General features: G+C 47.2%; 62 protein-coding genes, 1 riboswitch and 3 other annotated features (1 of these 66 cut by a window edge). Of the genes, 27 read left to right on the top strand and 35 right to left on the bottom strand.

The window, feature by feature from the left end; translation table 11 throughout:
- Positions 1-150: 150 nt before the first annotated feature.
- Positions 151-246: a putative holin-like toxin gene (locus tag ACKKE8_RS05985; protein ID WP_012684786.1), complete on the top strand. Its 96-nt coding sequence runs from the start codon at positions 151-153 to the stop codon at positions 244-246.
- A 181-nt stretch (positions 247-427) separates the two neighbouring features.
- Here ACKKE8_RS05985 and ACKKE8_RS05980 read toward each other — a convergent pair whose 3' ends face one another.
- The 4 genes from ACKKE8_RS05980 to ACKKE8_RS05965 form a co-directional block, all read right to left on the bottom strand.
- Entirely contained in the window at positions 428-1225 is a 798-nt protein-coding gene (locus tag ACKKE8_RS05980) for an ABC transporter permease (protein ID WP_106657734.1), read from the bottom strand.
- Between the two features lie 3 nt (positions 1226-1228).
- Positions 1229-2023: an ABC-2 family transporter protein gene (locus ACKKE8_RS05975; protein WP_048031444.1), complete on the bottom strand. Its 795-nt coding sequence runs from the start codon at positions 2021-2023 to the stop codon at positions 1229-1231.
- Positions 2016-3026, bottom strand: a complete 1011-nt coding sequence (locus ACKKE8_RS05970) for an ATP-binding cassette domain-containing protein (RefSeq protein WP_409177364.1) — start codon at positions 3024-3026, stop codon at positions 2016-2018. Before ACKKE8_RS05970 ends, ACKKE8_RS05975 begins: the two co-directional genes overlap by 8 nt.
- 89 nt (positions 3027-3115) lie before the next feature.
- The gene (locus tag ACKKE8_RS05965; protein ID WP_409177363.1) at positions 3116-3958 is read right to left on the bottom strand and encodes a protein phosphatase 2C domain-containing protein; all 843 of its coding nucleotides are present in this window, start codon (positions 3956-3958) and stop codon (positions 3116-3118) included.
- Positions 3959-4108: 150 nt separating this feature from the next.
- On the opposite strand from ACKKE8_RS05965, the gene ACKKE8_RS05960 reads away from it, so the two are divergent.
- The 10 genes from ACKKE8_RS05960 to ACKKE8_RS05915 all read left to right on the top strand — a co-directional run bounded on the left by ACKKE8_RS05960 (position 4109) and on the right by ACKKE8_RS05915 (position 14073).
- Positions 4109-5395 (top strand): glutamate-1-semialdehyde 2,1-aminomutase, encoded by a 1287-nt coding sequence (locus tag ACKKE8_RS05960; protein WP_409177362.1) that lies wholly within the window; start codon positions 4109-4111, stop codon positions 5393-5395.
- Between the two features lie 79 nt (positions 5396-5474).
- Positions 5475-5615, top strand: coding sequence for a hypothetical protein (locus ACKKE8_RS05955; RefSeq protein ID WP_162837772.1), 141 nt, complete (start codon positions 5475-5477; stop codon positions 5613-5615).
- 224 nt (positions 5616-5839) lie between these two features.
- On the top strand, positions 5840-6520 hold the full coding sequence (locus tag ACKKE8_RS05950) for a zinc metallopeptidase (protein ID WP_048031441.1): 681 nt from the start codon (positions 5840-5842) through the stop codon (positions 6518-6520).
- 96 nt (positions 6521-6616) lie between these two features.
- Positions 6617-7432 (top strand): pyrroline-5-carboxylate reductase family protein, encoded by an 816-nt coding sequence (locus tag ACKKE8_RS05945; protein ID WP_409177361.1) that lies wholly within the window; start codon positions 6617-6619, stop codon positions 7430-7432.
- A 23-nt stretch (positions 7433-7455) separates the two neighbouring features.
- A complete protein-coding gene (locus tag ACKKE8_RS05940) occupies positions 7456-8307 on the top strand; it encodes an NAD(P)-dependent oxidoreductase (protein WP_409177360.1) in 852 nt (283 codons plus the stop codon).
- Between the two features lie 811 nt (positions 8308-9118).
- Positions 9119-9646, top strand: coding sequence for a TlpA family protein disulfide reductase (locus tag ACKKE8_RS05935; RefSeq protein WP_409177359.1), 528 nt, complete (start codon positions 9119-9121; stop codon positions 9644-9646).
- Between the two features lie 20 nt (positions 9647-9666).
- A complete protein-coding gene (locus ACKKE8_RS05930) occupies positions 9667-11469 on the top strand; it encodes an ABC transporter ATP-binding protein (protein ID WP_409177358.1) in 1803 nt (600 codons plus the stop codon).
- Complete coding sequence (locus ACKKE8_RS05925) at positions 11426-12046, top strand: MauE/DoxX family redox-associated membrane protein (protein ID WP_409177357.1); 621 nt, start codon at positions 11426-11428, stop codon at positions 12044-12046. The genes ACKKE8_RS05930 and ACKKE8_RS05925 overlap by 44 nt, the downstream gene beginning before the upstream one ends.
- Positions 12047-12080: 34 nt before the next feature.
- Entirely contained in the window at positions 12081-12704 is a 624-nt protein-coding gene (locus ACKKE8_RS05920) for a TlpA family protein disulfide reductase (protein WP_409177356.1), read from the top strand.
- A gap of 182 nt (positions 12705-12886) precedes the next feature.
- A protein-coding gene (locus ACKKE8_RS05915) for an IS3 family transposase (protein ID WP_409177355.1) occupies positions 12887-14073 on the top strand; the annotation gives its coding sequence in 2 pieces (ribosomal slippage) (positions 12887-13172 and positions 13172-14073; 1188 coding nt in all).
- Positions 14074-14285: 212 nt separating this feature from the next.
- Here the strand turns inward: ACKKE8_RS05915 and ACKKE8_RS05910 are convergent.
- The 6 genes from ACKKE8_RS05910 to fabL form a co-directional block, all read right to left on the bottom strand.
- Complete coding sequence (locus ACKKE8_RS05910; RefSeq protein WP_409177354.1) at positions 14286-15515, bottom strand: MFS transporter; 1230 nt, start codon at positions 15513-15515, stop codon at positions 14286-14288.
- A 116-nt stretch (positions 15516-15631) separates the two neighbouring features.
- On the bottom strand, positions 15632-16852 hold the full coding sequence (locus ACKKE8_RS05905; RefSeq protein ID WP_409177353.1) for an MFS transporter: 1221 nt from the start codon (positions 16850-16852) through the stop codon (positions 15632-15634).
- Between the two features lie 24 nt (positions 16853-16876).
- A complete protein-coding gene (locus ACKKE8_RS05900) occupies positions 16877-18658 on the bottom strand; it encodes an ABC transporter ATP-binding protein (protein ID WP_409177352.1) in 1782 nt (593 codons plus the stop codon).
- Positions 18659-18715: 57 nt separating this feature from the next.
- Positions 18716-19252, bottom strand: a complete 537-nt coding sequence (locus ACKKE8_RS05895) for a DUF402 domain-containing protein (RefSeq protein ID WP_106838375.1) — start codon at positions 19250-19252, stop codon at positions 18716-18718.
- 48 nt (positions 19253-19300) lie between these two features.
- Positions 19301-19714 carry a GNAT family N-acetyltransferase gene (locus ACKKE8_RS05890; protein ID WP_016742780.1) on the bottom strand — a complete coding sequence of 138 codons (414 nt, stop codon included), beginning with the start codon at positions 19712-19714 and terminating at the stop codon, positions 19301-19303.
- 111 nt (positions 19715-19825) lie between these two features.
- Complete coding sequence (gene fabL / locus ACKKE8_RS05885) at positions 19826-20584, bottom strand: enoyl-[acyl-carrier-protein] reductase FabL (RefSeq protein WP_017250147.1); 759 nt, start codon at positions 20582-20584, stop codon at positions 19826-19828.
- 196 nt (positions 20585-20780) lie between these two features.
- On the opposite strand from fabL, the gene ACKKE8_RS05880 reads away from it, so the two are divergent.
- Positions 20781-21005, top strand: coding sequence for a hypothetical protein (locus ACKKE8_RS05880; protein ID WP_012684762.1), 225 nt, complete (start codon positions 20781-20783; stop codon positions 21003-21005).
- A 49-nt stretch (positions 21006-21054) separates the two neighbouring features.
- Here ACKKE8_RS05880 and ACKKE8_RS05875 read toward each other — a convergent pair whose 3' ends face one another.
- Both ACKKE8_RS05875 and ACKKE8_RS05870 read right to left on the bottom strand, forming a co-directional pair.
- The gene (locus ACKKE8_RS05875; RefSeq protein ID WP_409177351.1) at positions 21055-23022 is read right to left on the bottom strand and encodes a methyl-accepting chemotaxis protein; all 1968 of its coding nucleotides are present in this window, start codon (positions 23020-23022) and stop codon (positions 21055-21057) included.
- A 219-nt stretch (positions 23023-23241) separates the two neighbouring features.
- Positions 23242-23514 carry a hypothetical protein gene (locus tag ACKKE8_RS05870; protein WP_409177350.1) on the bottom strand — a complete coding sequence of 91 codons (273 nt, stop codon included), beginning with the start codon at positions 23512-23514 and terminating at the stop codon, positions 23242-23244.
- Positions 23515-23552: 38 nt separating this feature from the next.
- On the opposite strand from ACKKE8_RS05870, the gene ACKKE8_RS05865 reads away from it, so the two are divergent.
- From ACKKE8_RS05865 to ACKKE8_RS05855, 3 genes are all read left to right on the top strand, one after another.
- Positions 23553-23705, top strand: a complete 153-nt coding sequence (locus ACKKE8_RS05865; protein ID WP_007729794.1) for a hypothetical protein — start codon at positions 23553-23555, stop codon at positions 23703-23705.
- A gap of 142 nt (positions 23706-23847) precedes the next feature.
- Positions 23848-24006: a YrzI family protein gene (locus ACKKE8_RS05860; protein ID WP_409177349.1), complete on the top strand. Its 159-nt coding sequence runs from the start codon at positions 23848-23850 to the stop codon at positions 24004-24006.
- A gap of 119 nt (positions 24007-24125) precedes the next feature.
- Positions 24126-24902, top strand: coding sequence for a Cof-type HAD-IIB family hydrolase (locus tag ACKKE8_RS05855; protein WP_409177348.1), 777 nt, complete (start codon positions 24126-24128; stop codon positions 24900-24902).
- Positions 24903-24941: 39 nt separating this feature from the next.
- On the opposite strand, the gene mutY is transcribed toward ACKKE8_RS05855, so the two are convergent.
- The gene (gene mutY / locus ACKKE8_RS05850; RefSeq protein WP_409177347.1) at positions 24942-26048 is read right to left on the bottom strand and encodes an A/G-specific adenine glycosylase; all 1107 of its coding nucleotides are present in this window, start codon (positions 26046-26048) and stop codon (positions 24942-24944) included.
- A 21-nt stretch (positions 26049-26069) separates the two neighbouring features.
- Positions 26070-26360: a hypothetical protein gene (locus tag ACKKE8_RS05845; RefSeq protein ID WP_409177346.1), complete on the bottom strand. Its 291-nt coding sequence runs from the start codon at positions 26358-26360 to the stop codon at positions 26070-26072.
- Between the two features lie 159 nt (positions 26361-26519).
- Between ACKKE8_RS05845 and ACKKE8_RS05840 the strand changes: the two genes are divergently transcribed.
- Positions 26520-27509: a metal-dependent hydrolase gene (locus ACKKE8_RS05840; protein ID WP_409177345.1), complete on the top strand. Its 990-nt coding sequence runs from the start codon at positions 26520-26522 to the stop codon at positions 27507-27509.
- A 142-nt stretch (positions 27510-27651) separates the two neighbouring features.
- Entirely contained in the window at positions 27652-28197 is a 546-nt protein-coding gene (locus ACKKE8_RS05835) for a pyridoxamine 5'-phosphate oxidase family protein (RefSeq protein ID WP_016742787.1), read from the top strand.
- A gap of 70 nt (positions 28198-28267) precedes the next feature.
- Here the strand turns inward: ACKKE8_RS05835 and ACKKE8_RS05830 are convergent, their stop codons facing one another.
- The 4 genes from ACKKE8_RS05830 to ACKKE8_RS05815 form a co-directional block, all read right to left on the bottom strand.
- Positions 28268-28714: a carboxymuconolactone decarboxylase family protein gene (locus ACKKE8_RS05830; RefSeq protein ID WP_409177344.1), complete on the bottom strand. Its 447-nt coding sequence runs from the start codon at positions 28712-28714 to the stop codon at positions 28268-28270.
- A gap of 71 nt (positions 28715-28785) precedes the next feature.
- Complete coding sequence (gene sigJ, locus ACKKE8_RS05825) at positions 28786-29676, bottom strand: RNA polymerase sigma factor SigJ (protein ID WP_409177343.1); 891 nt, start codon at positions 29674-29676, stop codon at positions 28786-28788.
- Positions 29676-30470 (bottom strand): dioxygenase, encoded by a 795-nt coding sequence (locus ACKKE8_RS05820; RefSeq protein ID WP_409177342.1) that lies wholly within the window; start codon positions 30468-30470, stop codon positions 29676-29678. Before ACKKE8_RS05820 ends, sigJ begins: the two co-directional genes overlap by 1 nt.
- Before the next feature lie 172 nt (positions 30471-30642).
- Positions 30643-31251 (bottom strand): superoxide dismutase, encoded by a 609-nt coding sequence (locus ACKKE8_RS05815; protein WP_012684750.1) that lies wholly within the window; start codon positions 31249-31251, stop codon positions 30643-30645.
- A 191-nt stretch (positions 31252-31442) separates the two neighbouring features.
- On the opposite strand from ACKKE8_RS05815, the gene ACKKE8_RS05810 reads away from it, so the two are divergent.
- The gene (locus tag ACKKE8_RS05810) at positions 31443-32213 is read left to right on the top strand and encodes a sulfite exporter TauE/SafE family protein (RefSeq protein WP_409177341.1); all 771 of its coding nucleotides are present in this window, start codon (positions 31443-31445) and stop codon (positions 32211-32213) included.
- Between the two features lie 572 nt (positions 32214-32785).
- Here ACKKE8_RS05810 and ACKKE8_RS05805 read toward each other — a convergent pair.
- Both ACKKE8_RS05805 and ACKKE8_RS05800 read right to left on the bottom strand, forming a co-directional pair.
- Positions 32786-34330 (bottom strand): 2-isopropylmalate synthase, encoded by a 1545-nt coding sequence (locus tag ACKKE8_RS05805; RefSeq protein WP_409177340.1) that lies wholly within the window; start codon positions 34328-34330, stop codon positions 32786-32788.
- Positions 34331-34390: 60 nt separating this feature from the next.
- Positions 34391-34625 (bottom strand) — a binding site (T-box leader).
- 41 nt (positions 34626-34666) lie between these two features.
- Positions 34667-34935 (bottom strand) — a binding site (T-box leader).
- Between the two features lie 81 nt (positions 34936-35016).
- Positions 35017-36384, bottom strand: a complete 1368-nt coding sequence (locus ACKKE8_RS05800; RefSeq protein ID WP_409177339.1) for an MFS transporter — start codon at positions 36382-36384, stop codon at positions 35017-35019.
- Between the two features lie 149 nt (positions 36385-36533).
- On the opposite strand from ACKKE8_RS05800, the gene ACKKE8_RS05795 reads away from it, so the two are divergent.
- Complete coding sequence (locus ACKKE8_RS05795; RefSeq protein ID WP_409177338.1) at positions 36534-37415, top strand: LysR family transcriptional regulator; 882 nt, start codon at positions 36534-36536, stop codon at positions 37413-37415.
- A gap of 50 nt (positions 37416-37465) precedes the next feature.
- On the opposite strand, the gene ACKKE8_RS05790 is transcribed toward ACKKE8_RS05795, so the two are convergent.
- Positions 37466-37645 carry a hypothetical protein gene (locus tag ACKKE8_RS05790; RefSeq protein WP_017250129.1) on the bottom strand — a complete coding sequence of 60 codons (180 nt, stop codon included), beginning with the start codon at positions 37643-37645 and terminating at the stop codon, positions 37466-37468.
- Positions 37646-37666: 21 nt separating this feature from the next.
- Complete coding sequence (locus ACKKE8_RS05785) at positions 37667-37897, bottom strand: YneF family protein (RefSeq protein WP_409177337.1); 231 nt, start codon at positions 37895-37897, stop codon at positions 37667-37669.
- Positions 37898-38058: 161 nt separating this feature from the next.
- Between ACKKE8_RS05785 and ACKKE8_RS05780 the strand changes: the two genes are divergently transcribed.
- The gene (locus ACKKE8_RS05780) at positions 38059-38847 is read left to right on the top strand and encodes an N-acetylmuramoyl-L-alanine amidase (protein ID WP_409177336.1); all 789 of its coding nucleotides are present in this window, start codon (positions 38059-38061) and stop codon (positions 38845-38847) included.
- A gap of 8 nt (positions 38848-38855) precedes the next feature.
- Here ACKKE8_RS05780 and ACKKE8_RS05775 read toward each other — a convergent pair whose 3' ends face one another.
- From ACKKE8_RS05775 to ACKKE8_RS05745, 7 genes are all read right to left on the bottom strand, one after another.
- Positions 38856-39680, bottom strand: a complete 825-nt coding sequence (locus ACKKE8_RS05775) for a metallophosphoesterase (RefSeq protein ID WP_409177335.1) — start codon at positions 39678-39680, stop codon at positions 38856-38858.
- A 174-nt stretch (positions 39681-39854) separates the two neighbouring features.
- Positions 39855-40484: a response regulator transcription factor gene (locus ACKKE8_RS05770; RefSeq protein ID WP_007721557.1), complete on the bottom strand. Its 630-nt coding sequence runs from the start codon at positions 40482-40484 to the stop codon at positions 39855-39857.
- A 7-nt stretch (positions 40485-40491) separates the two neighbouring features.
- Complete coding sequence (locus ACKKE8_RS05765; RefSeq protein WP_409177334.1) at positions 40492-41640, bottom strand: histidine kinase; 1149 nt, start codon at positions 41638-41640, stop codon at positions 40492-40494.
- Positions 41641-41653: 13 nt separating this feature from the next.
- Positions 41654-42544: a cell wall-active antibiotics response protein LiaF gene (gene liaF / locus ACKKE8_RS05760; RefSeq protein WP_409177333.1), complete on the bottom strand. Its 891-nt coding sequence runs from the start codon at positions 42542-42544 to the stop codon at positions 41654-41656.
- A gap of 14 nt (positions 42545-42558) precedes the next feature.
- Positions 42559-43137, bottom strand: a complete 579-nt coding sequence (locus ACKKE8_RS05755; protein WP_409177332.1) for a class I SAM-dependent methyltransferase — start codon at positions 43135-43137, stop codon at positions 42559-42561.
- A 94-nt stretch (positions 43138-43231) separates the two neighbouring features.
- Entirely contained in the window at positions 43232-43927 is a 696-nt protein-coding gene (locus tag ACKKE8_RS05750) for a PspA/IM30 family protein (protein ID WP_409177331.1), read from the bottom strand.
- 63 nt (positions 43928-43990) lie between these two features.
- On the bottom strand, positions 43991-44395 hold the full coding sequence (locus tag ACKKE8_RS05745) for a LiaF transmembrane domain-containing protein (RefSeq protein ID WP_409177330.1): 405 nt from the start codon (positions 44393-44395) through the stop codon (positions 43991-43993).
- Positions 44396-44715: 320 nt separating this feature from the next.
- Positions 44716-44855, top strand: a riboswitch (cyclic di-AMP (ydaO/yuaA leader).
- A gap of 4 nt (positions 44856-44859) precedes the next feature.
- Here ACKKE8_RS05745 and ACKKE8_RS05740 point away from each other — a divergent pair.
- The 3 genes from ACKKE8_RS05740 to ACKKE8_RS05730 all read left to right on the top strand — a co-directional run bounded on the left by ACKKE8_RS05740 (position 44860) and on the right by ACKKE8_RS05730 (position 47702).
- Positions 44860-45381, top strand: coding sequence for a C40 family peptidase (locus ACKKE8_RS05740; protein WP_409177329.1), 522 nt, complete (start codon positions 44860-44862; stop codon positions 45379-45381).
- 215 nt (positions 45382-45596) lie between these two features.
- Positions 45597-46316 carry a response regulator transcription factor gene (locus ACKKE8_RS05735; protein WP_409177328.1) on the top strand — a complete coding sequence of 240 codons (720 nt, stop codon included), beginning with the start codon at positions 45597-45599 and terminating at the stop codon, positions 46314-46316.
- Positions 46317-47702: a sensor histidine kinase gene (locus tag ACKKE8_RS05730; protein WP_409177327.1), complete on the top strand. Its 1386-nt coding sequence runs from the start codon at positions 46317-46319 to the stop codon at positions 47700-47702.
- 190 nt (positions 47703-47892) lie between these two features.
- Here the strand turns inward: ACKKE8_RS05730 and ACKKE8_RS05725 are convergent, their stop codons facing one another.
- The 3 genes from ACKKE8_RS05725 to ACKKE8_RS05715 all read right to left on the bottom strand — a co-directional run bounded on the left by ACKKE8_RS05725 (position 47893) and on the right by ACKKE8_RS05715 (position 50574).
- Entirely contained in the window at positions 47893-49233 is a 1341-nt protein-coding gene (locus ACKKE8_RS05725; protein WP_409177326.1) for a cytochrome P450, read from the bottom strand.
- Between the two features lie 110 nt (positions 49234-49343).
- Complete coding sequence (locus ACKKE8_RS05720; RefSeq protein WP_409177325.1) at positions 49344-49907, bottom strand: biotin transporter BioY; 564 nt, start codon at positions 49905-49907, stop codon at positions 49344-49346.
- A 94-nt stretch (positions 49908-50001) separates the two neighbouring features.
- Complete coding sequence (locus ACKKE8_RS05715) at positions 50002-50574, bottom strand: hypothetical protein (RefSeq protein WP_409177324.1); 573 nt, start codon at positions 50572-50574, stop codon at positions 50002-50004.
- 96 nt (positions 50575-50670) lie between these two features.
- Between ACKKE8_RS05715 and ACKKE8_RS05710 the strand changes: the two genes are divergently transcribed.
- On the top strand, positions 50671-51036 hold the full coding sequence (locus ACKKE8_RS05710; protein WP_409177323.1) for a hypothetical protein: 366 nt from the start codon (positions 50671-50673) through the stop codon (positions 51034-51036).
- Between the two features lie 117 nt (positions 51037-51153).
- On the opposite strand, the gene yhfH is transcribed toward ACKKE8_RS05710, so the two are convergent.
- The 3 genes from yhfH to ACKKE8_RS05695 all read right to left on the bottom strand — a co-directional run bounded on the left by yhfH (position 51154) and on the right by ACKKE8_RS05695 (position 53597).
- Positions 51154-51315, bottom strand: coding sequence for a protein YhfH (yhfH, locus tag ACKKE8_RS05705; RefSeq protein ID WP_007721579.1), 162 nt, complete (start codon positions 51313-51315; stop codon positions 51154-51156).
- A gap of 181 nt (positions 51316-51496) precedes the next feature.
- Entirely contained in the window at positions 51497-52744 is a 1248-nt protein-coding gene (ilvA, locus tag ACKKE8_RS05700) for a threonine ammonia-lyase IlvA (RefSeq protein ID WP_409177322.1), read from the bottom strand.
- Between the two features lie 99 nt (positions 52745-52843).
- Positions 52844-53103, bottom strand: a binding site (T-box leader).
- 152 nt (positions 53104-53255) lie between these two features.
- Positions 53256-53597 carry a hypothetical protein gene (locus ACKKE8_RS05695; RefSeq protein WP_409177321.1) on the bottom strand — a complete coding sequence of 114 codons (342 nt, stop codon included), beginning with the start codon at positions 53595-53597 and terminating at the stop codon, positions 53256-53258.
- Between the two features lie 168 nt (positions 53598-53765).
- Between ACKKE8_RS05695 and rlmD the strand changes: the two genes are divergently transcribed.
- From rlmD to ACKKE8_RS05680, 3 genes are all read left to right on the top strand, one after another.
- On the top strand, positions 53766-55148 hold the full coding sequence (rlmD, locus tag ACKKE8_RS05690; protein ID WP_409177320.1) for a 23S rRNA (uracil(1939)-C(5))-methyltransferase RlmD: 1383 nt from the start codon (positions 53766-53768) through the stop codon (positions 55146-55148).
- A gap of 405 nt (positions 55149-55553) precedes the next feature.
- Positions 55554-55712 carry a hypothetical protein gene (locus ACKKE8_RS05685; protein WP_409177319.1) on the top strand — a complete coding sequence of 53 codons (159 nt, stop codon included), beginning with the start codon at positions 55554-55556 and terminating at the stop codon, positions 55710-55712.
- Positions 55712-56772, top strand: the 5' portion of a protein-coding gene (locus tag ACKKE8_RS05680) for a hypothetical protein (RefSeq protein ID WP_409177318.1). It continues 796 nt past the right edge of the window; 1061 of the gene's 1857 nt are visible here — the first part of the coding sequence; the start codon lies at positions 55712-55714; its stop codon lies off the right edge, out of view. The genes ACKKE8_RS05685 and ACKKE8_RS05680 overlap by 1 nt, the downstream gene beginning before the upstream one ends.

The following is a 56772-nucleotide window of genomic DNA, read 5'->3' as shown; positions in this document are numbered from 1 at the left end:
TTATTTTTCCGATTTGTTTAGTAGGTATAACGATTTAAAAAAATACTCTTCCTAACGAGAGAGCGCTTCATGCTATAATTCGCTTGTACAATAGAATCGGCTCCTCAAGGGTGGTCGCGGCTCATCCCCGTTTGAAAGGGGGTGAGGCCTGTGGTAACGAATGAAACACTCGGACTGCTTTTCCAGTTTGGGTTGTTCCTTGTCGCGTTAATCGGCTTGGTCGTTACCTTGACAAAAAAGAAATAGACCGCCCTTGAGTTGACAGCTCTGCGGTCTATTTCACACCATAGTATTGAGCCGCACCCCTTTGCGGGAAGCGCCTATTGTACCAACCGTTCCGGTTGCAGCCGGGACGGTCTTTTTTTACCTTATGCTTTTAGATCTCGTTACATCCAATATTACCACAACGACTTCAGATTATAAATCATCAAGAACCCGCTCCTCGATACTTCGTGACACCCCAGTTCCAAACAAGAAGCCCGATCCCGAAGAAAATAACAGCCACTACCGGCGTCATTGCCGCATAGGTGTACCAGACTTCCTTCCGCAAAAAGTAAGCCGCCGGATAAACACCTACGAAGGCAAACGGTAGCACGTAGGTGAGCACAAAGCGAATAGCTTTGTTGTACACGTCTACCGGATAGCGCCCATATTGCTGGATGTTGTAGATCATCGGGGCAATCCCTGTCCGCGAGTCGGAAAAGAAGCTAACCGCAGCAATCGCGGTATACACGCCACCGTAAATCAGTGCCCCACTGATTGAGAGCCCGATAAAGATGAACACGTCGTACCAGTAAAATGACAAATCAAGTTGAATGGCAGCATACCCCATGATGATGATCCCGGTTATGACTCCAAAAATGCGGTCTGGCGCAATCGACTCGAGGCATACCTGTGCCAGATTGTGAATGGGTCTCGTCAGGATGCGATCCATCTCGCCCCGGATGATATACCGTTCGTTGAAGTCCCAAAACCCGAAGAACATCGAGAACAACGCGTATGGAACCAAAAAGAAACCATAGATAAAGATAATCTCATCACGCGTCCAATCCCCCATAAGCGGAACATGTGTGAACACGACAATAATAAAGATAAGATTGATCAACTCAGATACCAGATTGGACACAAAATCCCCGATAAAATCCGTTCGATAAGCAAGTCTCGTCTTGAAGTACTGGCTCAGGTAGTCGGCAAAAATACTGAAAATATGTCTCATGTTTTGCATGCTCTACCCTCCTTGCACAACCAGCTTGTTGCGGGCAAGACGCCACATCACCAAGATGGGAACCAGTATGACAAACATCCAGATTACCTGAAAACCGATCAATTCCCAGGAACGTTCTGTTGTAATCGCACCTGTGAAGATCAGGCTCGGATAGTAGTTAACGGCCTGAAATGGAAGGTACCCCATTGCCGTTTGCGCCCAGCCCGGAAAAAAGCTGATCGGTAGCACGAGACCAGACAACAGATCGACCACCACCCGCTTGGCTCGCATCATTCCATCGTTTCGGAACAGGAAGAAAGTCAGCAAGCCTGTCACCAGGTTGATTTGTGTATTGATCAAAAACGCACACATCAAGCTGATCAAATACAGCCCCCATCCAGTCGCTGTCGCCGGGAAGCTGAACGGAATAATCAGGCTGATAAGGAAGATCCCTGGACCCGCGAAAAAGAGAAAGCGAAAGATCCCTTCCCCAAACGCCTGCGCTGTTTTCACGGACAAGTAATTATAAGGGCGTATCATTTCGATCGCGACCTTGCCTTCTCGGACGTCCTGGGCTATTTCTGTATCGATGTTGTTAAAATAAAACGCCCGCGACATCCAAGCAATCGCAACGTAGGAAGTCATCTGTTCCACCGTAAGCCCGCCCAACTGCTGCTGTCCTCCGTAGATCGCTCCCCACAAAAAGTAGTACGCACCGATGTTAATCGCGTAGATAATGATCCCGCTGTAATAGTTCACACGATAGGCAAGCATCGTCAAAAACCTCATGCGAATGAGTTCCATATAAAGCTTACGCATGGCTGGCTACCTCTTGGTCTGAGGAATAAATGTTGCGAACGATATCCTCTGTGCTCGTCTCCTCGATTTTCACGTCGCTGACTTCAAAGGCTGACATGACTGTCGACAAAACAAAGGGCAGCATTTCCTGACTTCGCGCTACTTTTACATTGAGGGTAAAATCATTGATTTGCTCGATCTCACAAGGCATCTCTCCCAATGCCTGACGGAGTGCGGCTGCTGATGTGCGCTTTTTCATTTGGAAGGACACCTTAGTGCCATTGCCCCATTTTTCCTTGAGGTCATTCAACAAGCCATCGAAGATCAGCTTCCCTTTGTCCATGACAAGCACGCGTTTACAGAGTGCTTCGATGTCTGACACATCGTGAGTCGTCAACAAGATCGTCATATTTTCCGTCTCGTTCAGATTGCGGAGAAACTCACGGATTTTTTGTTTAACGAGCACATCGAGTCCAACTGTCGGTTCATCGAGAAACAGCAGGCGTGGCTTATGAATCAACGAAGCAGCCACTTCACAGCGCATCCGTTGGCCGAGACTAAGCTTGCGCACTGGCTGACTGACGAACGGCGTAATCTCCAGCTCCTCAATCAAACGCTCCAGCCACTTTTCTCCTTCTGCCTCATCCACCTTATAAACACTCTTCAACAGACGGAAGGACTCTATCGGAGATAGGTCCCACCAAAGCTGAGAGCGCTGCCCGAAAACAACTCCGATGGATCGAACGTACTCTTCCCGCTGCTTGAAAGGCACATAGCCGTTAATGACGATTTCGCCGTCGCTCGGGGTTAAGATACCGGTCAGCATCTTGATCGTGGTCGATTTTCCGGCACCATTTTCCCCAATCAGCGCGAACATTTCCCCTTCCTCTACTGTAAAGGAAAGGTCATCCACCGCTTTTACCGTCTTGTACTCCCGACTGAACAAATCACGAAAAGCACCACCAAGGCCCGGTCTGGACTGATGGATGCTGAAATCCTTTTGTAAATGATTTACCTGAATCATGGAAAACCGTCCTTTTTTCTTCGCTTGAATACCATTTGTAGTGTATATGAGCCAATCAAATTGTGCAAAAGGCAAACTGCACCAAACTGTTAATGGAGGTAAAGGATCAGTCCCGTTTTGTCGTCTGACTTTTTGAAGCGGATATAGCGGATGCATTCGGGATCGCTGTTTTCCAGAGAGATGAGCTCGTCTGTATAACGTTGCAACCCTTTATGTACGATCGGCAGCACCGTCTCTTCCCACTTCGGCTGTGCTCCACCTAAAGCTCTCGGCATAAAAAGACCATCCGTCGCCAGCACCAATGCCTTCACGCCAACTCGATTCATGCGTCCATACTCTATAAAATCCCGACAGGCAACATCACCATTCAACACGCCGTAGCCTCCTGGTCCATTCGCCTGATAGCGGTTATGGATCAGGATGTCCATACATCGTTCGTACAGCCCTGTTCGGGTACACAATCCTCCTTTGATTCCTTCCTCCCACTTCGCCAAGGCTGCCTGTTCCAAATGGCTGACCTGCGTATGTGTCAGGGGTCGTACAATGTCATCATCATAAACGGCAAATATCATGCAATCTCCCAACTGTGCGTACTCGATATGGGCATCTCCTACACGGACAACTGCACAAGCCGCTCCCCACAATGCTTCCTTTTTCTCAAGATCGATGCCGCTTTGCCGCATCTGCTCCTGAAGGGCTTCGTTTATCGTCTCCAAATAATCGTGTAGAGCTGCATCCTCCGGCATTGCTTCCAGCTGCTTTTTTACGAGCTCAGCCGCGATAGCTCCGCCTGTCTGTCCTGCTGCGTTCTCATACGGGATCAGCGACGTAATGCCGTCGATTACCGCATACACATGCTTGACCTGCTGAATCACATAGGCGTCCTCATTGCTTTTGCCGCTTCCTTTCATGGAGATGCTCTCAAGTTTCATGATGACCCCGCCTTTACCCATGGAGTGATTTGCTTGAAAATTGTATCATTTTTCCTTTCCTTCATCTATAGATCTCCGTTCATATCCAGTTGTTGAACAGCTGTGGTAAGATAATGTAGGACTTTTTCCAAAAGAAAAGAGGGAATATGCATGAAACGTGAACGATCCGCGCAACTGCACGAGGAAGCACTCGACGTCATTCTAGGCGGGGTAAACAGCCCTTCCCGCTCTTTCAAGGCAGTAGGCGGGGGAGCACCCGTAACGATGGAACGTGCCCAGGGCGCGTATTTCTGGGACGTGGACGGCAATCGATATATTGACTTTTTAGCGGCATATGGCCCTATCATTACTGGCCATGCACATCCACATGTAACCAAAGCGATTTGTGATGCAGCTGCCAACGGAACCCTGTACGGTACTCCTACTCCATGGGAAATTACCTTCGCAAACATGATCCGCGAAGCAATCCCTTCGATGGAGCGCATCCGATTCAACAACTCCGGTACCGAATCAGTCATGACCTGCATTCGTGTAGCCCGTGCCTATACTGGTCGTGTCAAAATCATCAAATTCGCGGGCTGCTACCACGGCCACTCTGATTTGGTGCTCGTTGCTGCCGGCTCCGGGCCATCTACCTTGGGGATTCCAGACAGTGCGGGTATTCCACAAAGCATTGCCAGCGAAGTCATTACTGTACCTTTTAATAATGTTGAAGCATTTGCAGAAGCTATGAGCACATGGGGAAGCGAAACGGCTTGCGTCCTCGTGGAGCCGATTGTCGGCAACTTCGGTATCGTGGCACCTGAGCCTGGCTTCTTGGAAGAGGTTAACCGCATCACGCACGAAGCAGGCGCACTTGTCGTCTATGATGAAGTGATTACGGCCTTCCGCTTCTGCTATGGCGGAGCACAAAACCTCCTCGGAGTCGAGCCTGATCTGACTGCATTGGGCAAAATTATCGGTGGCGGTCTGCCAATCGGCGCTTATGGCGGTCGTCGGGAAATCATGGAGCAAGTCGCCCCACTCGGACCTGCGTATCAAGCAGGAACAATGGCTGGTAATCCTGCTTCCATCCGTGCGGGAATTGCCTGCCTGGAAGTATTGAAGCAGCCGGGCGTGTACGATGAATTCGAACGACTGGGCGCCATGCTTGCGAACGGGATCACCGAGGCAGCCAACAAACACGGCGTAACCATCCAGCTCAATCGCGTTAAAGGGGCATTGGCTGTTTACTTCACGGACGAGCCTGTTCATGATTATGATGCAGCTCAGAAAGCGAATGGAGAAATTTTTGCCCGCTTCTTCCAGCTGATGCTGAATGAAGGTGTATGCCTGGCACCATCCAAATATGAGGCTTGGTTCGTTACGACAGCTCATACAGAAGAAGACATTCAATACACCATCGCAGCTGTAGACCGCGCCTTTTCTCAGCTGTAAACCATTCCCACGTCCTTTCGCATCCGTCCGTGGAAATAATAAGCCTGTTCGCGATTATGTTTTCAAGGAGGATATCCCGGTGTCCAAAGGTGAAAAATCATATCCGCAGGCTCCTGAAAAGACGTTGGATTCCAAAATGAGCAGTAAAATGCTTGAAGTGAAGGGGTTTCAAAACCCGCGAAAAACCGAGCATCACAAAACCCAAAATCACGACAGGTAAACATCAAAACAGACACCTTCCCAATCATGATGACGAGGAATGTGTCTGTTTTTTTCGCATGCGGCAACATTGTCAATAATGGTCAGAGATTGTACAATAAAATAGTGAAACTGTCATAGGACTTATTCGTATACATGAATATGGGACAGAATGAAGTAGTAAGGTTACATGTATGGCTTAGCAACATTTCGTTTTCATAGATTACAACGAGGAGTGAGTGTGGAATGTTTTTCCATCCTATGGATTTCCTGATTCTGATTGCATTCGGACTGTCGCTCTGGGCACAGTTTCGTGTGAAAGGAACTTTTAACAAATTCGCCGAAGTTCCTACCTCCTCCGGTCTTACCGGTGCAGAGGCCGCCCGCCGCATGCTCGATGCGAATGGCTTGACGAACGTTCCTGTTCAACATATTCCAGGTACATTGACTGACCACTACGACCCGACTGACCGTGTCGTACGCCTGTCTGATCCTGTATACTTCGGCAACTCGATTGCCTCTCTGTCCGTTGCTTGTCACGAGGTCGGTCATGCGATTCAGCACAAGGTCTCGTACCCGATGCTGGTAGCACGCCATCGCATTTTCCCAGTAGTCAACCTGGTGTCCGGTGTGGCGCCATTGCTGCTGTTGGCTGGTTTCTTCTTTAAAATGGCTGGACTTTTGCTCATCGGGATTATCTTCTTCTCCGGCGCAGTTGCCTTCCAGCTCGTCACACTGCCTGTCGAATTTAACGCAAGTAGTCGTGCGAAAGAACTGATGCTCAAAATGGGCTTCATCCGCAATGAAGAAGAGCGTGGCGCAAGCAAAGTACTGGGCGCAGCCGCTCTGACGTACGTAGCTGCCGCTCTGATCTCTGTTCTGGAATTGGCGAAATACATCATGATTTTCCGTAGCTCTGACGACTAATCCGTTTAACGAAACTGCAAAGGTACAGCTCTCTCACATGGGAGGCTGTACCTTTTTTCATGAGGCTACGTTACAATAAGGCGGGGGGTTTTGCACATGCGAATTGGAATCATTGGATTAGGCAGTATGGGACAAATGCTGGTGAAATCACTCTGTAAAAGCGGTGTGATCCAGCCCGAGCATATCACCGTCTTCAATCGAACAAGAGAAAAGGCTGAAAATCTGCAAGCATCACATGGCATTCTCATAGCCGAAAGTGCGCAAGAGGTGTGCGACCAGGCAAAGCTGGTCTTTCTCTGCACAAAGCCACTGGATATCCTTCCTGTACTGTGTGAGTTGTCTATCCCTGAAAGTGTACATATCGTTTCTGTGGCAGCAGGTGTTAGCATCGATGATTTGGAAACCGTCCATGCTGGCGCCGTAAGCAAGGTAATTCCTACAGTCACTTCGCAAGAGCTGCATGGTGTATCTCTATTTACATGCAGCAGTCGAACAAGTGCAGAGGATCGCAATGAGCTTCTCACTCTCCTGTCTTCCATTAGTCAATCACAGGAAGTATCCGAGGTCGAGATCGAAACAGCGACGATCCTCACCAGCAGCGCACCAGGACTGATCGCAGGGATTCTTGATTCTTTCGCGCAGGCAGCCGTTCGCAAAACACCAGAGCTTGACTTGGATACGGCGAGAAGCATGCTGGTGGAAACGATGCTGGGAACCGCTCTTTTGCTCAAAAACGAACAGCTTAGCTTCGACCAGCTGATCGAACGTGTTGCTACCAAAGGTGGCATTACAGAAGAAGGCTTGCGTGTTCTTGACAAGACGCTTCCTTCTGGATTTGACGAGTTGTTTGCGATGACAGAATCCAAGCACGCTGCCTTGAAGATACTTGTCCAACAACAAATAAAAGCATAAATCGCGGATAGGAGAACAAGACAATGATCATTGGTTGGATTGGTTTGGGAAACATGGGCATTCCAATGGCTAGCAATCTGCTGGCTGCAGGCTACGACGTAGGTGTCTGGAATCGTACACCGGGAAAAGCTGCACCATTGGTGGCATTGGGTGCGACAGAGACTGCGAATTTGTCCGAGCTGGTAGCACAAAGCGATGTACTGTTTACTATGGTAAGCGACGATGATGCCGTAAAAGCAATCTATACAGGCTCAGATGGTCTCTTGAGTCTTCCCGTGCAAGGAAAGCTGGCGGTGGACATGAGCACCATTTCACCGGATACTTCCCGTTTTCTTGCCAAGCAGGCCAAACAAGCTGGGCTGCGCTTTCTCGATGCACCTGTCTCTGGCAGTGTAGGACCTGCAAAAGAAGGGAAGCTCGTCATCATGGTAGGCGGCGAGCAGGCGGATTATGAGGTAGCCAAGCCTATACTGGACAAGCTGGGCAAAGCAGCCTTTTATTTGGGACCAAACGGTGCTGGCACATCTGCCAAGCTGGCGATCAATCTGTTACTTGGCATTACGGTACAAGGTGTCTCTGAGACACTACTGTTCGCTCGCTCTCGCTGCATTGGCACGGAGCAGATGCTGGACATCATTTCCGAGAGCGCCGTGGGAACCCCGTTAATTCGCGGAAAAGCAGCCTCGATCCTCGCTGACGACTATCCTGCCGCCTTTGCCCTGAAGCATATGGCCAAGGACCTTCGACTAGCGCATGAGGCAGGCGTTTCTACACCTTTGGCGGAATCCGTCAATGCCACTTATCGTCATGCATTGGAATCAGGACTGGGAGAGCTCGATTTGATGGCGATCCTGCGTCACCTCGGTGGAAAATAGGTTTCGTGTTTAGACTGACCCTACATAAATGAAACAGCGGCTAGCTAAGACCTGAAAATAACGTCTTAGACTGGCCGCTTTTTTTTGCATTCCACCCAGAGTATACACCTATGTATGACATATATTGCTTACATAAGGAGGAGTATGCTATGCATGCAAAAAGTCTGTTCCATTCCGGTACCATAACCGAACTTTGATAGCTTCCCCTCATAATCCGTGAAAGATGACAAAGCGAAAGACCGGAATTGCTTCCGGTCTAAGACTGTAGAGAAACTCCGTTTTTTTCGGGGTTTCTTTCATTATTATCGTGGGAATAATAACGATTAACGAAAAGAGCTGGCAAAACATCCATAGTGAAATGGCGGCGTTATGAGGTGTACGGATAGGAAGAATATTTGTGAATGCAAAACAAACCTCCAGCTCCACATTTCTAGTGGTTTTGAAGGTTTGTTTGTAGAGGAAGATTTAGCATCCTAGCAAATTTTTCGTGTAATGCTGGTACCCTCATCCCCTAAATTATTCTTTTCCCTAGCAGCAGGTAAAGTTGAGAGGGTTCTGCAAGTTATGTTTTGCTGTCCCCTTTTCTAAAATACAAAAAACATTAATGGTGCAGGGAGGATCGAAACCGATTGTTGAATCTTTCTTGACACCAATTAACTTTGAAAATTGATCTAACATAGTCATAACCTCCATTTTTTTACATTTTTTACTTTCAATTCAATTATAATAATTGCAACACACAACTGTCAAATGATACATTATTTACAAATGGTTACTAAAATTACCAAAATGGAGTTTGAGGGAGGTTTCTGTGTACGTTCTCATTCCACTAACGGTAGCAGTTGCTTTATTCGGCATGCAACTCTATTCATACCGAAAGTTCAGGAATATCGTTACTCTCTTTTCTGTAGAAGATTCTTTTTTTTCACTTCTAAACCAGTATTTTATCGGTGTAAATCTCAAAGAGTCACTTTTATTCCCCACGCATTTTTCACAAACACCAACCATTGTCATGTTCGCTGCCCCCTCATGTGATACATGCCATCATGAAGTAGAAAGATACTTAACCCATATCAAGAAAAAAACAACCAACCTTCCTTTCTTATGTGCGGTTAAGCAGGATGATTCTGACTATCAGCACTTTATCGACACATTTAGCGGAAAAATTACGATGGTTCCCGTCGACACAAAAACCATGAGCGAATTACAAATCATCAACTTCCCGAGCCTGTTTATTGTTGACTCACAGGGGATCATTCGATATGTAGGACGCTCAGTTGGTGAGCTAGTAGACATCTTGAAGCACAAGGAGAAGCAAGAGCTTCACAACATCCAATAAAACTAGAAAAGGTGTTCCTCATGATTGTTCAATCATTTATCAAGCTGTTCGTTTTCTTATGGGCCCATGCCCGGCTACTTCTCACGCTTTTAGTTTGCTTAACAATCATGACTGGTTTACTACCAGTAGCCACCCTTTGGCTATCCAAAGAAATGATCAATGAGGTCGCGAAAATCATTCAACTCCAAGTGGGTGATTATCGTTATGCTTTTTTCTTACTCTCACTTCAATTTTTAATAGCGATGGCTACATCTGTGCTTCTCAATATCCAACAATACCTGAATGGAAAGCTTGAAAATGTTTTGGAACTCGCGGCGCAATCACTTGTACTTCAAAAGGTAGAAGCGGTACCGCTTTTCTATTTTGATATTCCTGATTTTTACAATCATTTAGAGAGAGTTCACTTGAATGTGGGCACACGCTTTTTATCACCACTCACGATCCTATTAGAGATCGTGAGAGCCAGCATTACAATTTTCAGTTTCTTGCTCTTTTTACTTACCGTTCACTGGAGCCTCGTCATTTTAAGTTTGATCGCGGCAATTCCCGTCTTCTTTATTCAAATTCGGTTTGGCAGTATCAATTATTGGCTCAGATACGGCTTAACCCCCTTAATTCGCGACATACATTATACCAGTTTTTTATTGAAAGATCGGCAGTCAGCCAAGGAAATTCGACTATTTGGCTTAGGTCAAACGCTACTGAAAAGATGGTCAACCTCCATTACCCACCAGTTCACTGAGACATTAAAGGTGTTGCGAAAGCAACAAGCAACTGAGGTCGGCCTAGATGGGTTTACCGCACTTTTGTACTTTGGGACAGCTGGAATTATCATCTGGTTAATCCGTACCACCTCTATCCAAATCGGTGAGTTTGTAGCAATCGGACAAGCTGTGCAGGGAACACAAGGATTGACCAATCAGCTATCTAACCAGTTAGCCAAAATATTTGGAGAGATTCTCTATATAAACGATTTTTTTCATTTCATCGAATATGAACACCCTGAAAAGGATGCAAGCGACGAAGGCTCGGCTCTCTTTCCTGCACCGCTACAACAGGGCATTTTTATAAAAGGATTGTCATTTACCTACGTGAATACGACAAATCCTGTTCTAAGAGATATTCACTTGCACATACGACCTGGTGAAAAAATCGCAATCGTGGGTGAAAATGGCTCGGGTAAATCAACCTTAGTCAAATGTGTGATGGGGTTGTATCCCATATCACAGGGTGACATTTCCTTCGATGGCCTCAGTATTAGCCAGATCAAACCTGATGATTTACGCAAAAATATGACCGTGATCTTCCAGGATTTCATCAAATATGCCTATACGTTACAAGATAATATTGGTTTTGGTGATACCGAACGAATAAACGATCTAAAATGGATGCAAGAAATTGCCGCTACAGCTGGCGTGGATCAAATCGTTTCCAAACTTCCAGATGGCTACCAAACCTATTTAAGTCGCTATTTGCAAGAGGGAACCGATCTTTCTGGAGGACAATGGCAAAAAATTGCCTTGGCTCGTGCTCTGTTTCGAAATAGTGATATTGTGATTTTAGATGAGCCAACAGCAGCTCTTGATCCCATGACTGAGCTTTCTGTATACCAACTCGTACGAAAACTGACCGAAAATAAAACAACCCTATTTGTCTCACACCGTATGGCTGCCGCTAAAATGGCAGATCGGATTATCGTGATGAAGGATGGTCAGTTAGTCGAGTCTGGAACGCATGATGAACTGATTTCACGTAATAAAGAATATGCGCAGATGTATCATGCTCAAGCACAATGGTATGCAACACCAGTGGAAAGCAGGTGAAAAATTGGAAATCGCATCCTTTATCTTTCGCATGATTCTAGCACTGTTGTTTATAAGCTCGTCTGTATCAAAAATCAAAAACAGCACGACTCATGCTTCAATTGTAAAAGACTACAAAATACTGCCTGAACGATCTATTGGATTTTTTGCCGTCCTCGACACTTATTCTGAATTGCTGATTGGATTGCTACTCATTTTCGGGCTGTACTATTCCTGGGCAGCTCTGGCTGGTAGTGGTTTACTACTCCTGTATAGCGTGGCTATTGTGGTCAATTTATTGCGCGGGAGACGAGAAATATCATGTGGTTGCGGTGGCATCGTCGGCAATCACAATCTATCATGGGTACTGGTCAGCCGAAACGTCTTGCTCATTGCGATGTGTCTCTGGGTCTATCAAATACCGACCACCTATGGGAATCTCTCATGGGCATTAGAAACAGGAAATTTCAGGACCGTATATGGAGAAGAGTACTGGACGTTAATGATCATCGCATTGTTGTCCACACTTGTGATTCTGATTGGTCAACATCTAGGGAGCATTCGGAAGAAAGTACACGAGCTAGTCGCACAAAAATAAATATCATTCCCTCACGAAAAAGGAGAGATCCTCTGTGGAAACGTTTATACAATGGTCTGTGATTGCGTTATGGGTATTTGTCATTGTGCAATTCGTCGTTATCTACCTGCTAACAAAACTAGTAGCAGATTTTATCAATAAATTACAAGCAAAAGAAAAAGAACCGAGTGTAGACAACTGGATAGGCTCCAGAGCCCCGGTTCTGATCGATAACAGTCCATCTGGAACAAGCATTGATTTTACAGAGATGAAAAGCCACTCTACACTTGCACTTTTCACGGCAGAAGGTTGTCCCATATGCCAGCAAATCATTCCACATTTAGAGAAGGTAAAACTACGATTTCCTCATCTTAAATTACTAGTTGTTTATTCAGGAAAGCTCATTCACGAGAACCAAAACCAGGACGATATTCAGTATATCGACTCTACCATTTCGTTTTCAATGTACCAAATCGATGCCATCCCATCTGCTGTCCTGATCGACAAAAAAGGAATTATCCTTGCCAAAGAATCTGTTCCTACCTTTCATTACCTACTGGCATTGCTTGAAAAACATGCGCATATCGAAGCGGACACCTCGGAGTTCATTCCTGCGTCGCTCTCAACAAATCTAGGAGAAAATAAAGCAAATAAAATTGCCCCTCAACCATATTCATGACTGTAGAAAACCTACCCTTCATATTTTAAGAATATTACAGTAAATCAACGCGGTGTCGTGTTTGACAAATAAAAAAGACTACCGACTTTTTCGACAGTGATATTATCCCCTTTGAGTAGACAGTGTAAAAAGCCCGCCCACCTAACGGTGGGTGGTACACTCTACTTGGAGGGGATTTTCTCATGGCTAAAAAAGGTCAAATATTCAAGCGTTATTCCGAGGAGTTTAAGCTGAGAGCAGTAAACATGTATCAACAGGGAGAGATGGGTTATAAAGCAATAGCTAAGGAATTAGGGATACCTAGTAAAACACAAGTTCTACAATGGGTTCGAAAGAAGAATAAAGGCGAAGGTTTTGTGGATCAAAGAGGAAAGAATGGTTCTAGTGACACCCCATTTGTTGGTCCAAGAACCAAGTTTGCTACTGTGGAAGAAGAAAGGGACTATCTAAAGGCGCAGGTAGAATACCTAAAAAAGCGCAATCCCAATCTGCATCTGGGGGGAAGGTATGGAAAATAACTCGCTTTACGATCATAAACGAGCTGCGTAAAAAATATCCACTAACGTGGTTGGTAGAAATTGCGCAAGTGTCACGGTCGGGTTTTTACAAATGGCTTAGCACCAAAGGAAAGCCGTCAGCAAGAAATGAGTTAGATCAGATTCTGAAAAAGCATATGATGGCGATTCATTTGGAGCATCCATACTATGGTTATCCACGAATGCAGATAGCATTAAAGAAGAAGGGATTGAATGCGAATCATAAGCGAATATACCGCCTGATGAAAGAATTAAACCTTCAATCCATCATCAGGAGGAAGCGCCGCTATTTTGGTAAAGCACCTTCGATTGTATATCCCAACTTACTTAACCGTAAGTTTAGAGCGGACAAGCCCAATGAGGTATTTGTAACAGATATTACGTATGTTGCACTTCATAACCGTTACTATTACCTTTCGGTCATTCAGGACCTTTTTAACAACGAAGTTGTTGCCTGGAAAGTTTCCAAGCGAAATGATTTACAACTTGTGTTAGACACTGTGGGGCAGCTAAACGAAGAAAGAGACGTGCTGAAAGCAACCCTACATTCAGATCAGGGCTTCCAATACACGTCTCGACAGTACAATAAGCGAATAAAGGAACTTGGCATAAGTGGCAGCCACTCTCGCAAAGGAAACTGCCTTGATAACGCCTGCATCGAATCCTTTTTCTCGCATCTCAAAACTGAGACATTGTACTTTACTGAGTGTAAGACAGAAGAAGATCTCTTTCAAGCCATTGAAAAATACATTTGGTTTTATAACCATGAACGGTTCCAGAAAAAATTAAACCAGTGTGCCCCGGTTGAATACCGAAACACACTGGCTGCTTAGGCTTTTTTAATTGTGTCTACTTGACAGGGGTAAGACCACAGTCTGAGACCGGAATTGCTTCCGGTCTTTTTTCGTCCAATACGCTTTTGTTTTGCCTTCAGCCACTCATTAAAAACCTTCGTTTCCTCTACTGCCCGTTGATCTGACAATACATCACCGGGTTTGTTGCCTTACCAGTAGAAAAGTCTACGGATAAGACAGCCTGTTCGTGTTTAATTTACGGAAACCCCACTAGAATGCTCCGTCTGCTTTTTTTGCAAGCGCAACGCAAAAAGGAAAGCGATGAGTAACAATCCAGCAGATACATAATAAACAGCCCGGACTCCCTGCCATTCAGCGATAGCCCCCATCACCAAGGCAGAAGCGCCAAAGACGAGTAAATCAATCGTCCCCTTTGCTGACATGACATAGGGCAATGCTGATTCTTCAGTCTCTTGTTGCAAAAGTGTCTGCTTGCTTACATGAACCATTTCCAAAAACGGGCCTAGTGCAAAGGAAAACAACAGTGCCACAAGAGCGTTCGTACTGCTACCAAAACAAAAGGTAAAGAATCCGACGCCAATCGTACCACAAATGATCCAGCGAAATAAATGGCGACGCATCCGCTCCGCATACATCAATAGCAGCGTTCCACCTGCAATGGCTCCAAGCATGTAACCGGCATTGATGTAACCCCACCATTCTTCTCCTTGTCCAAGCACATCGAGGACAAATGGCAGCATAATCGCAGCGATCCACCCCCCCCCGGACAAGCCGATCAAGATATCCATCGTGACCAGCAGTCGTAGTACAGGTACATTGCGAATGGTTTTCCATCCAGTGAGCCAGTTTGTTGTCGCCTTAGCTGCCCGTTCTTCACGCAGCTTTTCGCTTGCCGGTGCAATGCCTGTCATCGCAATCGTCGCCACAACATAGGCACCAACCGTTCCCCACAGAACCACACCTGCTCCCAGCCAAGAAACGAGTAATCCCCCTGCGGCCCAGCCAGCAAAATGAACGGTTTGATCCGAGGTGGCAAGCAAACCATTCGCTCGCATGAGGTCTTCTCGTCCGACCAACTGCGGCACCATGGCATTGCGCGCAGGGTTTGCCCAGCCATCCATAAAGGCGATGGTTGACCCCAATCCGAACAATAGCCAGATCCACTCTCCCTGCTCTCCTGCACCGCTGCTGACAGCTAATGAGGCTGCAGCCAGAAGTATCGTCTTCAAGCCTTGCGACAACACGAGCATGCCCGTCAACGACAATCGCTGAAACACCAACGGAGCCAACAAGCTGCTCACAGACTGCGATGCCACGATGACAACCGGTATAAACGCCGTGTACATGACAGAGCCAGTTGCAGCGTAAATGACAGAAATAAACGCGACAATATAAAATACATCCCCAAGGTTGGCCAATGTCTGACCCGCCCAGAGACAAATAAAGCGTCGATGCCACATGAAACGCACTCTCCTGTCGGTTCAGGACCAGCCTATACGTCCTGATGGAATATGAAGTTATTCACACCGACTCGCCATCACAATGGAGGTGCACCTCTTTTCGCGAAAATTACCTTTTATTCTATTTCAGAATCAGAATGCTGTACAGATTTGTTTCGGAAAAAGCTGTAGTACACCCAGCCTGCGTTAATAAACAAGAAAGCACTCGTCATGTAAAAGACTCCGCTAATGCTCACATAGCCTGCCAAAAAGCCACCAATCATCGGCCCAAGCATGCTGCCGATACTGACGAAGCTGTTGTTATAGCCGTAGACGCGGCTGACCATATGTACGGGTGTTGCTCGTCTCAGCAAGGCATTGACGGAAGGAAGCAGGCCCCCCAGCGACAAGCCTAACAGGAACCGGAGCACGATCAATTGCCATACCGTATGTACTAAGCCTTGTGGTATAAAGATGATCGCGGCAGCCAAGAGAGAGAACAGGAGCACCTTTTGGGAACCGAACCGATCACCTAAACGCCCCAGCTGTGGGGAGGCAAAGACATTCGCTACCCCCATGCATGCCTGGACAATACCGGCCCACAGCGCTACCTTTGCTCCTTCTGATCCAACCAATTGCGAAATGTAGATCGGCAACACAGGAATAATACTAAACAGCGCAAACTGGATCATTACGGTTACAAAAAAGAGCGCCGGGAGTTCTTTGGAAGAAAAGATCATCTGAAAATCTTCCCGTAGACTCGACCGTTCCTTTTTTTCAGGTGGAACAAAATTCTCTTTCACCATAAACGTAATGACCAAGGTCGCCAGTAATAATACGCAACCGGTTATCACAAAAATCATCCGAAAGCCGATCTTCTCGGCGAGGACACCGCCAAACAGCGGTCCCATAATGGTTCCGGCCGTAATAAAAGACTGAAGCAACCCGGTTGCCCAGCCAATTCGTTCTTTTGGTACAGAGGATGCTACCAATGCGGTACTGGCAGGGATGATTCCCCCAACGAGTCCATTGAGCAGACGAAGGGCCAAAAGCTGCCACAGACTTCCCGCAAAACCGGTCAGTGCCATGGTAATGGACATGAAAAATCCCGAGCGCAAAATCATGATCTTGCGCCCGTGCTTATCGGCCAAATTTCCCCAAATAGGCGAGACGAGGCCCGCCGTCAAAAAGTTGGCTCCAAAAATAATCCCCGCCCAAGCCGTGACTTGATGAGGGTCTTCAATTCCGAAATCCTGTTGAATGTAAAGCGGTAAAAAAGGCATGATCATGCTCATCGCCACCATGACGAAAAACAACGATCCGCAGAGTACATATAAATTACGGCGCCATATCTCCATCGGATTTCCTCCAATCCCATCTGCTTATCCCAGTTGCGGGTCGGATGTACTTCCTAAATCTTGCACACTCCACAGGCCATAGTATGCTCCCTTTCTCCCAAGCAATTGCTCATGCGTGCCTTCCTCAACAATTTGTCCCTCTTTCATGACAATGATTTTGTCCGCATGGGTAATCGTCGAAAGTCGATGGGCCACGATGAGCGTAGTTCTGCCTTTTGCCAATCTGGCCAAAGACTCCTGAATCGTGTGCTCTGATTCCAAGTCGAGTGCAGATGTCGCCTCATCCAAAATCAGAATACCCGGGTCACGCAGGAAAACTCGCGCAATCGCAATTCGCTGTTTTTGCCCACCAGAGAGCTTCACACCGCGCTCTCCCAGCTCCGTATGGTACCCATTCGGTAATTCGCTAATAAAGTCATGGGCATTTGCCGCCTTCGCAGCTTCCTGCACAGCACTGTCATCTGCATCAGGATTGCCCATTAAAATATTCACTTTTGCTGATTCACTAAACAAAATATTATCTTGCTGCACCATCCCGATGTGGTGACGCAAATTTTGCTGCTTCACATCGCGGATATCGATGCCATCAATCGTAATTTTCCCTTCTGTCACGTCCCAAAAACGAGGCAGCAAGCTAATCAGCGAAGATTTTCCGCCGCCTGACATCCCGACAATCGCAACCGTTTCACCAGAAGAGATGCTTATATTCACACTGTTCAAGACAAGAGGGCCTTCCTCCCGATAGCGGAAGGACACGTTCTCAAAGCGGATTTCTCCGCGAATGCGCTTGGTTGCAGGGTCTATAGGCAGCTCCCCTGCGTTTGGTTTGTCAACAATATCGTACGATTCATCGATAAACTCGAACATCCGGTCCATCGAGGCAATTGCTTGTGTCAGTACCGTACTGGAATTGACCAGACGGCGCAATGGCGTGTACAAGCGTTCCAAATAAACATAAAATGCAACGAGCGTCCCTACGCTCATACTCCCGCCAATCACTTGGTAGCCAGCATAGGCAATGACCAGGAGCGGTGCGATATCCGTCACCGTATTAATTACAGCAAAAGTTCGCGCATTCCAGCGTGTTTGCGCCAGTGCCTTATCCAAAAACTGATTGTTTTCCTTTGCGAATTCCTTGCTTTCCTGCTTCTCCAAGGCAAAGCTGCGGATGAGCGCCATCCCATTGACACGTTCGTACAAATATCCTTGCAAACGCGCCAGTGCCGCAGAACGATCCTTTGTCAATTGACGCAAGCGCTTGTAGAAAAATTTGACGGAAATACTGTACAAAGGGAAAACGACAATTGCCACAAGCGTCAGCTCCACATCCATGTAGAGCATAATCGCCAGTGTCAGGATGATCGTAATCAGGTCCAGCCAGAGATTCATCAGTCCCGTTTCCACGAAGCTTTTGGTTGATTCCACATCGTTAATGATGCGGGAGATAACCTCACCCGTCTTGGTATTGTTATAATAGCGCATCGACAATCGCTGCAAATGAGAAAATAATTGATTGCGGATGTCAAACAGGATGCGGCTGGATACCCACTGTGCATAGTATTGCCGAATGTATTCTACAGGAGCGCGAACGACTGTAAATAACAAAAACGCAACGAGCATCAGCCAAAATAACTGTTTCAGCTTTTCCTCTTGTGGAAGCGGACTTGGCAGCAGGTCATCAATGACGTATTTGATAAGAAGCGGCAGAGCGAGTGGAATCGCAAATTTTATAATACCAATGAATATGGTGCCCAGGATTTGTTTCCAATAGGGCCAGACATATGCCAAGTAACGGCGTATGCTCAAGCATCATACCTCCTTTGCAAACAAGGAAATCCCTCCCCCGGTCATTCGGGAAAGGGATTATTCCTCATCATCTCGTACTAAAAGATAACGCTCGTACCAACGTTGGACAAAGCCGCTCTGAAAAGGGCCACGTCGTGCACTTACCCAATCCAGCACCTCACGCAATGCTGTCTGCACTCTTTCCACAACAAATGGAGGATAGTTCATCTGTTTGCTATGCAAAAGAAACTCCTCTTCGTCGAGAATCGAGTACGTCATATCGGGAAACACTTTTACGTCGAGATCATAGTCTATGTAGCTTAGCAATTGTCCCTTCATGCTGAAGGGCGAACCAATGTTGCAATAATAATAAATACCGTCATCACGAATCATGGCAATGGTATTGAACCACTGGCCTCTACCAAATGTACAAATGGCCGGTTCACGCGTACGCCATTCCCGCCCGTCTGCTTCTGTCACCTTGACCCGATCATTTCCCCCAATCACCACCGCATCACTGGTATGAATCAACGTAGATTTGTCCCATATGCGGTGCAACGAATGGTCATGTTTATAACTTTCTATGCGGATATTGGAGCCCGGAGTTGGTGACATGACTCTCCCCTTTCTTCTCTTCTCTATTTGAATGGGGACAAGCCTCCTTTAAGAAGAGAGCTTTTTGGAAAGTGTAACATATTTTTGTACTTCATAGCCAAGTGAAAGGTAAAACGGAAGGACTTCCGGATTTGATTGATTGACCATGATCAAGACGTTATTGACACCTCGTTGCTTGAAACGCTTTTCAATTGCTTCAACGAGTTCGCGACCAATACCTGAGCCTTGCATCTCTGGAAGTACAGCCAATCGGTAGAAATAGGCACGTGCTCCGTCGATCGTGCCAACCACGACCCCTACAACTCTGCCTTCAATTTCTGCAACCATTACCAGATCGCTGTCCCAAGCCAAATGCTGGGCCAAATCGTTCAATGACTCTTTGTCCGATTGGTCCAACCCCGTCTCCTGCCAAATACGTGTGATAGCCGAATAGTCACCGAGTCGAAACGGACGAATCAGCATGTGTTGCCTCCTTCGTAACCTTCTTCCTCTATTGTACAACACATGGACAACTTTGTCTTGTGTCGCAACACCACAAAGTCTCCAACTCCATACTCCATCTTCAATAAATCATTATGTCAAAAGAGAAATACCGCCGTCTACAATCAATGTTTGTCCGCGAACCATCCACGCTTTGTCAGAGAGCAAGAAAATCACAGCATTAGCCAAATCTTCCGGCTCCACAATACGTCCTGCTGGCGTACGCTCTGCTGAGCTACCGAGCAATTCTTCACGATTCGGGAAATGTTTGAGTGCATCCGTATCCACCGCTCCGCCAGAAACAGCGTTTACTACAATATTATGCGGTGCGAGCTCGACTGCCAAATAACGAGTAATCGCTTCTACAGCTGCCTTTGATACGCCAACCGCTGTATAGTTGTCGAGAACTCGAATAGACCCAAGGCTGGACAAGCTCACGATTTTTCCGCCGTTGCCGCCCTTGATCATTAGTTTTGCCGCTTCTTGCGCACAGAACAACAGCGCCTTGCTGTTAATTTCCATGGTCCAGTCCCAATGGCTTTCTTCCAGCTCCATCAGCGGACGCAGTACACCCGATGCCGCATTGTTCACAAATACATCCAAGCGACCGAATTCCTGGTCAATTTCTGCGAACAACTCTTTGATTTTTGCTACATCCCCTACATTGGCTTTGATCAGATGGACACGAGCGCCCTTTGCTTCCAGCTCTGCTGCTGCTTCTCTTGCCGCAGTGCGGTTACGCAAATAGTTCAGCACCAGGTCATAGCCCTGTTCCGCCAATTGAAGCGCAATCGCTTTTCCGATTCCTCGCGTTCCGCCAGTAACCAGTGCTACTTTTTTCGTTGTATTCATAAAAAGATTACCTCCCAACCTGACCAACTATTAATAGCAGGTACTAATAAGTAAAAATCACTTATTCATTATACAACTCCACCTGCGCTTTTTCTACCTGCGGAAAAAATACCGGCATGACTTGATCCTCTCGACTATAGCCATACTAAGCTCGCAGTATTAGGCAAACCACTACCACATAAGGAGGAATGGCAGGGTGTACATAGGTCGAGAATTGTCCGAATTAACCATGGTGCCACTGGCTGATTGGGAAATGAATGAGCTGCTTTATTACCATCACAATTTCTCACAACTGGCGGCTTACCTCAGTGCAGAAGGAGCCTCTCTTCACGTCAAAGTCATCCATGAGCTTGAATCCCGTGGGCCTGTGAATGGAGACAGCGGGGGATGGGATCATTCCTCGTCACCTATTTACGATTAAGTAAAAAACCCGGCTGCTCGTGTATGTAAACACGGCGCCGGGCTTATTTTTAGATACGGAATTTGCCGATCTGGTTTTGCAATTCCTCCGCGAGGTGTTCGAGAGAAACGGCTGAGGAAGCGATCTCTTCCATAGAGGCTAGCTGCTCCTCTGCAGCTGCGGATACGCTTTGTGTTCCATCAGATGCTAGCAGTGTCACTTCGGAAATATGACCAATGATTTCAACCACTTGCTGTGCCCTTGTGGAGAAATCACGCGTCGCTTCCGATACCTGACCGATTTTCTCTGCCACTTCATTGACAGCTGATTGAATTTGTTCGAAGGACTGGCCAGCTTCGTTCACTTTTTCAATACCTTCCGTTACTTCACGCTTGCTTTGATCCATAACAATCACAGCATGGTTTGTCTCCGCTTGGATCGCGGTGATCAGCTGACTAATTTGTTGTGCCGAGCTTGCGGATTGCTCTGCCAGCTTGCGTACCTCATCAGCCACCACAGCAAAGCCTCGTCCATACTCTCCTGCTCGTGCCGCTTCGATTGCCGCATTTAGTGCGAGCAGGTTGATTTGATTAGCGATAGCAGTGATCACATCCACGATGTTTCCGATTTCTTGAGAACGCGTCCCCAGATTATCCACGACTTTTGCCAGACCGTGAATCGATTCGCTGGATGCGTTCATTTGCAACACAGCCGATTGAATGGCTTTGTTTCCGGTCACTGCCAAGTCCGACGATTCCCGGGCTGCGGTAAATACATTTTGTGTATGCTCTGCGATCTGACCGATTCTTGCCGACATTTGTTCGACTGCTGCGTTACCCTCCTGCGTATGGGAGACTTGCTGCTCGGTTCCCTCCGCCATTTCTTGCATGGTCTCTGCGATCTGTTCTGTCGCTTTGCTTGTCTGATCCGCACTTGCGGCGAGCTGCTCTGCCGAAGAAGCGAGCTGCTGAACAGAATCATTCACAGAATGGAGCAAGGAGCGAAGAGATTCCGCCATATGATTGAAGGCTTTGCCCAATGTACCCAGCTCATCGTCACTTCGTATATCTACTTGTTGTGTCACATCGCCTTGGCTCATTTTTTCCGCTGCTTCTGTCAACATGCGCAAAGGACGGAGTAAGGAGCGCAAAATCAGGTAAATGACTCCGCCAGCTACCACTAGTGCAACAATTATAATCACGAGCATGGTGTAAAAAATTGGATCTGCCGCTTCTGCTGCTTCACTTTCATACATCACGCCTACAAGCTTCCAGCCCGTATTTTCATTCGTAGTAAACACGGCCTGGACAGGATTTCCCTCGTGATTAAATTGTAAACGTCCGGACTCTTCCGCATAAACAGTATCTGCCCAAGACTCTGCTACTTCTACGCCCGACTCTCCATTTGGATTGACAAGCATCTTGCGGTTTTTATCCAAAATAGCCATATATCCTTGCGTACCAATCTTCGCCTGCTTAACGGTTGTGTCCAGCGCAGTCAGTTGAATATCAATCCCAAAGACACCGGACTGATCAGGCAATGCCATGGCTATTCCCACCACGACTTTGCCCGTAATGGCATCAATGTATGGGTCCACAATGATGCCATTGCCAGGTTGCTTCATGGCTGCTATGTACCAATCTCTCTTTCGCGGGTCGAATCCGTCCGGGAGCTTGGAATCGGTTGCGGTCATCATGCCGCCATTCTCGTCCCCGATATACGCTTCACTCACTTCCGGATTCATAGCGAGAAAGCGCTGCAATTTCTTTTTCGTGTTTATTCTGGTCTCTTCCAGGATGTCGTTGCGTACAATATCAGCAGCGATCCACTCCACATTTCTGGATTGCTCCAACAGTGTCCGATTCAAAAGCGCATCTATCAACCGAACATTTTCAGAGGCAGTCGTAAGCAATTCATCTGACAACTCTGCCTTGGCACTCTGATAAGAGAGCAGTCCAAGCAAGAGCATGGGGATTACTAATATCGTGGAAAATGTAGCGATCAGCTTCGATTTCACAGTGAGTCTGGGTGTTTTCATTTCGCTAGCATCACCTTTCTGGGTGTCATGATTGTTCTATATTCATACCCGCTATATGCCTAATTGTAAACCTTCATTTGCCCACTAAACTACACATTCGTTTATTATTTATTATTTTTTATTATATTCAGAATATACTTTCTTCTATAAATAGGTAAAAAATCGCTTTACAACAAGAAAAAAATGCCATATTCTTAGATTACGTTCCACACACTACTACTACGGAAAGAAAGGAGGCAGCACAATGATGATGATAGCAATGAATCCAAATCCAGCTCTTATTGATCGTCTTGTGGATTTTCTAACTGAATATAGCAGCGCCTCCTGGGTCGACGAATTCCAGTAGTATTCGTACTCTTCAACATTTCTATTTCGTCTATTACCGACCACAGGTGTTGTTGCTTGTGGTCTTTCTATGTCCTTCAAAACGGCATGTCCGTTTTTGTTGCCAGAAGACCGCAGGCTTTCGCCCGTGGTCTTTTTCTTTCTCATCAATTAACATTTTCCACCTTGAAAGGGGGTGATTGGTAATGGTACTGAACTTTTTGCTTTTCACAGTCAAGATTGAACGCAATAAGGAACAAGCGGAAACACTTTTCGCAGAATCTGCTCGCTGTCGCTATCTCGAAGAACGCGCCGAAGAACATGCTTTTGAAGCTGCACAATTTGTGAGCCGCATTTAATGGACGAAACACGATTACTTGACTACAGGAGGGATTTGGGTATGAAAAACAAACAACGGCGTCAGATGATGAGGTTTACAGGAGTCAAAGCGATAGATGGCAGCTGACTGCACCAAACTAACGGGATGGGAGGGATACACTCATGTACATTCCAATGATTTTCTTCACAATCATTATTGAGAAACGGAAATTGACACCGAAGCAAATTGAAGCAAAATACATGCAAGAGCAAGCGCTGAAACGCATCGAAGAACAAAAGCATCAGATCGTGACACAATTTCCAGAGTTTTTGATTCGATAAAAAGAAACGGTTTTACAAAGATCATGTCTGCGGGGGCATGATCTTTTTATTTTCCACTGCTCTTCCCCTCTCTTGAAGCTTTATAATGGACTCAAAAGAGAAAAGTGGGGAGTGAAATCATGGAGTATCAAATCGTCTTTTTAGACATTGATGGAACACTCGTCAACGAAGAGAAAATCATACCACCGGATACACTCGAAGCCATTCAAGAGTTGCAAAGAAACAAGATCGAGGTCGTCTTAGCAACAGGCAGAGCTCATTATTATTTTGACGAGCTTGCCCAGCAGTGCGGCATCGACTCGTATGTCAGTTGTAATGGCGCATATGTCGTCTATCAAGGAAAAACTATTTATGATCGCCCCATCCAGACCAAAACACTCGATCAATTGCAGCAGATCGCGGCCCAGCACGACCACCCCATCGTGTTTCAAGGCAGTACGGCGGGCTTCTCTACCCATAAGCAGCATCCGTATTTGGATTGGACCTTTCAGCAATTGAAACTGGATTCCCCCGATCACAATGCAGACTTCGCCCATTCTGAAAATATTTATCAAGCGCTGTTGTTTACGCCAGATGCACACGAACAACAGTACAGAGAAGAGATTCCCGCTCTCTCGTTTATACGCTGGCATGAGTATTGTATGGATGTTTTTGCAAAAGGTGGTTCAAAAGCCCTCGGTATTGAAGCGCTCCTCTCACATATCGGGCTTGCGCCAAGCAAGGCAGTTGCTTTTGGAGACGGTCTGAATGACAAAGAAATGCTTTCTTATGTCGGGATGGGGATCGCGATGGGCAATGCGCATGAAGCTTTGTTGCCGCATGCCAATTATGTAACGCGCCACGTCGATGATGGCGGGATATCCCACGGCTTGCGTCATATCGGTATGATGAAATAAATAAGCTGCCGAGAAATGCTCGACAGCTTTGCCTAATTGTTATTTTTGTCCCAACAGCTCACGAATTTTTTGATGCGCCATCGGGATGGTGTAAGTATCTAATTCCTCCCAAGCTACGTATCTTGCATGAGCGGGGAGCTCTTCCCCTTCGATCCAGTCACAGGACCATACTTGCATATTCCACTGTAAATGGGAAAAGACGTGCTGAACCGTACCTAGCGGCTGCATGACTTCTACATCGATTCCGAATCGTTCACGCAAACCAACTGCAAGTGCCTCCTGCTTGGCAGCATCACTTTCCTGTTCGGTTTCAACAGTAGGAAATTCCCACATGCCAGCGAGAAGCCCCTGATCAGGACGCTTGTTCATCAATACTTTGTCGTCGCGAATGATAATGCCTACTTGCAGATCAACAGGACGTGGAGGTTTGGCTTTGCCTTTGACCGGCAGCTCTTCTGCCACTCCCTCCTGACGCGCCATACAGTAGTCAAACACGGGACAGGTCAAGCATTGCGGAGTGCGCGGCACACAGACCATCGCTCCCAGCTCCATTAAAGCCTGATTGAAATCTCCCGCTCTCCCCCCTGGAATGACCTGGCGTACGAGATGCTCGATTTTGATTCTCGTGGCAGGCTTGGCGATGTCGTCGGTTAAATACAGCAGGCGTGAAAAAACACGCATAACATTTCCATCCACAGCCGGCTCCGCCTTTTCATAGGCAATGCTAAGAATGGCACCTGCTGTATACGGACCGACACCTTTTAGTGTAGCGATTTCTTCTGGTGTATCCGGCACAACTCCTCCATAGCGAACCGTTACCTCGCGGGCTGCGGCTTGAAGATTGCGCGCGCGGGAGTAATAGCCGAGTCCTTCCCACGCTTTTAAGACATCATCCTCAGGCGCTTTCGCTAAATCACTCACCGTCGGAAATTTCTCCATGAAATTCGCATAATAAGGTTTAACGGTCTCTACTCGTGTTTGTTGAAGCATGATCTCCGATACCCAGATTCGATATGGGTCTTTGTTGATCCGCCAAGGCAAATCCCGCTTTTGGGAGTCGTACCAGGCCAGCAAATCCTGGGCAAAGCCAAACACATGAAATTGTTCAGGAAGTGTATATTTCAAGCTTTCTTTTTTTCTTGCCATTTCCGTTTATTCTACTCCTTTTCATCCCAGTTCCGCAGGACGAAACGCCCACACATGCAGTTTCGCAGCTCCGCCGGAAATACAGTCGCAAAAGTCTTGGTCTGCCAATCGGTTTGCCTTGATTTCTTCGTATACTTGAACAGTCTCGACCTCAAACATTTCGACAAACAGACCGGGCTGATCCAAGCCCTCCATTGAGCGATACTGACGTGCACCCATCGCTTCCATTCGCTCAGCCATCGAGGTGAGCAATCGCAGAGCGTGACTCCGTTTTTCAGTATCCAGCTTGTATTCAATGAAAACCGTTAGCATGCGACATGTTCCTCCTTTAACGATTCAACGCTTTCATCATACCCTTCCCACCCCGTGCGAACAAGCACACAAATATTTTCAGAACGGGCGGGAAATAACCTTAGGCAAACGCTATAATAAACAATAAAAGTGGAAGGAAGGGAGGAAGACAACGATTCCATGGATACAGCCACTCATTTTGCCATGGGCTTTGGATTGGCCGGGCTCGCCTATCTTGATCCTGTCGTAGCTTCTACTCCGTCACTTGCAGTGGCCGTCATGATTGGTACGGTCATTGGCTCGCAGGCGCCTGATTTGGATGGCTTAGTCCGCCTACGTGGTACCGCTGCCTACATTCGCAATCACCGAGGCGTTTCACACTCGGTTCCCGCTTTATTTCTCTGGACTGGAGGCATTTTTGTTCTCATCCAGGCCATGATGCCACAGCCCCATTGGCTGCATTTGCTCGGCTGGATATTCCTGGCCGTCTGTTTACACGTATTCGTTGACTTGTTCAATTCCTATGGCACAAAGGGCTTGTACCCGTTTCGCGACAAATGGGTGGCGCTCAACGCCATTTTCATTTTCGATCCGTTCATTTTCGCTGCTCATCTCGTCGGCTTTATGCTATGGGCCGCAGGTGCGCATCCAGGACACGTCTTTTTATGGATATACGTGATCATTGCCGGGTACTACTACTGGCGTATTCAGGCGCAAAGACGAACGACCGAGTTGGTTCGTCAGCGAATCGGCAAAGCTGGTACCTTCACCATCATCCCTACTCTTTCCTGGGCGTATTGGACCTTCGTCGCCAAGACAGAGCAGCATTGGTATGTAGGTGAAGTCGTTTCGGGGGACGTCGTCATCTTGGACACCTTCTCCATCAAACCGGAAAATGAGCGGATTGCGGCAGCCAAGAAAAGTTACAAAGTCCAGTCCTTCCTCGCCTTTACCCATCATGTGCATGTAGAAACAAAGGAGCGCTCCTTTGGCTATGAGGTCAAATGGATTGATCTGCGCTACCGCTCCCGTTTTCAAGGGAAAAGTCACTACATGTTCGTCGCCGTGGTCTACCTCAATTTTGATCTGACCATCCGCGATTCCTTCGTCGGATGGATCCACCGCGGAGAAGAACAGCTTACTAAAAAATTGGATTCAAAACGCTCGTAATCGACGAGACTACCGCCCCTGCCAGTAAAGGGCGGTTATTTTTTTGTGATCTGACCCGTTTACTTTTGCCAAAATTGCACCTGTTCTCCTAGTCAAATACCCATTACGATCAAAATAACAACGACAGACTGGGGGACTCGACATGATACCAATTCGTTATTCCAAGCGTACCATTACTGATCAGGAGCAGATTGACCAGTTCTTGCAAGTAGCAAAGGTCGGCCATCTCGGCTTGTCCAATGAAATCGAGCCGTACATCCTGCCTTTGAATTTTGCTTGGTGGAATGGCTGTATTTATTTTCACGGCGCGGATTCTGGCAGAAAAATCGAGATGATTAATGGCAACAACCGTGTATGTTTCAGTGTTTGCGAGGAGTACGGCACAATCGCCTCACCTGTGCCTGCCCATATCGATACGGCTTACATGAGTGTGTTTATCGCCGGGACAATTGAGCGTGTTTCTGAACCTGAAGAGATGCGCGATGCGATGCAATCCATGATCGACAAGTACGTACCCGGCTACTATTCAGAACCGTTGCCTTTGCAGCATGTCATCAAGTATCGTTCTTCGATGGGCAGTACAACCGCCATCTTCCGGATTACGCCTACCGCGCTGACCGCCAAAGGCAATCCACTTTCTGAAGAGAAACAGTTCTATCCAGGCAGAAAAGTCGAGATGGATGTATAGAAGCCGAAAAGCAGAAAAAGACACGCTCCGTTTGTCAGAGTCGTGTCTTTTTGTTGGATGAGTCTGCTCCTTACAGAGAGTACGGAGCACTCATTCCTGCCGAAATTGCGAGTCGGTTCCAGCAGTTGATGGTATTGATCGCCATAATCAGTGCGACATACTGGTTCTCGTCAAAATGCTCGCGGACCTGCTGGTAGAGCTCTTCAGAAACACCGTTAGCCGTAATGACAGTGACAGCCTCAGTGAGAGCAAGGACGGCCCGCTCTGCATCAGTGTAAACCGCGGATTCTCTCCAAACGCTGAGCAAGTAAATGCGTTGCTCTGTCTCACCGAGCTTGCGTGCATCTTGCGTATGCATATCCATGCAAAAAGCGCAGCCGTTGATTTGGGAAGCACGAATTTTGATCAGCTCAATCAGTTTTTTGTCCAAGCCGCTTTCATTCACGAATTTCTCCAGCTTGAGCATGGTTTGATACGCTTCGGGATTTGCTGCATGATGATTCAATCTAGCTTTCATGATTCATCTTCCTCTCCACTCAAATTTGCTTTCAACCTCAAAGACGAGTGAAGCGCCCTTCTTGTGACGAATCATCCATTTTCTTTTTGCAAATGGGCAAGCTTATCTGGATTGACCATCATATACAAGCGTGCAATGCGATCTTCTTCTCCGTTCATTGTGATCTGGATGATCATTTTCAGCTGACCTTCGGAATAGACGGCGATTCCATCTTGGCCATTGAACGAGCGAATCTGCATCGTAGCATGAGAAGCCCACCTTGGCCATACACCCATCCAGAAGGCAGTAATCCGCTCGTCTGAGAAGATGGGATGAATAGCCGCACGGACTTTCCCGCCACCATCGCTGACAAACACAGCATCTTTTGTCAAAAGTCCGATCAACGACTTCGCATCTGACTTGGAGATGGCCTGCATCAGCTGTTCTACCAAGCTCGAAGTCCGATTCGGCTGAGGGACGATCGCCTGATATCCTGCTTCGGCCAGCTTTTTTCTCGCAAGACTAAACTTCTTGCGACAATTTACTTCGGTCATTTCGAGCATCGAGGCAATTTCGCTGTATTCGTAGTCGAGTGCCGTTCGGAGCACAAAAACGGCACGCAGCGTCGTCGGTAGATTTTCCAAGAGAACAAGCAAGCCATACGAGACTGCTTCTTCGGCAATCACAGTTTGCAGGGGATCATTGGTTTCTGAAGCGTCCAGCATCGGTTCCGGCAACCATTCCCCTACATACTGCTCCCGCTTCCAACGGGCTGATTTTAATAAGTCCAGACAGCGATTGGTCACCGCTTTGCACAGATAGCTTTTTACATGGTGAATGTCTTGGATGTCGGTACCTGCCAACGCAAGAAACGTATCCTGAACAATGTCTTCCGCCTCCGTTACCGAGCCAGTCATCCGGTACGCAAGGGAAAACAGTAATGATTTATACTCTCGATAAACATCCTCCATGTGCACTATCATTATTTCGTATCACCAAACTGCCAAAGGGTGTGACTGAGACTTCCATAGCGGATGCTCATATGCAGACGCTTCGCTGTACGTTCATCGTCGGCAGCTCCCATGACGTACACGAGCGGAACAAAATGCTCGGTTCCATACGCGGGAACAGCTTTTTCGGCATGTGGAGCAAGCTCGCGGTAGTTGGCGAGATCCTCGACATTCCAGTCAGTCAATATTGTTTGCAGCCAGTCTTCGAATTGTTCCGCCCACTCAAAGGTAGCACTATCGGACTCTCTCAGGTTCATATAGGAAAAATTATGGACGGTTCCGCCACTGCCGAGGATCAGAACGTCTTTTTCGCGGAGCGGACTGAGTGCTTTGCCGATCTGATATTGCTCTGTCACGGTCAGGTTCGGATTAACTGATAAGGCAACAACAGGAATATCGGCATCCGGATACATATGGCGCAGAATGACCCAATGTCCATGATCAAGTCCGCGTGTCGTGTTGAGAGCAACGGGCACGCCCGCTTCCTGAAGAAGACGGACTGTTTCCTCCGCTATTTCTTTCTCTCCTTTTGCTGGATACTCAATCTCGTACAGCTCCTGCGGGAATCCGCCAAAATCGTGAATCGTCGGGAAGGTAGCCATCGTTCCCACCATTTGCTCAAATGCTTCCCAGTGCGCCGAAAACATGACAATCGCTCGCGGCTTGCGCGGGAGCAGACTAGGCAATTGGTTCAGTGCTTCTGTATAGGCATTGTTTTCTATGGCAAGTAACGGGGCACCATGTGCAATGAAAAAAGATGGCATCATTTGCGTACACTCTCCTCTATACTTTTTAAACTTAGTTACTTTTAGTAAGTATTATATCTCATAATCATCATGGTTACAAGTGTATCCAGAATCGATGCCGTTTCTTTTCTCTGAACAAAAAAAGCTTGCCGCTCTTAAAGAACGACAAGCCTTTTGGCAGGTAAAGTTACAATTATTTCGCTGCTGCGAAACGCTTGCTAACTTCATCCCAGTTTACAACGTTCCAGAACGCGCCGATGTAGTCAGGGCGTTTGTTTTGGTAGTTCAGGTAGTAAGCATGCTCCCAAACATCCAGACCAAGGATAGGTGTTTTACCTTCCATGATTGGGCTGTCTTGGTTAGGAGTAGAGCTGATTGCTACTTTTCCGCCTTCTGCAGTCAGCCAAGCCCATCCGGAACCGAAACGAGTAGTAGCTGCTTTTGCGAATTCTGCTTTGAAGTTGTCAAAGCTTCCGAAAGCTGCGTTGATTGCGTCAGCCAGTTCACCAGTTGGTGCGCCGCCGCCATTCGGGCTCATGATTTCCCAGAACAGTGTGTGGTTAGCATGGCCTCCACCGTTGTTGCGAACAGCAGTACGGATGGACTCAGGCAGAGCATCCAGATTGCTGATCAGCTCTTCAATGCTTTTACCTTGCAGGTCAGCGTGAGCTTCCAGAGCTGCATTCAGGTTGTTAACATAAGTAGCATGGTGGCGTCCGTGATGGATCTCCATGGTTTGCGCGTCGATATGTGGTTCCAAAGCGTTGTGTGCATAAGGCAATGCAGGAAGTTGATGTGCCATTGTAACATTCCTCCTCAAATTATGTAGGTCAAGCTTACGACTTCATTATACTGTAAGCCAAACAGTTTTTCAACAAATCGGTATGCAAAGTATATTAATCTATTTATTATTTCAAAGATTTCCATCTTGAAAACAAAATCGAGCGTGCTAGACTTGGAGTATTACAAACGAAGAGAATCAGGTGATATCTAGTGGAAATGGACTTATCAACAATCGTACTTCTCGCCGTCTTTGGATTCGTTGCAGCATTCATCGACAGTACTGTTGGTGGAGGCGGACTCATCTCCCTCCCCGCCCTGCTCGGTCTAGGAATGCCGCCGTACCTTGCTCTTGGCACGAACAAATTGGCTGGCACGATTTCATCAGCCACCAGCTCTTACACCTTTATCAAGAACGGTAAATTTGACAAGAAGCTCATGCTGATTTTATTTCCCGTCTCGCTGATCGGTGCTTATTTCGGAGCGAAAACAGTTCTGTTCGTTCCCCAGGAGTTTTTGAAGATCCTTGTTGTTATTATGATGGCACTCATTTTCGTTTACACCCTTTTCAACAAGCGTTTCGGTCAAGATTCCAACTACAAAGGGCTGACCAAATTTACACTCGGCATCGGGATTCCTTTTACCTTTTTAATCGGATTTTACGATGGATTTTTCGGGCCTGGAACCGGTTCGTTCTTTGTTTTTCTCATGGTGCTTTTGTTTGGCTATGATTTTGTGATTGCAGCCGGCAATGGCCGTATTTTGAATCTGGCCAGTAACATTTCTGCGCTTTTTGTCTTCACAATGGAGGGCAAAGTCGTCTTCATGACTGGTCTCATCATGGGGATCGCGATGCTGTTGGGCGCTAACCTTGGTGCCAAAATGGCCATCAAAACAGGAGTACGTTATGTCCGTCCGTTGTTCTTGGTCGTATCCATCACCTTGATCGTGAAGATGGTGTATGAGTTGATTTTTACTGCCTGATCTAAAACAGCACTTGTGCGTTGCTGTTGTGGTGGGGAGGAAACAGGAGAAAACGCTCAGCTTCTAGGGCCACCCGCTGAGGGATTGACTGCCCGACTCCATGCAAAAAGCGAAACCGCGTCCAAAGTAGTCCATTCAGGAAGTTTTTTCAGAGGTGGACGCTTAAGAGCGTGTTTCGCTTTTTGCATTCCGGCTCGGTCGGTGTTCCCAAGATCTTCGCTTATTTCTCCTGTTTCCTCTACGAGCTGTCAGTGTTCATCGTGTTAAAAATCCTTAAATGAATGAAGAATTTCATCAGCAACGACAGAGAAGAATATTTCCAGACGTAGCGACTTGTGGAGTCCTACCGAGCGGAGAAGGGATTAGCGGGCAAAAGAAACGCAACGTGCCCTTACGACGAAGCGGCTACCACTTTTGCGTTTCCCCGCTAATCCCTTCGGAGCGGTCAGTCTTAGCCCCCAGCAGGACGGAGCTGGAGCCTAGACTGGAAATATTCTTCTCTCCACTACAGCCATAAGTACTTAAAGAGTCAGCCTGCAAACATCTACAGGCTGACTCTTTATGTTTGGCTCTTAGTTAGCCCCTGCTGTAACAACTTTGGATTGATGATCACGCACCGCCTGATTGCTCGCCGCCATAAACGCCTGCGCGACCGCCATCAGGACATCTCGATGCTCGGAAACTCCTTTAAAATGACTTCCGTTGGCGCTGACCGTCACGATCGCTTCACCTGTCGCGTGCTCTCCCGACGACAATGAATACAGCTCCATGTCCGTAAACTCTACGTCAAACGGCAGTGCCTGCTTGATGCCCGCTACCAATGCCTCAACAGGTCCTTCTCCGGTGCCAGAGTATGCTTGTTCTTCTCCTGTCACATTGTTCGTAATCGTGCAGGAAGCCATACGATGTCCGGATGTTCCAGTGAGCACCTGTGCATTCACTAGGGTGAACGGCTCCAATACAGCATTCACGGTATGTCCTACCAGCTCAAGCAGTTGATGATCCTGGACAACCTTTTGCTTGTCAGCCATCTCTTTAAATTGGACGTACAGTGTCTCCATCTGCTCATCGGTCAGCTGTATTCCGAACTCGTTTACGCGGTGCTTGATGGCATGGCGGCCGGAGTGCTTTCCGAGAATGATCATGTTGCGAGGCACGCCCAAGCTCTCTGGGTCCATGATTTCGTAGGTGCTGCGCTCTTTTAAGAGACCGTCCTGATGAATACCTGCTTCGTGCTGAAAGGCATTGCGACCGACAATTGGTTTGTTGAAAGCAATCGGGAAGCTCATGGCACGACTCACCTTTTGTGAAGTAGTGTAAATGTGCTCTGGTCTGATGCCAGTCTCGGCATCCAGTGCTTCTTTGCGCGTCTCAATTGCCATCACCAGCTCTTCCAAGGAGCAGTTCCCCGCTCGCTCACCGACCCCGTTGACCGTTACTTCGACTTGGGTGACCCCAGCACGAATCGCAGCCAAACTGTTTGCAACCGCGAGTCCAAGATCATTGTGGCAATGTGCACTGAACTCTACCTTGTCGCTGCCACGGACATTTTTCATGACACGAGTGAACATGGCCCCATACTCTTCTGGAAGTGCGTACCCAACCGTATCGGGGATGTTGATAATGGTTGCTCCTTCTTCGATCGCTGCCTCGATCATCTCAAACAGGAACTCATCTCCAGTACGGGTCGCATCCATCGGAGAAAATTCAATCCGGTCTACAAACTGTTTGCCGTACGCAATCATTTCGCGGGCAATCTTAATCACTTGCTCTCTCGACTTGCGGAGTTGAAAGTCCAGATGAATGCTGGAGGATGACAGGAACATGTGGAGTCTGCGACGCTCTGCCGCTTGTGTAGCCCGAACGGCAGCGTCAATGTCCTCTTTCACCGCACGAGCAAAGCCACAGATCTCCACGCCGTGCACCTCTTGCGAAATACGTTGCACCGCCATGAAGTCACCCGGGCTGGAGATTGGGAAGCCAGGTTCAATGACATCCACGCCGAGGTCTGCCAAATGCTTCGCTATCACGATTTTTTGCTCAGGAGAAAGAGACGCTCCTGGTGCTTGCTCTCCGTCACGCAGTGTCGTATCGAAAATATGAATTCTTTTTGCCATGGGTATTGCCTCCTCATTTTTAGTTATTTTCTCAATAAAAAAAGCCCACCGTCTCCATATACAAGAGACGACAGGCTTTTGGCTGCCGCGGTACCACTCTCGTTGATCCCCTCTTTTTTCAGAAGAGAATCCACCTCGCTGTCCCGATGACGTGGGACGATCCGTCAAGGTCTACTGAACGTTTTCCACCTTGCCGCTCCCGGGTGAGATTCGAGCATTTCCTGACTGCGTCGCACCTCCCCGCAGCTCTCTGGACAAGAAATTTGCTTTACTAGCTCCCGTTCTTCGCGTTTGTTCTATGTCGTTGTTACAATCAAAAAGGCCTGCCGTCTCTATCGAAGAGACGACAGACCTTGTCTATCGCGGTACCACTCTCGTTGACCCCAGCTACTCGCCAGAAGTCCACCTCATGTACTGATCCTAGACGATCAGCACAACCCGATCACGGAGGTTAACCGTCAGAACTTACTGCTCGATGCAGCGCTACATCTTGTTCAGTCCTGCCGCTCCCGGGCGAGCTTCACTGGCTTCTCTGACTGCGTTGCACCATCCCGCAGCTCTCTAAACAGATCAGACCACTTACTGTTCCCGTTCTTCGCGTTATTGTTATTATTGTTTGAAATTTTATTCGGTTTATATCTGGTTGTCAATGGAGTCTAGCAATAAAAATAATTTTATTAACCGAATCAATGGAGTTCTCTCACCGAGCTGCGGCTGAACTGTCTGTAATAAAAGCAGGCGAGACCCAGTATCACGAGCGCTAAAGCGGAGTAAATATTGCTATAGACGGACGCTCCTGGATAGCTATTGAGCAAATTCCAGCTCACAGCAGCTCCTCCATCAATCGTTTTGCCGTACAAGGTAGCTGCAAGTGCACCTGCAATAAAGTTCAGCATTGCCAACAGTCCCATACCGACGCCGATCTGTTCCTTTGGTAGCGACTGCGAGATTGCGTTTGACATCGAAATCATCATAAACGATAGTCCGACATTGCCAAAAATCAGAAAAACGGCAATGAGGAACGGGGATACTCCCGCAAAGGAAGAGAAGAGGACAAAGCTGCTCAAAAGTAGCACAGACGCTGTGTAAAATAAATACGAATTCCCTTTCTTATCTGCAAGAATCCCGGCCTTTTTCCCCAAGAACGCGGTCACAATTGCTCCCGGTACCATGACAAAGCCAATGAGCCCCGGTGCCAGATGATTCACATTTGCCAACAACTGTGGACTAAGGAAAGCGAACGAATAGCCACTCCCTATCATCAAAAAGGCAATGACCAGCCCGAGCGAATAGCGTTTGCTCCGGAATAAGCCAGGGCGAATAAATGGTTCTGCGGTCGTCCGAATTCTTACCAAGAACAGAAGGAATGAGAGGATGCACCCCAGCGCGAGCAATAAGCTCTGATTCGTAATAGCCAGTAGAAGCAACGCAATCGTTATTGCGAGAAGCCCACCGCCGATCCAGTCCATTTTGACGGCTTCCCGCTCCTCCTCCTCCAAATACTTACGGAAAAAAGGCACGGCAACGAGCGTGAACAACGGCATACAGAACAGCCATCTCCAATCGAGCAGACTGACCAGCAAAGAGGAAAGAACGGGACCTAATGCGCTACCGATTGCCATCCCGGTCATTGAGATCCCTAGAGCTCGCCCCCTACTCTCTGGGGGAAAATAACGAACCGGGATAATGGAAGATGTAGCCGGAACAACTGCAGCTCCTGCTGCCTGCACAATTCTCCCAAAAAGCACCATGCCATAATTATGGGCGAAAAATCCAATAAGGGAACCGATGGCAAACAGAATTAATCCGAATGTAAGCAAATGTTTGAGCTTGTAGGAATCGGCTAGCTTGCCGTACATCACGGTTCCAACCGCATAGATTAACAAAAAGGCAGACGTCACCCAGCTTACTTGACTAAAAGATAAATGAAATTCTGCCCTGATTTGCGGTAACACGATATTGAACATCGTAGCACTCATCACTGTAATCATGAGCGTAAACACAAGTACGCGAAGAACTTTTTCAGCAGATTGTTGTTGTGGTTCGGTTTGCATATTGGAAAGACACCTCTCGTTATCACCGATTTCTTCCCGGGAAGGTGATTGTTTGCCTTGCTTGTTGTAGTTTATAATGATTTTAAAATAAACGAAAATATATCTTTTGACATACAGTTGATACACCTGAGTATATGGAGTTGAATCGAATGGAATTGTTGCAACTGCACTATTTCCGAACAGTGGCCAAGTGGCAGCATATGACGAAAGCCGCCCAGGAGCTGCGAATTGCTCAGCCTGCTCTCAGCAAAACCATTGCTCGGTTGGAAGAGGATGTCGGAGTTCCGTTATTTGACCGCGAGCGAGGACGTATTCGGTTGAATACATTTGGGAAGGCGTATTTGGAGCGTGTAGATAAAGCACTGAACCTGTTGGAGGAAGGTCAAAAAGTCGTATCGGATCTAGCCGGAATGGAGCATGGTCGTATTCATCTGGCTACGTCGACCTTGGATCTGTTATCAGAACCGTTGGGCAAGTTTCTCGCCCTCCATCCAGATGTACATTTCCATATCACGCAAGCCACCATCGAAGAAATGGCAACCCTCCTGGAGTCAGGTGAAGTGGATATTTGCTTCACGCATTTGCCGATCAGGGTGCCGGATATTTTGACAACGCCCGTATTGAAAGAAGATATTCATGTAGCTGTCCCACGCACACATCACTTAGCCAAGCAAACCAGTATTCGACTAAGCGAGTTGGCTGAAGAGTCCTTTATCGGCTACAGGGAAGACTTTCCCATCCAAATGCTATACGATCAGTTCTTTCAAAAAGCAGGGATTACCCCCAAATTCGCTTGTCGGGTAGATGATCCCGGCTCTATCCAAAAGCTGGTCCGCGCAGGTCTTGGCATCGCCCTCTATGGCTGTATCAGTCGAGAGGAAGACCCTCACCTTGTCATGCTTCCAATCGAACACCCGATCTGTCAGCGACATTTTCAAATGATTCGCCACGAAAAAAGATATCTCTCCCTGGCAGCACGCAAATTCTGTGATTTTATCGTCCAGTATTTTGCGGCGTCTCTTGAAAAATAAGCCCCTTTCCAACAGAAAAAAGCCTGGCATCATTCGCCAGGCTCTTCCCCCTACTCTTGTTTTCTTTTTTTCATACGTAAAATAATGCCGTCAATGAGCAGTCCAATCCCCGCTCCGTAAAAAGGGGCCGCAAACCGAGTTCCTTCAGCAAGCGGCAGGTCTTTCAAATACACGATAAACACCCCGATAATAAAACCGATCATCGTGTAGCGCAGCCGGGTCGCCCCCATCAAACGACACTCCCTTTCACGCTACTTCCCGAATTTATTTGGCATTTTCATGTTTTTCATCGTACGGCTCATTTGTTTAAGCTGCTTTTGGTTGAGATTCATCCCCATTGAACGGGCCATGGCTTGAAGCTGCTTTTCGTCCATTTGCATGTTGGACATTTGTTTTTTCAAGAAATAAGTCCCTCCATAAAATCCACCAGCGAGACCAATTAACAATGTAACAATTGGAATTACCCAGTTGTACCAAGCCATCAATACATTACCATCCTCTATACGTAATTATGAACCCTTTTATTGTACCATAGTTGGGCTATCTTCTGTAAATTGTGATTAGAAAACTTGGAAAATGAGAACACTGCCCTCAACAATATCTTTGTCTCAAGCATATTCTACTAGCAAGAGGTGAAACAACTATGACTCCAATTGTGATTCTGGACGCTGGACACGGTGGCAGCGATCCAGGAGGAGGAAACAACACGCAATTTACCGAGAAAGATATGAATTTGCAAATATCGCTCTATCAATATAATCGCTTTTTGGCTCTAAATATTCCTGTCGCTATAACACGGACAACCGATGTGACTCTGACAAGTGAGGCTCGGACTGCTTTGGTTCGAAACAGCGGTGCTCGCTACTGTATCTCGAACCACATTAACTCAGGTGGCGGCCGAGGCTCCGAGGTCCTTTACTCGATTTACGGCGCCCCAACCTTTCCCCAATTGATCCAGGATGCCCTGGCAGCGGAAGGGATGCCGAATCGACGCATTTTTACGCGGACACTGCCAGATAATCCGCGGCTCGATTACTACTTCATGCACCGGGAGACTGGCAGCGTGGAGACGGTTATCGTCGAGTATGGCTTTGCCGACAATGCTTTGGACGCAAATAAACTACAGCAGGATTGGCGAGATCTCGCGGAAGGGGTAGTCCGGGCATTTTGCACGTACGCTAAACTTCCATACCAGCCCCCTACGACTCCTACTTCTACTCCAAAACCCACTGCAGCACCGACCCTTGCTCCCACCACTTCTCCTGGAAACGGAGGAGGGAATGTGCCTGACTGGAAGCAGGAAGCCGTCAACTGGCTGTATGATCATGGCTTTTTAACAGACGAACAATGGCGTCAGCAGCCTGACCAACCTCTGCCGCTCTGGGCACATGCTGTCATCCTGAAGCGTTTATTCGAAAAGCTCAAAATGTAACGCCTCAGTTAATCGTTTGCCTTAAAACGGGTCAGCGGCGTATCCGTTAGGCCCGAATAGTTTCTTTTTGCTGGCACACTCACCAATTCGTCCTCTGGGTAGCGGTAGGCGGTTAACATTCCGCCGAACACACATCCTTGGTCGATGTTGATGGTGCCATTTTTTCGTTTTGGTTCTGGATGCGGATCATGTCCCCATACGATTATGGGCGAAGTCACTTTTCGTTCTTTTGCCCATTCTCTGCGGATCGGGCGCCCATCCGGTCCCGTCCCAGCCACATCGCCATATCGGCAAAACGTGTAGACTGCAGGCGAATCCATCCCTATGTAATCATCACGAATCCCCGCATGAACGGCGACCGCTACTATTTTTTCATTCCGTTTGATGATCATGTGCGAAGGTGAAGAAAATAGCAATCTGCGACTCTGTTCTCGCAGTAAGGAGGCCTTCTTCGGCCCGTATTCTTGCTGATACAGCCGAATCTCCTCTTCTACCTTTTCATCTCCGTGAGCCAATGTCACTGGCCTGCCATCCAACCAGCGGGCTACTTTCCATCCGTGGTTACTATCCACCATTTCAGCCAAACCTGCCGTGACATGATGGTGAAAAAATTGCAGCATTTTGATCGAGTATGGTCCACGACTCGTGATATCACCGAGGGAAAGGAGCTTTCGGCCATGGGGATGGCGGTATGTACCGTCTCGGGTTTGTCCATATCCCAAGCGTTTGAGCAATTCTATAAATTCGTCGTAACAGCCGTGAACATCCCCAACGATATCCACACCATTGTCAGCCGAAAGCACCTTGGAGCGTGTTTGAGGTTTGTGCCTCATAGCCCGTCCCTCCTTTCCGTTATCTCTCATTCGTTACTTACTATCTTTACCACATCTGCGAAAAAAACTCACGGTTTGTGTACAAGAAAACTGTTTAAACAAGTAAACGCGCGAAAGAGCTCCTATTTACCGAGGAGCTTTTTGGCGCGTTTACCTATACATGATGCTATGTGATTAGCCTAAGCTATGCGTATGCACGTAAATGGCCGCTTGCGTGCGATCCTCCACATTCAGCTTGGCAAGAATGTTGCTCACATGAGTCTTGACCGTTTTGATCCCGATAATCAGCTCATCTGCAATCTCTTGGTTGGACTTGCCCTGACCGATCAGCTTCAAAACCTCCAACTCACGCGGCGTCAGTTGCTCATGGGGATGGGACTCTTGACCGTGACGGAAACGCGCCATGATTTTTCCTGCTACCCTCGATTCCAAAACTGGCTCACCCGCAGCAGCAGAGCGAATTGCCTTAGCAATCTCGGCTGCACGCGAAGTCTTCAGCAAGTAGCTGAATGCACCTGCTTCAATGACCGGATATACCTTTTCGTCATCAATAAAGCTGGTCAAGACGATAACCTTACTGGATGGACAGCTTTCACGAATACGCCGAGTCGCCTCCACACCACCGATGCCTTCCATGACCAAATCCATCAAAACGACATCTGGGCGCAGCTCTTGCGTCATCCGCACCCCTTCTTCACCACTGCCTGCCTCTGCTACAACTTCAATATCGTCCTCTGTAGACAAATAAGCAGCCAGACCCATCCGAACCATTTCGTGATCATCTACCAGTAGTACCCGAATCACCGAGCCTTCACCCTTCCCGTTCCGTCTGTAACATTAGAGGAATACGCACCTCAATTTGCGTCCCCTTCCCAATTGCCGAGTAAATCTCCATGGAGCCTCCGACCTCTGCTACGCGCTCTTGCATGCTGCGCAAACCGTAGGACGTCATTTTCTCCCCATCCGGATCAAAACCAACACCGTCATCCGTTACCCGCAGGCGAACCTGCTCTTGCAGCGTAAACAGCTTCACTGTAATCTGGGTAGCTCTGGCATGCCGCAATGTATTGGACAAGGACTCCTGCAAAATACGGAACAAATGATCCTCAATTCCACTCGGCAAGCCTTCGACGTCTTCGATCTCCCAAGAAAGCTGCATGGTATTTTTACGCGTCAGCTCATCTAAAAGTTCCAGAATGGCTTCCTTCAATGACTTGTTTTGTAACGTAGCCGGACGAAGATGCAAAAGCAATGCCCTCATCTCCGCTTGTGCAGCTGCTGCCATCTCTTCGACCAATTCAATCTGTTGTGCGGCACGTTGAGGATTTTTTTCTACAAGCCGCTTCATCGCCGCAGTCGTCATGGCGATGGCGAACAGTTGCTGGCTGACTGCATCATGCAGTTCTCTCGCCAATCTCTGTCGCTCCTCTGTAACCGCTGCATGCTTCAATTGTTCTGCGAGAGCTGCATTGTGGTTCGACAGCCGCTGCAAAGATGCCACTTGTTCTTCCCATTGCGAAGCCAAGCGATTGATCTGCCATCCTAATTCGCCGACTTCATCGACGCCCAATTCAGGGACCCGATACGACAGCATCCCGCGCCCAAGCTTCATGGCAGCTTCCCACAGTACGCTGAGTCTCTTTTTCAACAAATTGCCGATAATATAGGAAATGATCAATGCCACTAAGACACCTGCGGGCAAAGAGACAACAAAAGCAGCAAGCTGGATCAAGCCCTCTGGATCGGCAGGCAGATTGATGCCTATATATTCTTCAAGCCACCACACGAAGTTGCGGTCGCTGATCATTTCGTTGTACCACCGGTGAATCCCGGGGTGATCTCTCCATAAAAAATATAGCCAAAAGAAACAAATAAACGCGGCAGTAACTGCACTGACGGCCAGTAACATGCCATAGCGCACGTATTGCCACTGAATACTTGCCAATCGCTGTCGACGCATCCGCCAGTACCTCCTAGATGTACTTGACTTTTATATCGCCGACAAGCAGCGAGATATGCAAGTTTACTTTTTGAAATGCTTCATCATACTGATCCGAACGAATCTTAACGCTGCGATTGATACCTCCCTGACGGTGGCTTAGCACCTCCAGGTCACCAATACTCAACCCTGCCGTTACCGATACAGGAAGATCGACAGGCACATAAATCGTCACATCGCCTATCCAGCCCTCTACGACAAGAACTGCCTCATCCCGCATCAACACTGCCCGGGAAAGATCAATCACAACATCCCCGATTCCATGCCAGACATGCAAGTGATTCAGTTCAAAACGCCCCGAGGTCAGGTGATAATCTCCAATCAGAGAACTGCGGGAATCTTTTGGCAACGTGTCATCAGGTGATGAAGACATTCTTTCGTGATGAGGAATTTTGCCACCAACATGCTTCCATTTGTTCCAGCTGTCTATCCAAGGACGTTCCTCTGTTGAAACCTTCACGTCACTCGTAACACTCGCATCACTTGTCACAATCGTCTCCGCAGCAGATGAGGTCCCCATATCGCCCATTGGTTGATTCACGTGGTGATCTCGTTTGCTGTTCTTGCCCCGAATCAACTGAAACCCGAAATAAATAAACACGATTGGCACTGCAATCTGGAACAAATCATCAATCCCGACACCAAACCACATATCCATCGCGATAATGGTCCCCAGGGAGAATAGAATTCCTCCGCCAATCCTATTTTTCTGCCCCCACAAACGAAGGCCGAAATAAATAAGCACCATCGGCCACAAATCAAACAAACCGAACGAAATGATACCCAAACTGTCTAATAAAAGGCCGATTCCCGTAAAAATAATCAGGATACCAGCCAACATTTTGTGCAAACGGGACAGTTTCACAAAAGTCTCCTCTCTCACGCCCCATGCTGATCGTTTTCACTTTGACCATTACGACATGTATAGATGAATGCAGGCGGAATGTTCAACAGGGTAAAGTCGATCTTGACCCAGGGAAAACGATCCTGCAACTCAGCTTGGAGTTGTAGCGAATATTGGAATGTAATAAATAGGCCCCCTGGCTTCAGTACAGATTGAACTTCGTCCAGAATTGCTGCCCGCAGCTCTTGTGGAAAATTGGCGAATGGCAGACCTGAGATAATGACATCTGCACCTGCAAGGTCCCGCTCCTCCAAGTAAGACCTAAGTTTAGTCGCTTCCTCCCTGATAAGAAGATCGGGAAAACGTGATTGAAGCATAGAGCGAAAATGGGAATCTCGTTCCACAAGCACGTACTCTGTGCCGGGACGCAAGCGCTGATAGATCTTTTGGGTAAATGCCCCTGTACCAGGTCCCAGCTCCAGGATCACATCGGTTGAAGCCCAATCGACGCTTTTCAACATTTGCTCACATAAAAAACGAGAGCTGGGGATTATACTACCGACGCGTCCAGGCTCAGCGATAAACCGCCGCAAAAAGACCAAGAAGTCCTGCAAGAATCGTACCTCCTAGGGGAAAAGCAGCCTGATGTACACAGGCTGCCGAATTGACACAATCTATTCTACACCCAGTCCCCCAGTTCCTGTCGAATTAGGATTGTACTGGTTTGGCTACCGGTGTTTTTACTTCATTAATGGATGCTTTGATGCTGGCAAGTTCTGCATCGAGATCATCCTTTTCCAGTTCAGACAATGCGTTCTCCCAAGCGCGGTTCGTTTGGCGCCATTGTCCACTCATTTGCGCTTCCGCTTCCATGCGCATGACTTTTTCTTCCATGCGGGCGAAGCCACGGCCTGCAGACTGATTGCCGATACCGACAACTGCTTGATTGACTTGTTTTTGTGTACGAGCTACTTGTGCACGTGCCATTAGTGTGAACCTTTTCGCACGCATTTTATAGAACTCTTCCTTCAGTTCAGCCAGCTTCTCGCGCATTTGCGTAGCTGCCTCGGATGCTGACAGGTAGAGAGCTTCATATTCCGCTGCACGGCCTTCGTACTGCTTCTTGTCAGCAAGTGCTCGACGAGCCAACTCGTCTTCTCCCTCCGTCAAGGCGAGCTTGACTTGACGATCGCGTTTTTCGATCAGAGCATTGGCTTCGTCCAATTGCTGACGGAATTTCTTTTCCAGTGCAACCTGACGGGCAACCGCTACTTCAACTTGTCCGATTTCTACTTCCATGTCACGCATATATTGATTCAGCATCACTACCGGATCTTCCATCGAATCCAATGCATCATTCACCGAAGCTACTGTCAGGTCACGCAAACGTTTAAAGATACTCATTATTTTTTCCTCCTCATCATATCACATCATATTGTTCATCCAAAAGACTCTTGCGACGTAGTGTTATTGTGGTCGTCTTCTTACGTTTCTCTCCCAATTGTCCAGCGTATCTTCCTTTAATACTTTTTGGGCCCACTCACGCTCCCAAGCAGGTGGAGCTTGTTTAGGTTCTTGACTGGGACGCAGTAAGCGATATCCCAGATAAATTACCCCAATGGCCAGAAGCGCGTGAAACAGTAGGTCAAGCTTGCCAATCAACATCAGGAACCCGAAAAGGAAAACTAGGATTCCCCAAAAGCGTGAACCGGTTTGTCCCATGATCTTTTTGGCACCGTATATCATGATCACACCGGGAATGATGAACCCGAGCAAGTCTCCGATATCGATACCCACCAGATCTAGAAGAACCAACCCACCGACTAGCAGCAGAACCAGCCCGAGTAGAACTTTGCCAGACCGTTCGCTCATTACTCGCTTACCTCCATTCGTTTTGCATGTGGTGCTTGTGGAACGTTATGCCCTTATTGTAGCCCTCGGTATAGGCTTCCCATAACGGGCGTGCGGTTGGTTTTTCCCTCCGTCCTTGGACGGAGACAATTTCCTGCCCTAATCGGACGAGCTGTCTCGCAAGGCAGAACAAGTCCCACGTCGAAAGGTGGCTTGCACTGTCGAACGAAAACGTTACAACATTTGACGGTATTTTTGTGACGAATATGTGAACGTACAGATGAAAAAGAAGGAAAAAAAGGACTCGCGTAGAATCTTCGTAAGAGTGCGTGTAAAAAAACATCGAAAAATAGCCGAATTCCGCTTGGCGGAAACGGGGGAACCACGTTTTTGGGGTGAATGGTTGCTACTCCTAGCAGCCTAGGGCGTCCTTTCGACCGAACCCTTCAGCTAACCTCGTAGGCTCACGAAGGGAGCAGTTTCTTTTGCGCAAGGTAGTTTTATCTTTATTTATGGCTGGAATGCTTGCTATGGGGGCAGGCGCTGCACAGGCTGCTGAGGGGAATTCTCTCAATGAAGTAGTCAGCGACTTGTACGGTACTCCTTACAAATCTTCCGGCTCGTCCAAAAAGGGCTTTGACTGCTCCGGTTTCACGCGCTACGTATTTGATGCGTTAGGTGTAGACCTGCCTCACAATTCTGCTTCCCAGTACGAATTAGGTACAGAGGTAGCGAGAAAAGATTTGCAGCCAGGTGATCTCGTGTTCTTCAATACGAACGGTCGCAGCATTTCTCACGTGGGTATCTACATTGGAGACGGCACATTCGTGCACTCGGAATCTGGTCGTGGAGTCGTCAACACCAAGTTGAGCGATCCATACTACTGGAGCAAGCGTTATGTAGGCGCCAAGCGTCTCAGCGTTCCTGTTCTAGCGAAAGCAGAAACTCCGAAAAAGGAAAAAGCGGTGCAAGCTGCATCGTTGCCGGAAAAACCAGCTCAAAAATAGTCGTTCGGCAAAATAATAAAAAGCCAGGGACATAATGTCTCTGGCTTTTTCTGACGAAATTTAGTACCTGGTCTAAAGAGGTACCCTCACATATTAGAACAACTTAATAACTTACGGGGTTTCTTCCCCTGATCAGGTCAAAGCATGTTATGATAGACAAGACCCATTCTTTGAATGGTATTCCTTATTAATAGAAGTAACTGGGGGTTGTTCCGGTGAAAGATCACATTTTAATTGTCGATGACAATCTGGAGATTATTGAACTGCTAGAAGACATTTTGGAGAACGAGGGCTTCACCGTTTCCTCCGCAGAGAGCGGAGAAAATGCACTCTCGCTGCTCAGCCAAGGAGAGCGACCCAATCTGATCCTTTTGGATATTATGATGCCCAACATGAGTGGCTATGAGCTCTGTTCTCAAATTCGCCGTGAGTGGGATTTGCCTATACTGTTTCTCAGTGCAAAAGGAAAAGCGGTAGATAAGGTAGTCGGCTTCGAAATCGGCGCAGACGATTACATCACGAAGCCTTTTGATACAGAAGAGCTCCTCGCTCGCATTCGTGCCCACCTGCGTCGCTATGAGCGCATTCGCAAGCATACGGAAGAGCAGCCTGAGAAGGAAACAGCCTCTTCTCCGATTACCGTTTTGAAATTCAAGGACCTGGAAATTCATAAAGAAACGTATTCCGTTTATGTATGTAATCAGAAGATTGAGCTCTCTACAAAAGAATTTCAACTGCTCACCTTCCTCGCAGAAAATGCGGGCATCGTCTTTACAAGAGAGCAAATCTACGACCGTGTCTGGGGATATGGTTATGGTTCACTCAATACAGTGACCGTCCATATCAAAAACCTCCGTGAAAAGTTGGAAACAGAGCGTCAGTTCATTAAAACACAATGGGGGACAGGCTACGTATTTATCGGGGAGAAGCTTTAAATGAGCTTACGCAATAAAATTCTTCTCTCCTTCATTGCCTTGATCACACTCAACATCTTGTTGTTTAAATTTGTTTTTCAAGACATTATTGTCGCTCAACTCAAAAATGATCGACATAATCAGTACCAGGCTGAGAAGGAAGCTGCAGAGAAGGTCATGCTCAATCAACTGCTTCTCGTCAGTAATTTCAAGGACCCAATCGAACGTTTGGAGCTTGAAAAGCAGTTGCCAGACGACGTGATGTACCGCATGCTCGTGAAGGATGCCGATGGAAACACCATCTACAGCAAAACATCACGCGCCTATAATTTGAAAATGCCTTCTCCCTCCTCATCAAACCGTGGCGATTCTTCCAAGCAAAGTGACCTTAAAGTGGTAGCTGAGTACCATTTTCAACAGGAGCCACCGCGTACAGGGGAGATTGTTGTTTATTTCTACACAGATGATTACGACATGATGGCTACGACAGGGGTTTCCATGATGCTTTGGTTTATTTACGGAAGCATTAGTCTGGTTGGATTGGTTCTGCTCGCTTTATTCGTTCGCTGGATACTGCGGCCCGTGAACGAATTATCGCGCGTCACCCAAGAAATCCAGGAAGGGAAACGGTTAGTAACATTTACGTATCGATCACATGATGAGTTTGGGCAACTCTTTCGATATTTCGGGGATATGGTTGATGAGCTTCGCTTAGCGGAAGAAAGACAGGCCGAAATGATTGCTTCGATCGCCCACGACTTCCGCACACCTCTCACCACGATCAAAGGATATGCGTCATATATCGGCTCCGGTCGTGTGACGGATATGACCAAAATACAGAAACAGATGAGTAAAATCGAGTTTAAAACGACGGACTTGGAAAAGCTGCTGGATGAGTTGCAGGACTTCACCACCCAAAGCTCCGAAGTCCGACTCAACATAAATCGCATTCATGTCAAAAGCTTCTTGAGAGGAATCATTGAGGACTATTTGCCGAGGATCAAAGAGGCAGGCCTCACCTTTCAATGGAAGCTGCGTATCTCCAATGAACTACACATCGAAGCGGATGAGACCAAACTACGACGTGTCATGGAAAACTTGTTGAACAACGCCATTCACTACAACAAACCGGATGGCTCCATTTACCTTACTTGTGATCAGCGAGAAGGGCATGTCCTTTTTACTGTGATCGACAAAGGAGAAGGAATCGCCTCTGAAGACTTGCCGAAGATTTTCACCAAGTTTTATCGGGCGGAAAAATCACGAAATCGCAACAGTGGCGGTACTGGCCTAGGCTTAACAATTTGCAAAAGCATCGTTCGCCTTCACGGCGGAGATCTGATGGTAAATAGTGAACTGGGAATGGGAAGCAGCTTCTCCTTCACCATCCCCTTCTTCCACGGGTAGCTTTCACAAGCTACCCTTACTTTATATAGATTTATTCTCAGTTAATTATTTCTTTATATTTTGTTGGTAAAATATTTTTTGTAAGCATGTTGCTTTCAGTGATAAATAACCCCCAGTTCGGTATCTGACACAATCGGCGAAACCGTATTGATAAGATGCCTCTTTTTTTGTCCCCTATTTCCATTTTTTTCTATCTTTTCTCCAAACGCATCGGCAGTCCGTTCTTTGGACGCAAGGTGACCAACGGCTCGGGCTCCACTTCCTGATTCGGTTCAGCCAGTCGTAGTCGATATCGCTGCGCGATCGTCGCCAATAGCAAAGCTGCCTCCATCAAAGCAAAGTTATTCCCGATACAAACACGCGGCCCACCGCCAAAAGGGAAATAAGCATAAGCTGGATTTCTTTTTAACAGGTCGCTGTCAAAACGCTCTGGAATGAATTGTTCAGGCTGCTCATAGTAGCGTGGGTTACGGTGCATGACATATTGGCTCATCATCAGTGTTTCGCCTGGCTTGTACGTATGACCGCCGATCTCAACCTCTTCTACTACTTCTCGATTAATCGTCCAGGCTGCAGGATAGAGCCTCAGTGTTTCCTGTACAATGAGATTTGTATACTTCAGCTGGGGAAGATCCTCAACTGTCGGCAGCTTTTCACACAACACCGTTGACAGCTCGTCATGCAGCTTTTTCTCTACCTCGGGATAAGTAGCCAGCAAATAGAAAATCCAAGACATGGTATTCGCAGTCGTCTCATGGCCAGCTACAAAAATGGTCATGACCTCGTCGCGCACCTGCTCGTCTGTCATTCCTTCCCCATCATCTTCATCACGCGCAGCCAAAAGCATCCCCAACAAGTCCTTTTGCTCTTCTCCTTCGCTATTACGACGAGCTTCGATCAAGGAGTAGATCGTTTTGTCCAACAGCTCACTCGACTCCAGGAACTCCCGATTGCTTTTTGTAGGTACGGACAACGGAATGTCGATAAAAGATGAGCCTTTATTTGCCACGTACTTCAAACCGACATCGATTGCATGTCCAATCTGATCGGCACCTTCCTTGACGGTTTTGCCAAACATAGTCTCCGTAATAATCGCAAGGGTTACTTTCATCATGTCCGAGTGAATATCGCGCAGTTCCCCGGTTTTCCAATCCGACATGAGATCAACTGCTTGCCGGACCATCACATCTCCGTAGCTGGCGATACGCTCTCGATGAAAAGCTGGCTGCATAAGTCGCCGTTGTCGCAGATGCTTTTTTCCCTCACTGGTGAGAATTCCATCCCCAACGACTGGTCGTGCTGACTGCAATCCTTTCCCTTTTCGAAAATGCGCTTGCTTGCTGACCAAAACCTCTTTGATGTGATCCGGATTCGTTAGCAGGTAAACATGGCGGGAAGGTCCGAAGCGAAAATGGACGACTTCTCCATGCTCTTCTACAGCGTCGCGGATGAACTGAAGCGGCGATCGGCGAAATGCCATCAAGTTTCCAGAGATCGGAAGGCCTTTTGGGCCAGTGATCGTTATATTCATACGTCTCCTCCTTTTTACATGCAAAATCCTACCGATAGTATCCGGCACGATAAGGAGATTATGCGAAAAAAAACCACCCGAACTTCGGATGGCTTACGAAATCATTTTGATTATCGCGTAACAGGTTGATCTGTGCGCAACAGACGAGAAGCAATCAGTCGCTCGCGTACCTTGATGCCAATCAGAGAAGCCAGAACTGCTTTGACAACCCCTACAATGAGGAAAGGAGTTACACCAAAAGCGACAGCTGTATCCCATGGAATGTCCATGACGTATTTGAGCTGTAGGGTACCAAAAGCGAGTGTGACAAACATGCCAATGATATTGGCGATGATGGCGTTTTTCAAGGTGAATCTCGTTTTCTCCAAGTAGAGCCCGGTCACATAAGCGGTTGCAATAAACCCAAATATGTATCCACCGGATTTGCCGACCAATATTTGCAATCCGCCTTTTGCCTCGCTGAATACAGGTAATCCGACTGCACCGAGCAAAACGTAAATAACCAAAGCCAGTGTCCCGTATCGTCTTCCCAAAATGGTCGCCGTCAGCCCTACTGCTAACGTCTGTGCGGTAATTGGAATCAACGGCAAGGGAATCGTCACCTGCGACAATACCGCTGTCATTGCAGCAAAGATGGCAGAGAGCAACAGCCATCTCAAGCGTTCGTTTCTCATGCGTACTAGCCTCCGTTTTGTTAACTAAAAATATTATAAGGTTAACAAAATAATAATACGCATCTGCCCTTTTGTAAATCCCCGTTCTGTCCGCTTACCTTTTTGCTTGTTGATCCATGTATAGCTGCAGCTTTTGAAGTGACTGAACCGTATGATCGATTAATTCGTTCAGGTCATCGATGTTGCCTTCATCAATTTTTCGATGAAAGTCCAGCGTCACCTGATTGGTTATTTGCTTCGGTGGCCAATCGATTCGATGCTCCTCTAATTTAGCCGATACTTTCTGTGTAATATACGGTCTTTGACCCCAAATGTCATTGAGAATCGATGTGATTTCTCTCGCTTCTCCGGGCACATCTCTGTAATTTTCCATCTGCAAGGTAAAATGGATGCAAATCGTACATCCGATATGATCTGTCAGCGGCTGTTCTAACTGCTCAGCTGCAATATCAGCTAACTTGGTACGAAGCTGCATCTCAGCACGGACAGCTACGGTATGATCATGTTGATCAGCCAGCTTGAACTCGATCTGAAACTGTCGATGGAATGTAGCCATATCCATGACATCCGAACGGTTCGTAATCGTGATTGCCCCTTCGAAGTCCCGGTCGTATACCGCACCTTCCAACACAACCCTGATATTGTCAAAAACAAGCGGATGAAACATCTCGCGCCCTCCTTTTCTCAGGCAATCGGGCCCTTTCTATTTACAGTATATAGCATGCCTGCTTTCTACTTGTTTTGCAAGTGGACCGACTTCCCCATGGCGGCGCCTCCAGGAGAGTGGTACCATGAGAGTGATCCAACCTTTGAGGTGACAGCCATGTTTTTAATCGGAATTCTAATCGTTGTTGCAATCCTTGGTGAAATTATTCATCGTTTGAATCCATGGAAAAAGCGGGAACCGGTCTATGAGGATCTCGTCGCCCAAATCAAACAGACAGACTGGTACCAGGAGTTGTCTCGTGATCAGGCGTGTCGTTACGTTTTGGACAACGATCCGCATGTCCAAGCCTACTACGCAAGTACGTATGAAGCCAAACGTCTCCTAACACAGGAAGGCTTTCAATTGGGGCTGATTGATTACGTCAAGCAGGAAGCTGCAAAGCACGCCGAGAAACCGCGCTGACATGCGAAAAAGCCGTTGTTATGGAACAGCGGCTTTTTCTTTGAATCAAAAAACAGGTATACCTGCCATGGCTCATGCCCTGTGGTACACCTGTTTTATCCAGTATTCATGGTCGACTTAGCGTTTTTGATGATAGTACTTGTAAGCGTCAAAGGATGCTTGCTCTTGGCATGGTGCGCATTCTGTTGCATACGATTCAGCTTGTTCGTGGATCATCTGGCCGCAAGCAGCACAGCATTTTGCTTCGAGATTGCGAAAGAAAGTAGTGATTGGCGTCATGATTAAAACCCCCCGTGTGTTATTATCTGCATTGTATTACAACAGCATCTGTTTTATAAAAGTTTGTTATAATACATTACGCCGATTTATCTTTCTCTCTCGCTCATTCTCTCTTCATTGCTCCTTTTTTCGCTGTATTCATACATTTTTGCAAATTCCGCATCTGTTGTATCACAAGAACCTAAATCAGCAAATTGAACAAATACGGATCATGCGTAATCTCTACATAGCGGATACCGTGCTGCTTCATCCGACTGACTAACGGCTGATAGTCATCTTTGCATTTCATTTCAATGCCAACCAGCGCTGGACCATTTTCTTTGTTGTTCTTTTTCGTATACTCAAAGCGTGTGATATCATCGTGTGGCCCCAGAACTTTTTCCATAAATTCTCGCAAGGCTCCGGCACGCTGTGGGAAATTGATGACAAAATAGTGCTTCAAGCCCTCATGTAGCAGGGAGCGCTCCTTGATCTCTTGCATCCGGTCAATGTCGTTGTTTCCGCCACTGATGACACACACTACGTTTTTCCCGGCGATTTGATCCTGGTAGTAATCGAGAGCAGCAATCGACAGGGCACCTGCAGGTTCTACGACGATGGCATTGCTGTTATACAACTCCAAAATGGTTGTGCACACCTTGCCTTCTGGCACCAGCACGATGTCATCCAGCAGCTCCTGACAAATACTCATCGTTAGCTGCCCCACTTGCTTGACGGCTGCACCATCAACAAACTTGTCAATTTCATCTAGGGTGACAACATCATTTTGTTCCAAAGCGGCTTGCATCGAAGCTGCTCCTGCTGGCTCGACACCAATGATCTGTGTGTTCGGGCTGATGCCTTTTACGTACGTTCCCACACCCGCTGCCAATCCACCTCCGCCGATACTCATAAAGACGAAATCAGCTGGTTCTTCCATGTCATTCATAATCTCCAGACCGACTGTTCCTTGTCCGGCTACCACCAATGGATCGTCAAACGGATGGACAAAGGTCCGATCTTCCTGAATGCAATACTTCATCGCCTCTGCGAATGAATCATCGAAGGTGTCACCGATCAATACAACTTCTACATAGGAGCCGCCAAACAGCTTGACCTGCGATATTTTTTGACGTGGGGTGGTCGCTGGCATAAAGATCGTGCCTTTGATTTGCAAATGGTTACACGAATAGGCAACACCCTGCGCATGATTGCCCGCACTTGCACAAACGACACCACGCTCCCGCTCCATTGTCGAAAGATTCCGCATAAAATGATAAGCACCGCGAATCTTGAAGGAACGAACGACTTGCAAGTCTTCTCTTTTCAAATACACGTTGCAGCCGTAGCGCTCAGACAGTACCTTGTTTTTTTGCAAGGGCGTCTTCTCCACCACGTCTTTCAATGCGTGATTGGCTACTACGATGTCTTCCACTCTAACCGTGTGCATATATATGTTCCTCCTAAGTATCTTCTCTGTTGTTTTAGGGACCAGACCAAATCAAAAAACCCCCGCCCCAAACCAGCTACGCACAATTTGCGCATGGCTGGCTGAGGCGAGGGCATCGCGGTACCACTCAGCGTCTCTGTCTTCCTCACGAAAAACAGACTTAGGAAGTTCACTATGAAACTCCCGTCCGATAACGAGGACGAATTCGTTGTCCTATACTCAATGGCTAGACAAGCTGATTTTCCAGGACAATGCTCCAAGGTGATTTTCAAAACAGGCTGGCGGCCATTCTTTCAGCACGGGGAACGGCTCTCTGCACGCTGCTTACTGTTTCTACTCTTCCTTTTCAACGCTCATACATACGAACTATTCGAATTAGTTAAACATTCTACGCCGAAACCCACAAGTTGTCAATCTTCTTGTTATTTGGCAGGAAAGCAATGACAAAAAAACGGGTTCCCTTTCGAGCTATTGCACTCAAAACGGCACCCGTTTTTCTATTCGCTACATCCTATACTGCTTCGTAAATCGCTTCGTAACGCTTGCCGATTTCTTCATCTGTGAAACCAGCTTCACGCAGACGGCCGATCAGTGCATTGGCCCAAATTTCAGTGCGCTGCGCCATTTTCGCGTATTTTTTCGCTTCCTTGATTTTGCGCTTGGAGCGCTCTTCACCGTTGGACTTGAGGTTGTCGAGGATGAACAGCATGTGCATGGTATCTTCCTCGTTCAACGTCTCCCAGCTATCGTTTAGAAACGCGGTTACCTTTTTGTAGTAGCCATCAAACTCGTCAAAAGAAATCTCAGTATCCATGTTGAGATATTCTTTCATTTTTTCAAATAGATCTTGCATCTAGCGTCACAACTCCCTCATTATTCTCCGCACTATTATATCAAAAACAAAGCAGGACAGGAAGTTGCCATTATCTGACTGGCATCCCGAAGCTCTCGCATACATGCAACGTCTCTCGTAATGCTCTATAATAGGGAAATACTGAATTGCTTGAGGAGAACGGGACAGATGACAACGCATAAAAAAGAACAAGACGCCAGCATCCGTGTCGGCCAGCAAATGACGCTCACGATCAAGAGCTTGGGCATTAATGGCGAAGGGATCGGTTATTTTAAAAGAAAAATCGTTTTCGTAGAGGGTGCTCTCCCTGGCGAGGTCGTCCATGCAGAGGTGACTGAGGCAAGAGAAAAATACGCGACCGCGCGTCTTTTACGAGTCGTTGAAAAATCAGCATCTCGCACGAAGCCCCCCTGTCCGGTCTATGCGGAGTGTGGCGGATGCAGCTTGCAGCACATGGATTATGCCGCACAGCTCGCGAGCAAGCAGGAAATCGTCATCGAGTCACTGCGTAAATACGCTCGACTGAATCAACCACCAGTCGCCCCTACGATTGGTATGGATAATCCGTGGTCATATCGAAATAAAGCACAGTTTCAGGTGGGCAAGGAAAAAGGCAAGCTCATCGCTGGACTGTATCAAACAGGTAGTCACAAGCTCGTCAATTTGGAAGGCTGTCAGGTGCAGCATGAAGCAACAACAAAAATCGTCCAAACAGCGAAGCAAATCATCGAGGAGCTCGGGATTCCGATCTACGACGAGAAAAAACGGACGGGCGTCATCCGCACAATCGTAGCTCGTGTCGCTTTTGCTACGGGTGAAACGCAATTAACACTTGTAACGGCTACCCCAGAAATTCCACGGGTGAAAGAGCTACTTTTGGAGCTCCGTACGAGACTGCCTGAGTTGGTAGGAATCGCGCAAAACGTAAACACGCAAAAAACGTCACTAGTTTTTGGTGACAAGACAGTATCTTTGTGGGGCAGGGCTTCCATTGCTGAAAAACTGGGTGAGCTGTCCTTCGACTTGTCGGCTCGTGCCTTCTTCCAATTGAATCCCGAGCAGACACAAAAGCTGTACAATCAGGTGAAAACGGCTGCTGGACTGACTGGAAAAGAGCTCGTCCTCGATTTGTATTGTGGTACAGGGACGATTGGCTTGTGGCTCGCTCCTTATGCCCGCGAGGTTCGCGGGATCGAGCTGATTCCTGAGGCTGTCGAGGATGCCAATCGCAATGCACAGCGTAACCAAGCGTCGAATGCCAGCTTTCACGTGGGTCGTGCCGAGGTCTTGATGCCAAAATGGGCCAAACAAGGGACTCGACCAGATGTCGTCGTAGTCGATCCACCGCGGACTGGGCTGGATGATACGCTGATTCGTTCCTTGTTGGATGTGCAGCCGAAGAAGATTGTGTATGTGTCTTGTAATCCTTCTACGCTGGCGAAGGATGTTGGGAAGCTGATGCAGCGTTATGAGTTAAAGAGTGTGCAGCCGGTGGATATGTTCCCGCATACGGCGCATGTGGAGTGCTGTGCGTTGTTAACGAGAAAATAGAATTCTGAAGTAGCACATTTACCGAATAACATGTGGTTTTATAGGAAAAAGCTCAAGCAAATTTCAGCTTGAGCCTTTTTGTTTGCATGTTGATGATGAAACAAGCTTGCTACCGACATTCACGATCTGCTGCTTCTACTTGCAGGGGAGGAGCGTAAACATGTAAAACGGACTTGCCTCTTGCCAATGTTTCAGCAACAGAATATCGTTAAAGTCCTTCAATGAATAGCGGAGGGTGTCAACATACGAGGATGGGTTAGAGTGACAGGCTCCATGTTTTGAACCTTTTATTTTTGATCAATTTTTAATACTATAAATACTATTGAATACAATTCCCAACTAACGGTACATTACATGAGAAATGAGGGCATTCTATGACTACGTTTGCTTGCTCGGGATGAACGGATGTATGAAGAATCCCTTGGGGACAGCCGCACAGAAATTGCATATTTACTGGAAAAGTTCGAGGCTGTGTTAGCCACACAAGATCAGCAACTGATAAAAAAGGCAGCTTTAGCGTTTAAAAAACAACTGGATCATTTAGAAGGGTGGTTCGACTCTTAATGGGTGTGTGGGAAGTACTGGGGATTGAACCCACAGAAGATATTCCATCGATTAAAAAAGCCTACTCCCAAAAACTGAAGGTTCACCACCCAGAGGATGATCCGGAAGGCTATCAAAGGCTAAGAGAAGCATATGACTATGCGGTGAAGGCTGCGAAAAAGGGAGCCATCAAAGAAACGGGTCCGTTGTTCAGCGATGAAAATATCATCCATATTAGGACCAATCCTCACAACACGGTCGAGCTAACAGTTGAAACTATAAACCGACCAGAAGAAGTTGACCCAGTATTTGAATTCATGGAACAAGTTGAAGAGGTGTATTCTGATTTCTCTTCCCGTATCAGCCATGAACAATGGTCAAAGCTTTTAAATAACGATACTGTCTGGAATGTAATGCTCAAAGAAATCGTAGAAGATACATTATTGGATTTCTTGCATGAACATCGGTTTCTCCCTAAAAGAGTTTGGGAATCCATCGAATACTGTTTTCGTTGGCGCGAACTAGCAACAGAAGATCCGGATGATCGAATGGAGCATTTCACCGAAGAGTTTTACCATTTTTATTGCAGACAATTGGATGAACCTGCTCTTCGTTATACCTTTATACAACATGCAGCCGATTTAGACTACGATGTGTTTCTGAACAAGCGGGAGACGGCATATCAGGCACTTAAGGAAAACAATCTAGAACTGGCAGGTCAATTGCTTGATGAAGCATATGCGATGTATTCAGATGATCCTGACTTGCTTCGGCTACAGGGTGAATACTTCCTTCGAATGGGTGAAAAGGAGCCTGCTCTTGCTGTAATGGAACACGGAATCAGTATTTATCCAGATGACATCGATTGGTATCTGATTCGATCTCGGATATGGTATGAAACCAATCAATTCGTTGAAGCAAAAGACGAATGTCTGTACATCCTCTCACGTATGCCTGCCAATATGGGTACCCTGCGTCTATTGGGAAAATGTTTCATTCAACTTGGTGAGTTAGAGAAGGCAGAGGAGAACTACTTGAAGATATTGGAGAGTTATCCGAATGATATCGATGCCATAACCAG

The sequence above is a fragment of the Brevibacillus fortis genome (assembly GCF_046196545.1).
Lineage (GTDB): Bacteria > Bacillota > Bacilli > Brevibacillales > Brevibacillaceae > Brevibacillus > Brevibacillus fortis_A.
This window is presented reverse-complemented; position numbering and strand designations above follow the sequence as displayed.

Bases quoted from the DNA above. Each gene is read 5' to 3' on its own strand.
- ACKKE8_RS05710 (WP_409177323.1), top strand. From the start codon at position 50,671: ATGGCGGCGCCTCCAGGAGAGTGGTACCATGAGAGTGATCCAACCTTT.
- ACKKE8_RS05790 (WP_017250129.1), bottom strand. From the start codon at position 37,645: ATGGGGGCGACCCGGCTGCGCTACACGATGATCGGTTTTATTATCGGG.
- ACKKE8_RS05870 (WP_409177350.1), bottom strand. From the start codon at position 23,514: ATGAGAAAGAAAAAGACCACGGGCGAAAGCCTGCGGTCTTCTGGCAAC.
- ACKKE8_RS05780 (WP_409177336.1), top strand. From the start codon at position 38,059: ATGACTCCAATTGTGATTCTGGACGCTGGACACGGTGGCAGCGATCCA.
- ACKKE8_RS05725 (WP_409177326.1), bottom strand. From the start codon at position 49,233: ATGAATATAACGATCACTGGCCCAAAAGGCCTTCCGATCTCTGGAAAC.
- ACKKE8_RS05890 (WP_016742780.1), bottom strand. From the start codon at position 19,714: ATGCTGATTCGTCCGTTTCGACTCGGTGACTATTCGGCTATCACACGT.
- ACKKE8_RS05965 (WP_409177363.1), bottom strand. From the start codon at position 3,958: ATGAAACTTGAGAGCATCTCCATGAAAGGAAGCGGCAAAAGCAATGAG.
- mutY (WP_409177347.1), bottom strand. From the start codon at position 26,048: ATGGCAAGAAAAAAAGAAAGCTTGAAATATACACTTCCTGAACAATTT.
- ACKKE8_RS05930 (WP_409177358.1), top strand. From the start codon at position 9,667: ATGATTGTTCAATCATTTATCAAGCTGTTCGTTTTCTTATGGGCCCAT.
- ACKKE8_RS05785 (WP_409177337.1), bottom strand. From the start codon at position 37,897: ATGGCTTGGTACAACTGGGTAATTCCAATTGTTACATTGTTAATTGGT.
- ACKKE8_RS05685 (WP_409177319.1), top strand. From the start codon at position 55,554: ATGTATGAAGAATCCCTTGGGGACAGCCGCACAGAAATTGCATATTTA.
- ACKKE8_RS05855 (WP_409177348.1), top strand. From the start codon at position 24,126: ATGGAGTATCAAATCGTCTTTTTAGACATTGATGGAACACTCGTCAAC.
- ACKKE8_RS05960 (WP_409177362.1), top strand. From the start codon at position 4,109: ATGAAACGTGAACGATCCGCGCAACTGCACGAGGAAGCACTCGACGTC.
- ACKKE8_RS05950 (WP_048031441.1), top strand. From the start codon at position 5,840: ATGTTTTTCCATCCTATGGATTTCCTGATTCTGATTGCATTCGGACTG.
- ACKKE8_RS05940 (WP_409177360.1), top strand. From the start codon at position 7,456: ATGATCATTGGTTGGATTGGTTTGGGAAACATGGGCATTCCAATGGCT.
- ACKKE8_RS05895 (WP_106838375.1), bottom strand. From the start codon at position 19,252: ATGTCACCAACTCCGGGCTCCAATATCCGCATAGAAAGTTATAAACAT.
- ACKKE8_RS05970 (WP_409177364.1), bottom strand. From the start codon at position 3,026: ATGATTCAGGTAAATCATTTACAAAAGGATTTCAGCATCCATCAGTCC.
- ACKKE8_RS05695 (WP_409177321.1), bottom strand. From the start codon at position 53,597: ATGCAAGATCTATTTGAAAAAATGAAAGAATATCTCAACATGGATACT.
- ACKKE8_RS05945 (WP_409177361.1), top strand. From the start codon at position 6,617: ATGCGAATTGGAATCATTGGATTAGGCAGTATGGGACAAATGCTGGTG.
- ACKKE8_RS05815 (WP_012684750.1), bottom strand. From the start codon at position 31,251: ATGGCACATCAACTTCCTGCATTGCCTTATGCACACAACGCTTTGGAA.
- ACKKE8_RS05765 (WP_409177334.1), bottom strand. From the start codon at position 41,640: ATGCGTCGACAGCGATTGGCAAGTATTCAGTGGCAATACGTGCGCTAT.
- ACKKE8_RS05720 (WP_409177325.1), bottom strand. From the start codon at position 49,907: ATGAGAAACGAACGCTTGAGATGGCTGTTGCTCTCTGCCATCTTTGCT.
- ACKKE8_RS05835 (WP_016742787.1), top strand. From the start codon at position 27,652: ATGATACCAATTCGTTATTCCAAGCGTACCATTACTGATCAGGAGCAG.
- ACKKE8_RS05730 (WP_409177327.1), top strand. From the start codon at position 46,317: ATGAGCTTACGCAATAAAATTCTTCTCTCCTTCATTGCCTTGATCACA.
- ACKKE8_RS05715 (WP_409177324.1), bottom strand. From the start codon at position 50,574: ATGTTTCATCCGCTTGTTTTTGACAATATCAGGGTTGTGTTGGAAGGT.
- ACKKE8_RS05860 (WP_409177349.1), top strand. From the start codon at position 23,848: ATGTACATTCCAATGATTTTCTTCACAATCATTATTGAGAAACGGAAA.
- ACKKE8_RS05775 (WP_409177335.1), bottom strand. From the start codon at position 39,680: ATGAGGCACAAACCTCAAACACGCTCCAAGGTGCTTTCGGCTGACAAT.
- rlmD (WP_409177320.1), top strand. From the start codon at position 53,766: ATGACAACGCATAAAAAAGAACAAGACGCCAGCATCCGTGTCGGCCAG.
- ACKKE8_RS05745 (WP_409177330.1), bottom strand. From the start codon at position 44,395: ATGAGCGAACGGTCTGGCAAAGTTCTACTCGGGCTGGTTCTGCTGCTA.
- yhfH (WP_007721579.1), bottom strand. From the start codon at position 51,315: ATGACGCCAATCACTACTTTCTTTCGCAATCTCGAAGCAAAATGCTGT.
- ACKKE8_RS05840 (WP_409177345.1), top strand. From the start codon at position 26,520: ATGGATACAGCCACTCATTTTGCCATGGGCTTTGGATTGGCCGGGCTC.
- ACKKE8_RS05925 (WP_409177357.1), top strand. From the start codon at position 11,426: ATGCTCAAGCACAATGGTATGCAACACCAGTGGAAAGCAGGTGAAAAA.
- sigJ (WP_409177343.1), bottom strand. From the start codon at position 29,676: ATGATAGTGCACATGGAGGATGTTTATCGAGAGTATAAATCATTACTG.
- ACKKE8_RS05875 (WP_409177351.1), bottom strand. From the start codon at position 23,022: ATGAAAACACCCAGACTCACTGTGAAATCGAAGCTGATCGCTACATTT.
- ACKKE8_RS05750 (WP_409177331.1), bottom strand. From the start codon at position 43,927: ATGAGTATCTTTAAACGTTTGCGTGACCTGACAGTAGCTTCGGTGAAT.
- ACKKE8_RS05800 (WP_409177339.1), bottom strand. From the start codon at position 36,384: ATGCAAACCGAACCACAACAACAATCTGCTGAAAAAGTTCTTCGCGTA.
- ACKKE8_RS05865 (WP_007729794.1), top strand. From the start codon at position 23,553: ATGGTACTGAACTTTTTGCTTTTCACAGTCAAGATTGAACGCAATAAG.
- ACKKE8_RS05830 (WP_409177344.1), bottom strand. From the start codon at position 28,714: ATGAAAGCTAGATTGAATCATCATGCAGCAAATCCCGAAGCGTATCAA.
- ACKKE8_RS05975 (WP_048031444.1), bottom strand. From the start codon at position 2,023: ATGCGTAAGCTTTATATGGAACTCATTCGCATGAGGTTTTTGACGATG.
- ACKKE8_RS05905 (WP_409177353.1), bottom strand. From the start codon at position 16,852: ATGGAGATATGGCGCCGTAATTTATATGTACTCTGCGGATCGTTGTTT.
- ACKKE8_RS05845 (WP_409177346.1), bottom strand. From the start codon at position 26,360: ATGCTAACGGTTTTCATTGAATACAAGCTGGATACTGAAAAACGGAGT.
- fabL (WP_017250147.1), bottom strand. From the start codon at position 20,584: ATGAATACAACGAAAAAAGTAGCACTGGTTACTGGCGGAACGCGAGGA.
- ACKKE8_RS05795 (WP_409177338.1), top strand. From the start codon at position 36,534: ATGGAATTGTTGCAACTGCACTATTTCCGAACAGTGGCCAAGTGGCAG.
- ACKKE8_RS05910 (WP_409177354.1), bottom strand. From the start codon at position 15,515: ATGTGGCATCGACGCTTTATTTGTCTCTGGGCGGGTCAGACATTGGCC.
- ilvA (WP_409177322.1), bottom strand. From the start codon at position 52,744: ATGCACACGGTTAGAGTGGAAGACATCGTAGTAGCCAATCACGCATTG.
- ACKKE8_RS05805 (WP_409177340.1), bottom strand. From the start codon at position 34,330: ATGGCAAAAAGAATTCATATTTTCGATACGACACTGCGTGACGGAGAG.
- ACKKE8_RS05820 (WP_409177342.1), bottom strand. From the start codon at position 30,470: ATGATGCCATCTTTTTTCATTGCACATGGTGCCCCGTTACTTGCCATA.
- ACKKE8_RS05980 (WP_106657734.1), bottom strand. From the start codon at position 1,225: ATGCAAAACATGAGACATATTTTCAGTATTTTTGCCGACTACCTGAGC.